The 57,671-nt window shown below is 60.6% G+C and carries 48 protein-coding genes, 3 tRNA genes and 1 riboswitch (2 of these 52 only partly in view); of the genes, 23 read left to right on the top strand and 28 right to left on the bottom strand.

Features of this window, described 5'->3' with window-relative positions:
• The 3 genes from M1D78_RS09810 to nfuA form a co-directional block, all read right to left on the bottom strand.
• Positions 1–836, bottom strand: the 5' portion of a protein-coding gene (locus tag M1D78_RS09810) for a sensor domain-containing diguanylate cyclase (RefSeq protein ID WP_437419442.1). The gene continues 121 nt to the left of window position 1, outside the view; 836 of the gene's 957 nt are visible here — the first part of the coding sequence; the start codon lies at positions 834–836; its stop codon lies off the left edge, out of view.
• Positions 837–838: 2 nt separating this feature from the next.
• On the bottom strand, positions 839–1,825 hold the full coding sequence (locus M1D78_RS09805) for a response regulator (RefSeq protein WP_437419443.1): 987 nt from the start codon (positions 1,823–1,825) through the stop codon (positions 839–841).
• A gap of 146 nt (positions 1,826–1,971) precedes the next feature.
• Positions 1,972–2,556 carry a Fe-S biogenesis protein NfuA gene (nfuA, locus tag M1D78_RS09800; protein WP_437419444.1) on the bottom strand — a complete coding sequence of 195 codons (585 nt, stop codon included), beginning with the start codon at positions 2,554–2,556 and terminating at the stop codon, positions 1,972–1,974.
• A 187-nt stretch (positions 2,557–2,743) separates the two neighbouring features.
• On the opposite strand from nfuA, the gene metH reads away from it, so the two are divergent.
• Together metH and M1D78_RS09790 are read left to right on the top strand one after the other, a co-directional pair.
• The gene (gene metH, locus M1D78_RS09795; protein WP_437419445.1) at positions 2,744–6,436 is read left to right on the top strand and encodes a methionine synthase; all 3,693 of its coding nucleotides are present in this window, start codon (positions 2,744–2,746) and stop codon (positions 6,434–6,436) included.
• 21 nt (positions 6,437–6,457) lie between these two features.
• On the top strand, positions 6,458–6,784 hold the full coding sequence (locus tag M1D78_RS09790) for a DUF5629 family protein (RefSeq protein ID WP_437419446.1): 327 nt from the start codon (positions 6,458–6,460) through the stop codon (positions 6,782–6,784).
• 62 nt (positions 6,785–6,846) lie between these two features.
• Here the strand turns inward: M1D78_RS09790 and M1D78_RS09785 are convergent, their stop codons facing one another.
• A complete protein-coding gene (locus M1D78_RS09785) occupies positions 6,847–7,761 on the bottom strand; it encodes a DMT family transporter (protein WP_437419447.1) in 915 nt (304 codons plus the stop codon).
• A 52-nt stretch (positions 7,762–7,813) separates the two neighbouring features.
• Complete coding sequence (locus M1D78_RS09780; protein WP_437419448.1) at positions 7,814–8,116, bottom strand: DUF1883 domain-containing protein; 303 nt, start codon at positions 8,114–8,116, stop codon at positions 7,814–7,816.
• Positions 8,117–8,273: 157 nt separating this feature from the next.
• On the opposite strand from M1D78_RS09780, the gene M1D78_RS09775 reads away from it, so the two are divergent.
• From M1D78_RS09775 to M1D78_RS09760, 4 genes are all read left to right on the top strand, one after another.
• Positions 8,274–9,422 carry an MFS transporter gene (locus M1D78_RS09775; protein ID WP_437419449.1) on the top strand — a complete coding sequence of 383 codons (1,149 nt, stop codon included), beginning with the start codon at positions 8,274–8,276 and terminating at the stop codon, positions 9,420–9,422.
• Positions 9,423–9,475: 53 nt separating this feature from the next.
• A complete protein-coding gene (locus M1D78_RS09770) occupies positions 9,476–10,534 on the top strand; it encodes an RNA methyltransferase (RefSeq protein WP_437419450.1) in 1,059 nt (352 codons plus the stop codon).
• Between the two features lie 99 nt (positions 10,535–10,633).
• Entirely contained in the window at positions 10,634–11,965 is a 1,332-nt protein-coding gene (locus tag M1D78_RS09765; RefSeq protein WP_437419451.1) for a leucine-rich repeat-containing protein kinase family protein, read from the top strand.
• 48 nt (positions 11,966–12,013) lie between these two features.
• Positions 12,014–12,460, top strand: coding sequence for a 3-phosphoshikimate 1-carboxyvinyltransferase (locus tag M1D78_RS09760; RefSeq protein WP_437419452.1), 447 nt, complete (start codon positions 12,014–12,016; stop codon positions 12,458–12,460).
• A 15-nt stretch (positions 12,461–12,475) separates the two neighbouring features.
• Here the strand turns inward: M1D78_RS09760 and M1D78_RS09755 are convergent, their stop codons facing one another.
• Genes M1D78_RS09755 through M1D78_RS09745 form a run of 3 tightly spaced genes read right to left on the bottom strand, consistent with a single transcriptional unit; the run spans position 12,476 to position 17,500 of the window.
• Positions 12,476–12,775 carry a DUF2149 domain-containing protein gene (locus tag M1D78_RS09755; protein ID WP_437419453.1) on the bottom strand — a complete coding sequence of 100 codons (300 nt, stop codon included), beginning with the start codon at positions 12,773–12,775 and terminating at the stop codon, positions 12,476–12,478.
• Positions 12,768–13,223 (bottom strand): MotA/TolQ/ExbB proton channel family protein, encoded by a 456-nt coding sequence (locus M1D78_RS09750; protein WP_437419454.1) that lies wholly within the window; start codon positions 13,221–13,223, stop codon positions 12,768–12,770. Before M1D78_RS09750 ends, M1D78_RS09755 begins: the two co-directional genes overlap by 8 nt.
• The gene (locus M1D78_RS09745; RefSeq protein WP_437419455.1) at positions 13,223–17,500 is read right to left on the bottom strand and encodes a cobaltochelatase subunit CobN; all 4,278 of its coding nucleotides are present in this window, start codon (positions 17,498–17,500) and stop codon (positions 13,223–13,225) included. The genes M1D78_RS09750 and M1D78_RS09745 overlap by 1 nt, the downstream gene beginning before the upstream one ends.
• A gap of 89 nt (positions 17,501–17,589) precedes the next feature.
• Positions 17,590–17,726: riboswitch (cobalamin riboswitch) on the bottom strand.
• A 125-nt stretch (positions 17,727–17,851) separates the two neighbouring features.
• Here M1D78_RS09745 and M1D78_RS09740 point away from each other — a divergent pair.
• From M1D78_RS09740 to M1D78_RS09730, 3 genes are all read left to right on the top strand, one after another.
• Positions 17,852–18,070 carry a DUF2970 domain-containing protein gene (locus M1D78_RS09740; RefSeq protein ID WP_437419456.1) on the top strand — a complete coding sequence of 73 codons (219 nt, stop codon included), beginning with the start codon at positions 17,852–17,854 and terminating at the stop codon, positions 18,068–18,070.
• 361 nt (positions 18,071–18,431) lie between these two features.
• Positions 18,432–20,090: a nitrite/sulfite reductase gene (locus M1D78_RS09735; RefSeq protein WP_437419457.1), complete on the top strand. Its 1,659-nt coding sequence runs from the start codon at positions 18,432–18,434 to the stop codon at positions 20,088–20,090.
• Positions 20,074–20,574: a DUF934 domain-containing protein gene (locus M1D78_RS09730; protein ID WP_437419458.1), complete on the top strand. Its 501-nt coding sequence runs from the start codon at positions 20,074–20,076 to the stop codon at positions 20,572–20,574. The genes M1D78_RS09735 and M1D78_RS09730 overlap by 17 nt, the downstream gene beginning before the upstream one ends.
• Before the next feature lie 367 nt (positions 20,575–20,941).
• Here the strand turns inward: M1D78_RS09730 and M1D78_RS09725 are convergent, their stop codons facing one another.
• Together M1D78_RS09725 and sohB are read right to left on the bottom strand one after the other, a co-directional pair.
• Complete coding sequence (locus tag M1D78_RS09725; RefSeq protein WP_437419459.1) at positions 20,942–21,934, bottom strand: YhdH/YhfP family quinone oxidoreductase; 993 nt, start codon at positions 21,932–21,934, stop codon at positions 20,942–20,944.
• A 10-nt stretch (positions 21,935–21,944) separates the two neighbouring features.
• The gene (gene sohB / locus M1D78_RS09720) at positions 21,945–22,970 is read right to left on the bottom strand and encodes a protease SohB (protein ID WP_437419460.1); all 1,026 of its coding nucleotides are present in this window, start codon (positions 22,968–22,970) and stop codon (positions 21,945–21,947) included.
• A gap of 180 nt (positions 22,971–23,150) precedes the next feature.
• Here sohB and M1D78_RS09715 point away from each other — a divergent pair, with 180 nt between their 5' ends.
• The 4 genes from M1D78_RS09715 to M1D78_RS09700 all read left to right on the top strand — a co-directional run bounded on the left by M1D78_RS09715 (position 23,151) and on the right by M1D78_RS09700 (position 26,330).
• The gene (locus M1D78_RS09715; RefSeq protein ID WP_437419461.1) at positions 23,151–23,864 is read left to right on the top strand and encodes a histidine phosphatase family protein; all 714 of its coding nucleotides are present in this window, start codon (positions 23,151–23,153) and stop codon (positions 23,862–23,864) included.
• A 61-nt stretch (positions 23,865–23,925) separates the two neighbouring features.
• Positions 23,926–24,240: an SCP2 sterol-binding domain-containing protein gene (locus tag M1D78_RS09710; RefSeq protein WP_437419462.1), complete on the top strand. Its 315-nt coding sequence runs from the start codon at positions 23,926–23,928 to the stop codon at positions 24,238–24,240.
• 224 nt (positions 24,241–24,464) lie between these two features.
• Positions 24,465–25,532, top strand: coding sequence for a phosphotransferase family protein (locus M1D78_RS09705; protein WP_437419463.1), 1,068 nt, complete (start codon positions 24,465–24,467; stop codon positions 25,530–25,532).
• 30 nt (positions 25,533–25,562) lie between these two features.
• The gene (locus M1D78_RS09700) at positions 25,563–26,330 is read left to right on the top strand and encodes an SDR family oxidoreductase (protein ID WP_437419464.1); all 768 of its coding nucleotides are present in this window, start codon (positions 25,563–25,565) and stop codon (positions 26,328–26,330) included.
• A gap of 71 nt (positions 26,331–26,401) precedes the next feature.
• On the opposite strand, the gene M1D78_RS09695 is transcribed toward M1D78_RS09700, so the two are convergent.
• Positions 26,402–27,049, bottom strand: a complete 648-nt coding sequence (locus tag M1D78_RS09695; protein WP_437419465.1) for a hypothetical protein — start codon at positions 27,047–27,049, stop codon at positions 26,402–26,404.
• 212 nt (positions 27,050–27,261) lie between these two features.
• On the opposite strand from M1D78_RS09695, the gene M1D78_RS09690 reads away from it, so the two are divergent.
• Positions 27,262–28,044 (top strand): TSUP family transporter, encoded by a 783-nt coding sequence (locus M1D78_RS09690; protein ID WP_437419466.1) that lies wholly within the window; start codon positions 27,262–27,264, stop codon positions 28,042–28,044.
• Here the strand turns inward: M1D78_RS09690 and nudC are convergent.
• The 7 genes from nudC to M1D78_RS09655 all read right to left on the bottom strand — a co-directional run bounded on the left by nudC (position 28,012) and on the right by M1D78_RS09655 (position 35,901).
• Complete coding sequence (gene nudC / locus M1D78_RS09685) at positions 28,012–28,845, bottom strand: NAD(+) diphosphatase (protein WP_437419467.1); 834 nt, start codon at positions 28,843–28,845, stop codon at positions 28,012–28,014. The genes M1D78_RS09690 and nudC overlap by 33 nt on opposite strands.
• Complete coding sequence (locus tag M1D78_RS09680) at positions 28,845–30,527, bottom strand: ferrous iron transporter B (protein WP_437419468.1); 1,683 nt, start codon at positions 30,525–30,527, stop codon at positions 28,845–28,847. The genes nudC and M1D78_RS09680 overlap by 1 nt, the downstream gene beginning before the upstream one ends.
• A gap of 37 nt (positions 30,528–30,564) precedes the next feature.
• The gene (locus tag M1D78_RS09675) at positions 30,565–31,377 is read right to left on the bottom strand and encodes a crotonase/enoyl-CoA hydratase family protein (protein WP_437419469.1); all 813 of its coding nucleotides are present in this window, start codon (positions 31,375–31,377) and stop codon (positions 30,565–30,567) included.
• A 177-nt stretch (positions 31,378–31,554) separates the two neighbouring features.
• On the bottom strand, positions 31,555–33,816 hold the full coding sequence (locus tag M1D78_RS09670) for an Orn/Lys/Arg family decarboxylase (RefSeq protein ID WP_437419470.1): 2,262 nt from the start codon (positions 33,814–33,816) through the stop codon (positions 31,555–31,557).
• Positions 33,817–33,903: 87 nt separating this feature from the next.
• Positions 33,904–34,662 carry a DNA polymerase III subunit epsilon gene (gene dnaQ / locus M1D78_RS09665; protein WP_437419471.1) on the bottom strand — a complete coding sequence of 253 codons (759 nt, stop codon included), beginning with the start codon at positions 34,660–34,662 and terminating at the stop codon, positions 33,904–33,906.
• An 11-nt stretch (positions 34,663–34,673) separates the two neighbouring features.
• Entirely contained in the window at positions 34,674–35,126 is a 453-nt protein-coding gene (rnhA, locus tag M1D78_RS09660) for a ribonuclease HI (RefSeq protein WP_437419472.1), read from the bottom strand.
• A gap of 16 nt (positions 35,127–35,142) precedes the next feature.
• Positions 35,143–35,901 (bottom strand): class I SAM-dependent methyltransferase, encoded by a 759-nt coding sequence (locus tag M1D78_RS09655; RefSeq protein WP_437419473.1) that lies wholly within the window; start codon positions 35,899–35,901, stop codon positions 35,143–35,145.
• A 102-nt stretch (positions 35,902–36,003) separates the two neighbouring features.
• Between M1D78_RS09655 and gloB the strand changes: the two genes are divergently transcribed.
• Positions 36,004–36,786 carry a hydroxyacylglutathione hydrolase gene (gloB, locus tag M1D78_RS09650; protein WP_437419474.1) on the top strand — a complete coding sequence of 261 codons (783 nt, stop codon included), beginning with the start codon at positions 36,004–36,006 and terminating at the stop codon, positions 36,784–36,786.
• A gap of 101 nt (positions 36,787–36,887) precedes the next feature.
• On the top strand, positions 36,888–38,435 hold the full coding sequence (locus tag M1D78_RS09645) for a LysM peptidoglycan-binding domain-containing protein (protein WP_437419475.1): 1,548 nt from the start codon (positions 36,888–36,890) through the stop codon (positions 38,433–38,435).
• A 9-nt stretch (positions 38,436–38,444) separates the two neighbouring features.
• Here M1D78_RS09645 and M1D78_RS09640 read toward each other — a convergent pair whose 3' ends face one another.
• Positions 38,445–39,890, bottom strand: a complete 1,446-nt coding sequence (locus M1D78_RS09640; protein WP_437419476.1) for an HDOD domain-containing protein — start codon at positions 39,888–39,890, stop codon at positions 38,445–38,447.
• 140 nt (positions 39,891–40,030) lie between these two features.
• Between M1D78_RS09640 and M1D78_RS09635 the strand changes: the two genes are divergently transcribed.
• From M1D78_RS09635 to fabI, 6 genes are read left to right on the top strand one after another with little or no spacing between them, the layout of a single operon-like run.
• Complete coding sequence (locus M1D78_RS09635) at positions 40,031–41,860, top strand: extracellular solute-binding protein (RefSeq protein WP_437420354.1); 1,830 nt, start codon at positions 40,031–40,033, stop codon at positions 41,858–41,860.
• Positions 41,857–43,719, top strand: a complete 1,863-nt coding sequence (locus tag M1D78_RS09630) for an extracellular solute-binding protein (protein WP_437419477.1) — start codon at positions 41,857–41,859, stop codon at positions 43,717–43,719. Before M1D78_RS09635 ends, M1D78_RS09630 begins: the two co-directional genes overlap by 4 nt.
• Positions 43,720–43,721: 2 nt before the next feature.
• The gene (locus M1D78_RS09625) at positions 43,722–44,795 is read left to right on the top strand and encodes a microcin C ABC transporter permease YejB (RefSeq protein ID WP_437419478.1); all 1,074 of its coding nucleotides are present in this window, start codon (positions 43,722–43,724) and stop codon (positions 44,793–44,795) included.
• 1 nt (position 44,796) lies between these two features.
• Positions 44,797–45,816: an ABC transporter permease gene (locus M1D78_RS09620; protein WP_437419479.1), complete on the top strand. Its 1,020-nt coding sequence runs from the start codon at positions 44,797–44,799 to the stop codon at positions 45,814–45,816.
• A gap of 1 nt (position 45,817) precedes the next feature.
• Positions 45,818–47,422, top strand: a complete 1,605-nt coding sequence (locus tag M1D78_RS09615; RefSeq protein WP_437419480.1) for an ABC transporter ATP-binding protein — start codon at positions 45,818–45,820, stop codon at positions 47,420–47,422.
• 19 nt (positions 47,423–47,441) lie between these two features.
• A complete protein-coding gene (gene fabI, locus M1D78_RS09610) occupies positions 47,442–48,236 on the top strand; it encodes an enoyl-ACP reductase FabI (RefSeq protein ID WP_437419481.1) in 795 nt (264 codons plus the stop codon).
• A 55-nt stretch (positions 48,237–48,291) separates the two neighbouring features.
• Here the strand turns inward: fabI and M1D78_RS09605 are convergent, their stop codons facing one another.
• From M1D78_RS09605 to M1D78_RS09565, 9 genes are all read right to left on the bottom strand, one after another.
• Complete coding sequence (locus M1D78_RS09605; RefSeq protein ID WP_437419482.1) at positions 48,292–50,145, bottom strand: SurA N-terminal domain-containing protein; 1,854 nt, start codon at positions 50,143–50,145, stop codon at positions 48,292–48,294.
• Between the two features lie 210 nt (positions 50,146–50,355).
• Complete coding sequence (hupB, locus tag M1D78_RS09600; protein ID WP_243605563.1) at positions 50,356–50,628, bottom strand: nucleoid-associated protein HU-beta; 273 nt, start codon at positions 50,626–50,628, stop codon at positions 50,356–50,358.
• A gap of 127 nt (positions 50,629–50,755) precedes the next feature.
• Positions 50,756–53,152, bottom strand: coding sequence for an endopeptidase La (gene lon / locus M1D78_RS09595; RefSeq protein WP_437419483.1), 2,397 nt, complete (start codon positions 53,150–53,152; stop codon positions 50,756–50,758).
• Positions 53,153–53,281: 129 nt separating this feature from the next.
• Positions 53,282–54,562, bottom strand: coding sequence for an ATP-dependent Clp protease ATP-binding subunit ClpX (clpX, locus tag M1D78_RS09590; protein WP_437419484.1), 1,281 nt, complete (start codon positions 54,560–54,562; stop codon positions 53,282–53,284).
• A 99-nt stretch (positions 54,563–54,661) separates the two neighbouring features.
• A complete protein-coding gene (gene clpP / locus M1D78_RS09585; protein ID WP_437419485.1) occupies positions 54,662–55,300 on the bottom strand; it encodes an ATP-dependent Clp endopeptidase proteolytic subunit ClpP in 639 nt (212 codons plus the stop codon).
• Positions 55,301–55,388: 88 nt separating this feature from the next.
• The gene (tig, locus tag M1D78_RS09580; RefSeq protein ID WP_437419486.1) at positions 55,389–56,699 is read right to left on the bottom strand and encodes a trigger factor; all 1,311 of its coding nucleotides are present in this window, start codon (positions 56,697–56,699) and stop codon (positions 55,389–55,391) included.
• A gap of 292 nt (positions 56,700–56,991) precedes the next feature.
• Positions 56,992–57,076 (bottom strand) — tRNA-Leu (locus tag M1D78_RS09575).
• A 46-nt stretch (positions 57,077–57,122) separates the two neighbouring features.
• A tRNA-His gene (locus M1D78_RS09570) sits at positions 57,123–57,198 on the bottom strand.
• Positions 57,199–57,228: 30 nt separating this feature from the next.
• A tRNA-Arg gene (locus M1D78_RS09565) sits at positions 57,229–57,305 on the bottom strand.
• Between the two features lie 272 nt (positions 57,306–57,577).
• Between M1D78_RS09565 and folD the strand changes: the two genes are divergently transcribed.
• A protein-coding gene (gene folD, locus M1D78_RS09560; RefSeq protein WP_437419487.1) for a bifunctional methylenetetrahydrofolate dehydrogenase/methenyltetrahydrofolate cyclohydrolase FolD crosses the window boundary here: on the top strand, positions 57,578–57,671 show its start. Its footprint extends 761 nt past the window's final position; 94 of the gene's 855 nt are visible here — the first part of the coding sequence; it begins with the start codon at positions 57,578–57,580; the stop codon falls past the right edge of the window.

The raw sequence follows: 57,671 nt of genomic DNA, 5'->3' as shown, positions 1-57,671 counted from the left end.
AGGCTAATCGTGAAGCGAATAGTCAGTGCCTCGTGCCGCACCTCATGCGCCTCGATGGCCTGGCGTAGTCGTTCGGCCAGCGTCATGGCGCCTTGCTGGTCGGTATCGGGCAGCAACACGACGAATTCCTCACCGCCGTAACGCCCAGCGATATCGGAGTCACGCATGGTCTGACGGATGATGTCAGCGGTCTGCTGGATAACGCTGTCGCCCGCCTGATGACCGTAGGTGTCGTTGATTTTCTTGAAATGATCGATATCGAACATGATCAGCGCGGTATTGGTGTCGTAACGCCGATGCCGCGCGTAGTCCTGACGCAGCATTTCTTCCCAGTGACCGCGGTTGAACAGACCGGTCAGGCGGTCGGTGCTCGACAGTCGTTGCAACTCTCGGTTGGCCGCCTGCAGCTGGCGCCGGTTGGTGGCCACATCAGTGACGTCATAGATGATCAGGCAGATCTGTTGGATGCGACCGTCCAGCCCCTTGAGGGGCAGCAGTGTCGTGTTTTGGTACATGAAGTCTTCCAGCCCAGTGATTGGCTGGTAGTTCTTGAACCGCAGCAGATAGGGGCGCTGCTCCCAGATGGTGAACGAGGGTGTGCCGAGCGTTGCGACGTTCTCCACCTTGCGCCGGAACCATTTTTCGTCCACTTCGGGAAACAGCTCGAAAAAGGACTTCTTGCGGGCCTCCTCCGGGAGCCGCCCAGAGCGGTTCTCCATGAACGTGTTCCAGACGTCGACCCGGTATTCCCGATCGAGCACGACGACCCCGACATCGATGCTCTGGACGATGGCCAGCAGCCAATGCATTTCGCTCAGTTCGATCGAGTCAGACATGCTCAGTCCATCAGGTAGGCAAGTTTACGCGACAGCAGCTCCACCGAATCTTCGGTAAACAGCAGCAGCAGGTCGAAGTGAATGTTATGGCCTTCCAGGCTGTAGCTGATTTCAATGGCGAGCGTGCTTTTCCAGCGCTCGCGATTCAGGCGAATCAGCTCGTCGATCGAGGCGTGCTGCCCAAGCACCTGCGGGTGACCCTGGGAAAATACGACATCGATCTGGTCGGCAATCCCGCTCAGACAGGCGCTGATCAACAGGCTGGACAGGTCTAGCAGCATTTCTAGCTCACGGTAGTCGTCAGCGCGCATCAGCCGCGCCATGTCCGCGACTTCCGAGTCATGAAAAATCAGCAGCGCCTCACCGGCGATGCCGCCACCGATGTAGCCCTGGCAAACCGCAGTGAGTTTGTCACCTTGAGCCGCGTCGGCCAGCGCCATGTGCAGCTCGCCGACCTCAAGCATGTTCACGTTCGGAATCGGCAACTGCACGAAGACGCCTAGCACGCGCGCCAGCAAGGCAGCGGCACGGCCCATGGCAACGTTCACGACCTCACGGATGGCATCGCGGAAACTGACGGTATCGCCAGCGTCACGCCCGCCGAGCATGGGTAGATCGGTACCGATCAACCCAAGGCTGGCCAATGTCTGTCTGAGATGTACTGGATCGGCCGGCTTGCGAATGAAGGCCAGCGCACCAAGCTCGAGCACACGGCGAACCGCTTCTTCCTGGATGTCCGCCGAGACCACGATGACTTTGCAGCCGAGGCCCTCCTCTCGCAGCTGCGCCAGCACCTGATAGCCATCCATATCAGGCATGGTGAGATCGAGTAGCAGCACGTCGACATCGCCCTGGCGGATGCGCTCGAGCGCTTCGAGGCCACCCGACGCCTGATGGATGTCCAGCTGCCAGGCAGCAGGCAACGAGCGCAGCAATTGCTTGCGCGCCAGGTTCGAATCGTCACAGATCAGCAGGGAAACGGCAGACATGCAGCGCTCGCTCTTTTTACCAGCTACCGGAACTCGGACAGCTTATCTCAGCAAACGAGCGCTGTGGGGATGCCACCGAAGAAATAGTGGCATTTTGACTTCACCCATCTGGCAACGAGTTATCCCGCAATGGCGGGACGCCCGAATCAGTAGTAGGCGTTTTCGCGATTGGTATGGTCAGTTACGTCGCGAACACCCTTGAGCTCAGGGATACGCTCGAGCAGCGTTTTCTCGATGCCTTCCTTGAGGGTGACGTCGGCCTGTCCACAGCCTTGGCAGCCGCCGCCGAATTGCAACACCGCGACGCCCTCATCAACGACGTCGATGAGCGTGACCTGGCCGCCGTGGCTGGCCAGGCCAGGGTTGATCTCGGTCTGGAGGTAATAATTGATGCGCTCGTTAAGCGGGCTATCCTCGTTGACCATCGGCACCTTCGCATTCGGCGCCTTGATCGTCAGCTGGCCGCCCATGCGATCCGTGGCGTAGTCCACCACTGCATCTTCCAGAAACGGCTCGCTGACGCCGTCGATCCATGCGGTGAACCGCTTGAGCGCGATGGCGATATCGTCGGGTTTTTCCTCGCCAGGCTTGCAGTAGGCGATGCAGGTCTCGGCATAGGGCGTGCCGGGCTGAGTGATGAATACGCGAATGCCGATGCCGGTAGTGTTCTGTTTCTCGAGCAGATCGGCCAAATAGTCGTGGGCGGCTTCGGTGATGGTAATGGCGCTCATGGGAACTCCTCTCAGATATGCGCCGGAGTGTACGCCATGCATGGCCTCGTTTAAAGTCCTAGTGTTTTAGTCGGGAATAGGTGGCACTCCCAACATGAGCACTGCTCATGCAAACCGTGGGGATGATCGAAAAGCGTGCAGCCTTGCTATCATGCGCGGTTATCGAAACCAGCTTCAGGTAGTTCCCATGCTCGACCGCAACGCCCGCCTCCAGGCTCTTCAGCAAGCCCTCAAGGAGCGCATCCTGATCCTAGACGGCGGCATGGGCACCATGATCCAGAGCTATCGCCTGGAGGAAGGCGATTACCGCGGGGAGCGGTTCGCTGATTGGCCGCAGGACGTCAAAGGCAATAACGACCTACTGATTCTTTCCCGCCCGGACGTGATCAGCGCGATCGAAAAGGCCTACCTCGACGCTGGTGCGGACATCCTCGAAACCAATACCTTCAATGCCACCCGCGTCTCCCAGGCCGACTACGGCATGGAGGAGCTGGTTTATGAGCTGAATGCCGAGGGCGCTCGCATCGCTCGCCAAGTGTGCGATGCCAAAACGTTGGAGACCCCCGACCGGCCGCGCTTCGTCGCTGGCGTGTTGGGCCCGACCAGCCGTACCTGCTCGATCTCGCCGGACGTGAACAACCCTGGTTACCGCAACGTCACGTTCGACGAACTGGTCGAGAACTACACGGAAGCGACCCGCGGACTGATCGAGGGCGGCGCCGACCTCATCTTGATCGAGACCATTTTCGACACGCTCAACGCCAAGGCAGCCATCTTCGCGGTCCAGGAAGTCTTCGAACAGCTTGGTGTCGAATTGCCGATCATGATTTCCGGCACCATCACCGACGCTTCAGGGCGCACGCTCTCGGGCCAGACGACCGAAGCCTTCTGGAATTCCGTACGCCACGCCAAGCCCATTTCGGTCGGCCTGAACTGCGCGCTCGGTGCCAAGGAACTGCGGCCCTACCTCGAAGAGCTTGCCAACAAGGCCGAGACCTTTGTCTCCGCGCACCCCAATGCCGGCCTGCCGAACGCCTTCGGTGAATATGACGAAACCCCGGCAGAAATGGCCGCGGTGGTCGAAGACTTCGCGGCCAGCGGCTTTCTCAACATCATCGGCGGTTGCTGCGGCACCACGCCGGCGCACATCGAAGCCATCGCCACGGCTGTCGGCAAGTACGCGCCGCGCGCGATCCCGGACATTCCCAAGGCGTGCCGCCTCTCCGGCCTGGAACCGTTCACCATCGATCGCAGCTCCTTGTTCGTGAATGTCGGTGAACGCACCAACATCACGGGTTCCGCCAAGTTCGCCCGTCTGATCCGCGAAGAAAACTACACCGAGGCCCTGGAAGTCGCGCTGCAGCAGGTCGAAGCCGGCGCGCAAGTCATCGACATCAACATGGACGAGGGCATGCTCGATTCGAAGGCGGCGATGGTCACCTTCCTCAACCTGATCGCCGGCGAGCCGGACATTTCCCGCGTGCCGATCATGATCGACTCCTCCAAGTGGGAAGTGATCGAAGCGGGCCTCAAGTGCATCCAGGGCAAAGGCATCGTCAACTCCATCTCCATGAAGGAAGGCGTCGAGCAGTTCAAGCACCACGCCCACCTGTGCAAGCGTTACGGCGCAGCGATCGTGGTGATGGCCTTCGATGAGGCCGGCCAGGCCGACACCGCCGCGCGCAAGAAGGAAATTTGCCAACGCAGCTACGACATTCTGGTCAATGAGGTCGGTTTCCCGGCGGAAGACATCATCTTCGATCCGAACATCTTTGCCATCGCCACCGGCATCGAGGAACACAACAACTACGCGGTCGACTTCATCGAAGCCTGTGCCTTCATCCGCGACAACCTGCCCTACGCGCTGACCTCTGGCGGCGTGTCCAATGTGTCGTTCTCGTTCCGTGGCAATAACCCGGTGCGCGAAGCGATCCATTCGGTGTTTCTCTATTACGCGATCCAGAACGGCCTGACGATGGGCATCGTCAATGCCGGGCAGCTGGAGATTTACGACGAGATTCCGAAAGAACTGCGCGATGCGGTCGAGGACGTGGTGCTCAATCGCACGGCAGGCGGCACCGAGGCGCTGCTGGAGCTCGCTGACAAATACAAGGGCGACGGCTCGGTCAAGGAAGCCGAGACCGAGGAGTGGCGCAACCTGCCGGTCGGCAAGCGCCTGGAACACGCGCTCGTCAAGGGCATCACCACCCACATCGTCCAGGACACCGAGGAGTGCCGCCAGCAGTGCGCGCGGCCCATCGAGGTGATCGAAGGCCCGCTGATGGCCGGCATGAACGTCGTTGGCGACCTGTTCGGCTCGGGCAAGATGTTCCTGCCGCAGGTGGTCAAGTCCGCACGTGTGATGAAGCAGGCCGTGGCGCACCTGATCCCCTTCATCGAGGCCGAGAAAGGCGACAAGCCCGAGGCCAAGGGCAAGATTCTCATGGCCACCGTCAAAGGCGACGTACACGACATCGGCAAGAACATTGTCGGCGTGGTCCTTGGCTGCAACGGCTACGATGTCGTTGACCTCGGCGTGATGGTGCCAGCTGAGAAGATCCTGCAAACGGCCATCGCCGAGCGATGCGACATCATCGGGCTGTCCGGCCTGATTACGCCTTCGCTCGACGAGATGGTTCATGTAGCGCGCGAGATGCAGCGCCAGGACTTTCACCTGCCATTGATGATTGGCGGCGCCACCACCTCCAAGGCACACACCGCGGTCAAGATCGACCCGCACTACCGCAACGACGCGGTCGTCTACGTGACCGACGCCTCGCGCGCCGTGGGTGTAGCCACGACGTTGCTGTCCAAGGAACTCAAACCTGCGTTCGTCGAGAAGACGCGCGAGGAATACGCCGTGATCCGCGAGCGCACCGCCAACCGCAGTGCCCGGACCGAACGGCTGACCTATGCCGAGGCGGTGGCCGTCAAACCAGCCTTCGACTGGGCCGCTTACGCGCCGGTCAAGCCAAGCTTCACCGGGCGAAAGGTGCTTGAGGACATCGACTTGCGCACCCTGGCCGAATACATCGACTGGACGCCCTTCTTCATTTCCTGGGACCTGGCAGGGAAATACCCGCGCATTCTGGAGGATGAGATCGTCGGCGAAGCGGCTACGTCTCTTTTCAACGATGCCCAGGACATGCTCGCCAAGCTCATCGACGGCAAGCTGATCAAAGCGCGCGCTGTGTTTGGCTTCTGGCCTGCGAACCAGGTTGATGACGACGACATCCGCGTCCTTGGCGATGACGGTGAGCCGATTGCCACCCTGCACCACCTGCGCCAGCAGACCGTAAAGACAGACGGCAAGCCCAACTTCTCCCTGGCCGACTTCGTCGCGCCAGTGGGCAGCGGCGTGACTGACTATGTCGGCGGCTTCATCTGCACGGCCGGCATCGGCGCCGAGGAACTGGCCAGGGCCTACCAGGACAAAGGCGACGACTACAACTCGATCATGGTCAAGGCGCTGGCTGACCGCCTGGCCGAAGCCTGCGCCGAATGGTTGCACCAGCAGGTACGCAAGCAGCATTGGGGCTACGCGCCCGACGAGCAGCTGAGCAACGATGAGTTGATCCGGGAAGCCTACAAGGGCATCCGTCCGGCGCCTGGCTATCCAGCCTGCCCGGACCATACCGAGAAGGCCACTCTGTTCAAACTGCTCGATGCCGATGGCGTCAGCCAGGTCACCCTGACCGAGCATTACGCCATGTTCCCGACCGCCGCAGTCAGCGGCTGGTACTTTGCACATCCGCAGGCGCAGTATTTCGCGGTCGGCAAGATCGATAAGGACCAGGCCGAACGTTACAGCGAACGCAAGGGTCAGGATCTGGCGGTTACCGAACGCTGGCTGATGCCTAATCTCGGCTACGACGCCTGACGCCACCGGAGCCGAACGAAGATGCCGACCGAAACGCCCTACCTGCTCGACCAGCTCGAAGCCGCCGACATGCTTGAGATCGACGGCTTGCATGCCTGGCAGTTCTCACTCAACGAGGCGCTGCTCGACGAGGCAGATGCTGCCGCCGAGGCTCGACAGCCATTCGCCAGCGACGTGGTCGTATTGACCATTGAATCCATCGACGGTCGCGAGCGCCGCCGCTGGGCGTTCAGCTACAACCAGGTCATGGAGGCGGACTACCTCGCCGTCGACGACGCCTGGCTTCTGGACGATGGCAAGCATCGATTGCAATGCCTTGGCGCGTTAGCGGTGGGCGAGCCAGAGTGAGCGCGCCTTAACGGTCGTAGACAACGGCCGTCAGTTCGGCCGCGCCCGATGGGCCCGCCGGATCAAGCGTCTCGCGCGCCCTGGCGCAGCAACAGCGCGATCGCCAGCAGCACCAGCACGCTGCCCGGCAGCCAATGCCAGCCGATTCGTTGGGGCTGCGAAGCGAACAGCAGCAGCATCGATACGAAGGGCACTAGGTAGCTGTAGGCGGTCACCGCACCCGGCGTGAGCACGGCCGTGGCCCGTTGCTGAAGAAAGAATGTCACGCCACTGGAGAAGACCCCGAGGTACGCCAATAGCGCCACGTCCAGGAGATTCATGCGCAGCAAAGCACGGCTCTCTTCTGCCAGCGCGCCGAACAGACCGATCAGCAGTGCCCCGATCAGCAGGCTCCAGAAAGTCCGTAGCCCCGCCTGTGGCGGCAGCCAGCCGCGCTGCAGCCCCCACTTGCTCAACACTGGATACAGCGCCGATGCAATACAGCCGCCAAAGAAGGCCAACTCGCCAAGACCCAGGCTCAATCCGCTGAAATCTCCGCCGTTCTCGGCCCAGGCCAGGCCGAGCGCCCCGATGGCGCCCAGCGCCAGGATCGCGAGCAGGCGCGAGGCAGGCTGCTCGACCCGCAGGCCCCGGCCGAGGCAATAGGCAAGCAAAGGTACGCTGACAAACAGCGTTGCCATCGACAGCGCGCTGACTCTGTGCGCGGCCCAGAACATGGTTCCGAAAAAGCACGCCAGGCTCAGCCCCATCAACGCATAGAGCGCCAGCGCCCGGCGAGCGGGCCAGGCCCTGCCATGCCGCCAGAGCAAGGGCGAAAGCGCAAGCGCTGCGATGCAGAAGCGAATCGAGGTCAACAATAGCGGCGGCAGCCCCTCGCTCATCAGGCCAACCGCCGGAAACGACAGGCCGACCAGCAATGCCCAGAACAGCATACCCAGGTGTGCCCTGGACGTGGCCTGGCCGCTAACGTTTCTCATCCGGCCCTCCGCCGAGGCTGGGGCTCATGAACCAGCGGCGTCGGGCACCGCACTAACGAAGTTCGGACGGCGAATTGCGCACGATCTTGATGCTGTGCGTCAGGGTCGGCTTGCGCGTGACGCTGATGGCGCGGCGCGTGACAGTGTCGATGGTGATGTTCCAGAAGCCAGTGCTGGGCACCTTGATCCGCGCCGGAAACTTTTCGAAAGCCCCGCCGTGGTAGGCGTGGCGGCCACCGTTGCGAAAGCTGCGGAAGTTCTTGTCGTTCATCAGGCGGATGTTGCAGGGCTGGGAGCATTCGATGATCACGAAATCGTCTTCGTTTAGGTGTTCGCGCTGATGGATGAATTTCATGTACCGCTCCGGGCCGCAGACTGACAAAGCGCGGAGGTTAACATAGCCGCCCTCTGAGCCCGGCGAACCTGCGCGTTCGGTGGTCGGCGCGCCCGCGGTATGTCTGACACAATGTAGCCCGCCAGGGTTTCGAATCACTTCGTTCAAAAGGTCTCTTATGCAGCCGGCGAATCAGGCGCTTGAAGCCGCCTCGCCAACGGTCCGCCACGCAACACGTGTCGGATTCTTCATGGCCGGGTTCGGCTTGTCCGTCTGGGCGCCGCTGGTTCCCTACGTGCGGGCTCGCATCGAGATGAGCGACGCCTTGTTCGGCATGCTGTTGCTTTGCGTCGGGATCGGGTCGCTGACCTGGATGCCGCTGTCCGGCATGCTCGTCGCCCGACAGGGCATCCGCCCGGTCATTCTTGGCAGCGTGGCCCTGCTCGCCCTGGCGTTGGCCGGAATGGCACTGACCGATTCGATATTGGTGCTTGCGCTGGCGTTGTTCTGCTTTGGCGGCAGCCTTGGGGTGATCGATGTCGCCTTCAATATTCAGGGCGTAATGGTCGAACGAGACACCGGCAAGCGCTATATGTCGAACTTCCATGGCATGTTCAGCCTCGGCTCGATCAGCGGGGCGCTTGCCTTGACCGGCGCGCTGACGCTGGGTATGGCACCGGCCGTTGGCACGCTGCTAATGGTCGGATTGATCGTGCTGGCCAACCTCGCCGTCTCCCCGGGACTGCTGCGCGAACGGGCACCAGCCGGAGGCGTCGCCTTCGTACGGCCCAGCGGCATGGTGCTGCTGGTCGGCAGCCTGTGTTTCATCGTCTACCTTGCCGAAGGCGCCGTGCTCGACTGGAGCGCGCTCTACCTCACCGAAAACAAAGCCCTGGATGCGGCGCGGGGCGGGCTCGGCTATGCGAGTTTCGCACTGATGGTGACCCTGGGCCGCTTTCTTGGCGCCCCAGTCGTCAGCAGCCTGGGCACGGCTCGTGTGATCGGCTTCGGGGGCGTATTGGCAGCCGTTGGCATCGCTCTGACGCTGGTCACCGAGCATTGGGGGCTGGCCCTGCTGGGTTATGGATTGTGCGGCCTGGGCTGCGCGAATGTCTCGCCGGTAATGATTTCCTCGCTCAGCCGGCAGCAGGTGATGCCAGTCAACCAGGCGATCACGGCTGCGACCACCATCGGGTTCGCCGGTGTGCTGGCGGGGCCGGCCGTGATCGGAGTGATCGCTCACTACGCTTCGCTGACGCTGGCCTTCGCCCTCCTCGCTCTACTGTTGCTCGGACTGACGCTGGGCTGTCGTCGCTTCATCGATTGAACTGACAGCGCGCTACAGACCGCGCCCGCTCCTTTGGCTAGAATGCGCGCCCTATGCGCATCCCAGACGTTCATCAGCAGCTCGCCGACCTCGGCGCCAAGCCCGTCCATGTCGGCCGGGTCACGCGTGCCTGGTTAAGTGGCCGTGCGCTCGACGCTGGAACGCGCCATCAGCGTAGCGAGGATTTTTTGCCGCTGTCGGTGCGCAGCGGCCTGCCTATCTTCAGCGAGCGGCTCGGCCAACTGGCCCGCTTGCGCTCGGAGCACCCGGCCGCTGATGGCTCGGCACGTCTGCTGGTAGAGCTGGGGGATGGGCAGCTCGTCGAAAGCGTGTTGCTGCCGCGCGGTGGCCTGTGCGTCTCGAGCCAAGTCGGTTGCGCGGTCGGCTGCGTGTTCTGCATGACGGGCAAGAGCGGCCTGATTCGCCAGCTCGGCAGCGCCGAAATCGTCGCCCAGGTCGCGCTCGCCCGACGCTTCCGCGCGGTGAAGAAGGTCGTGTTCATGGGCATGGGCGAGCCGGCACACAATCTGGACAACGTCCTCGAAGCGATCGACCTGCTCGGCACGGAGGGCGGCGTCGGCCACCGGAACCTGGTGTTCTCGACCGTCGGAGACCGGCGGGTCTTCGAGCGCCTGCCGCAGCAGAAGGTGAGGCCTGCCCTCGCGTTGTCCCTGCATACCACCGATCCGGCGCTGCGCCGCGCATTGCTGCCACGCGCACCGGCACTCGACCCAGCCGAACTGGTCGAGTTGGGCGAGGCCTATGCCCGCCAGATCGACTACCCGATCCAGTACCAGTGGACCTTGCTCAAGGGGCTCAACGACGGCGTGGACGAGATGGATGGCATCATCCGGCTCCTGCGCGGCAAGTACGCCATCATGAACGTCATCCCTTACAACAGCCTCGACGATGACGATTATCAGCGCCCCGACGCCGAGCGCATTCATCAGATCATGCGCTACCTCCATGCGAACGGCGTGCTGACAAAGATCCGCAATTCCGCCGGGCAAGACATCGAAGGCGGATGCGGCCAGTTACGTGCACGCGCCGAGCGCATCGTCCATGAGCGTCGTCAGCCTACTGAAAGGCCCGCGCCAGAGCCGCTGCGCTGAACGCTTCCGCCCCCTCGCTGTCCTAGCGCATCGGCTCCCATCCGCGAGCCAGGCCAACACGCCGCCCCATTAACAGGCCCATTCAGGGCAGAGCACAGCATGCATACACTGGAACGACTCAAGCGCGGCGAGCTTGCCGGCACTACTCGCCTGGACCTGTCCGAGGACCTCGACGCCTTTCCAACCGAAATCTTCCAGCTGGCGGACACCCTCGAGGTGCTCAACCTGTCCGGCAATCGCCTGAGCCGGCTACCCGACGACCTGCATCGGCTGCACCGGTTACGGATTCTGTTCTGCTCGAATAACGCCTTTACCGAAGTGCCATCGGCCCTGGGCCGCTGCGCCCGGCTGGAGATGGTCGGTTTCAAGGCGAACCAGATCCAACGCCTGCCAGCCGAAGCCCTTCCGCCGTCCCTGCGCTGGCTGATCCTGACCGACAATCGCCTCGAAACGCTGCCAGCCGAAATCGGCCAATGCCATCGCCTGCAGAAGCTCATGCTCGCCGGTAACCGGCTCCAGGCCTTGCCGCAATCGCTTGCCCGCTGCGAACGGCTTGAACTTCTGCGGGTTGCGGCGAACCGGCTCCCCGCCCTGCCCGGCTGGCTACTCGAGATGCCACGGCTGACGTGGCTGGCATTTGGCGGAAACCCATTCAGTGATGCGATGGAAGACGACATTCTCGCGGCCCATCCGCTGCCCCCGGTAGCTCGTGACGACGTCGCGCTCGGCCCGGTGCTCGGCCAGGGTGCCTCGGGCACCATCTATCAAGCCCAGTGGCGGCGCGCCGATGGGCTTCAACCCATGGCGGCAAAGCTGTTCAAGGGCAACGTCACCAGCGATGGCCTGCCGCACAGCGAAATGGCCGCCAGCCTCTCGGCCGGCGCGCATCCCAACCTCATCCCTGTCGCCGGGCCGCTGGCGACAGCGGGAGACGAACTACCGGGGCTGTTGATGGCGCTCATCGACCCGGCGTTCACCGCCCTCGCCGGGCCGCCGTCGTTCGAGACATGCACGCGTGACTGCTACGCACCGGAGCGCCGTTTCGCCGCAGACGAGGTCCTACGCATCGCCGCGAGCGTGGCGGACGTCGTTCATCACCTGCATGGGCGCGGCATCCTGCACGGCGATCTGTATGCCCATAACCTGCTGGTCGCACCGGGCGGGCAAACGTTACTCAGCGACTTCGGCGCTGCGTCCTTTTACGACCCGCATGGCGTACAGGCGGCGGCGCTGCAGCGTTTGGAAGCGCGCGCCTTCGGCTGCCTGCTGGAAGAATTGTTGGCACATTGCGATGTAGCCGGTCGTGATCTGCGCTTGCAGGCGCTGACCGACCTCAAGCGGCACTGCTTGGCAGACGCGCCCGCCGAGAGGCCGGATTTCGCCCTGCTGCAACGGACGATTCGCCAGCTTTTAGACAAAGCGGCCGAGTAGTTGCATGGGAAGGCGTCGATTCCACGACGGCGACGGCTTCCTGACACCATGACCCCATCTGACACCCGCGCACCTGCGCCCTATGCAGCGCCAGCCTCCGACGATGCGCTGGCGCGCGATCCATTCATCCTCGGCCTCAAGGAGCGCCTGCCCGAGCAGGTGCGCGAAAGCTTCACTGACCAGCAGCTCGAAGGGTTGCGCAGCGCCTTCGCGACCCGCTCGTGGGGTCGGCACAAGTTCGACCTGCGAGGCACCTTCAGCCTGTGGAGCAACCAGTACTACTTCGTGCTCGTGGGCGGGCGCAACAAGCGAAGCTTGTCGCGTAGCCAGCGCAACCTGTCACTGGCTGCCAAGGCCGGGGCGATTACGCTGTTTCTGTTTTTCTCGATGCTGATCGGCCTGGTCGCGCTGTACCTGATCAAGTCGGCGCTTGGCATCAACCTGCTGCCCAACTATTCGCTGGGGCTGTGGGATTGGTTCAAGGGTGGCAGGTAATCTGATCATGCGGCGTCATTCACCAATCAGGATCAGCTTGCCGGTCTCCGGGTCCCGGTAAACCTGCCCGACGCTCTCCAGGCCCTTACCGGTATCGCCTTCGAGGCTGTCGGGCAGGCGCGGCAGCTCGCGCCCGCGCTCGACCGTCATTGGCTGCCGGGCCTGACTTAGCTGTTCGAGCAGGTCCGTTTGAGCGACCAGCGCCGCAATCAACCCGCACGCGAATACCAGTACCACGTCAACCATGTTAGCCAGCGGACCGAGCGGGTCGTCATCGCCAGCGACGAACCGGCTGGAACGCCAGCGCCTACGCATTCCCACGCGCCTCGGCCACTTCCATATCGTCGAGCAGCTCGTCGTACCAGCGGCGCCGCAAGCGGCCCAGCGCAAAGCCGAACACCCCGATCAGCAAGCCCAGCACCGTGGTATCGAATGCCACGCGCATGGCCACGCTGAGAATTTGCACGTTGCCATCGCCAAGCGCGGCAAGCCCAGGACCGAGTGGGATCAAGGTCCCCATCAGGCCGAGCATGGGCCCGACCCGAGCGATCAAGTCCGCTCTATCGAGCCGACGACGCCCACGCCGCTCGATCTCAGCGACTGGCAAACCGCGCCAACGCCGCAAGCCACCCAGCCGCTCGCCAGCGGCGACACCCGCATCGATGATCGCCAGCGCCAGTAGCCCGAACAACGCCCAGGTCACTGGTTGCAGCAGCCAACCAACCAGCAGGTGCAGCCAGCTGAACAAATGGTTGTCGAACATCAGGCAGCCCTCCGAAGCGAGGCATTCCGGCCTCGCCACACGCCTATCGCGAGCAACGACAACATGATCAGCGCAGCAATCCAGAGGTACTGGGTCGCGCTGCCCTGCCCCGTCTCCTGCTGCTCAGCCTGTTGCTCGGCAGCGCGCTGCGTCGTTTCTGGTTGGATTTCGGTGATGCTGTTCGGCTTTGGTTCTCGCTCGGCAGGCTCGCGCAGGGCCGCCTCCAGGCGCGTTTGCAGCGACTCGCGCAAGGCTGGGTCCAGCTGTGGAAGTAGCCAATCGAACATTGGATGATCGGGCCGCGTATGGCCACTGCCGGGCAGGCCATGTTCACTCACCAATCTGGCGAACGCCTCACCGAGCGCCTTGCGCGTGGGCTCGTCGGCCTGCCAGAAGCCCTTTTGGATCGCGACGAGCATGATCGCGAGCATGTTGGACTTCACATGGACATTGGCGCCCTGCTCGAGAAACGCATCGATGCCCAAGTCGTAGCGATCATCGAGATAGACCGCCTTGACCTCTTCCCAAGCGCTGTCCTGAATGATGTCCGGATTGGTTACCTGCCAGCCCCACAGGTACTCGAGAAACTCGCTGCCCATGGTGCGTGCCCCGGCGTAGTCATGCTGCATCAGTGCCTTGATCCAGGCCGGGTTGAGGAAGCGCCCCCGCAACTCGGCCAGCAGCGCCTGCTGCAACGGCTCGAGGCGGACCCGGCTCGGGTCGTTGTGCCAACTGACGATGTTCTCCGGCGCCTGACCGGCCAGATGTTCGACCGCCGTGCTCAAGCCGCCGAGATAATCGAAGGCGTCGTTGTTGTCCATCAGCCCGTACAGATTGCTCGAGCGCCCTAGGTAGGTTCGGGTCACATGCTTCAGCCCTTCCTCGAACACCTCATGCGCGGGCTCGCCGTTGTGCTGTAAGCCGTAAGCATGTCCCATCCGGTTGACGTAGCTGTTGGCCAGCTCGCTACGCTGCTGCCAACTGCCCGAGCGCTCTACTAAGGTGTTGATGCCCGCCCCGTAGGCCCCAGGCGCGACGCCGAATAGACGCAACGCCGACAGCCGGCCCGCCTGGGTTTCGTCCACTCCACCATCGAGCCGGCGCGCCGCGTCGCGAACCCAGTGCGCAGCCACCAGGTTCTGCCCGAGCGGCTCATGCCCGCCACTGGCAAGCGAGCCAATCGGTTCGAGCGCCGCATCGAGAGCGGTGCGCAGCGCTGGGTAGTCCTTGCGAATGGTGTCGCTCGCCCCGTCGAGCGCAAGGAGGACGGCCCGCTCAAGCAATGCCAGCTGGTCAGCGTAGAGATCACGAAACAGCCCGGAGGTCGTGAACATCAGGTCACGGCGCTGCGCATCTGCTTCGAGCGGCAACCGGGTGATGCCTTCGACGATACCGCGGCTGTTCCAGACCGGCTCGACGCCAAGCAGCGAAAGACCGAACGCGACCATGGCTCCTTCGTCACGCACCGTATCCGACGCCCAGAGGATCACCGCTTCGCGCCCGCCCTCTGGCATCGGCCGTTCGCGGGCCCGGTCGGCCAGTTCCTGGCCGATCCCCCAGCCAATCCGGCTCGGTAACAGGCTGCTGTCGAGCGCGTGGAAGTTCCGTCCAGTGGGCAGAGCTTCCGGAGTCCGGATCGGATCATTGCCCTTGCCTGGCGCGACGAAGCCGCCTTCGAGCGCTCGGATCAAGGCCTGCATCTCGGCTTCAGGCGAGTCGACCAGAGCCTGGCGATGCCTTGCCTGGTCGGTGCCCATCGAGGCCATCAACGTGTCCACCGCTTCGTCAGACCAGGGCTTGCCGAACACATGCAGGCCGAGCGGCATGAAGCGCTCCTGAATGTTGGTCAGGTAATGGCCAACCTCATGCACCAGCAGCTCGTCATCGACCTGCTCGAAATCGATACCGCGCGCCGCCAGCGGATCGGCCATCGACTCGCGCAGTTCGGGCTCCAGCCCAGAGCGGCTCACCAGCGATTTGATTTCGGCAATGGTCGCGCGTCGCGCCGGGCCCTCGCTACTGCCGGTGCCCGCCTCGAAGCTCTCGATAAGTTGCCGCAGTTTGAGCAGATCGTCATACAAGGGCGTGGCAACGAGCGGTGGCGTCAGGTGATCGACCATCACGGCCAGCCCGCGGCGCTTGGCCTGGATCCCCTCGCCGACACCATCGACGATGTACGGATAGATACTCGGCAGGTCGCCAACAATCTGCAGCGGATAATCTTCGGCACTCAAACCCGCCCGGCGCCGCGGCAAAAACTCGTAGGTCGAGTGCCGGCCCAAGTGCACCAGCGCATCGGCACGAAACCCGTCACGCAACCAGTGATAGAAGCCCAGATACTGGTGAGGCGGCGGGAAGACGAGGTTCGCGTGCAGCAATTCTTCGTCGACTTCCCAACCACGCGGCGGTTGCGGGCCGATGAAGACGTTACCCAGCTGAACGCCAGGAAAGATCATCCGGCCGTCCTGCACCATGACCTGACCGGGCGCCTCGCCCCACCCACGTAACCCTTCGATGCCAGTTGCCGCGAGCCCCTCGATCAATGCGTCCGCCTCGGCCCAATTGGCCAGGCCCGGTTGGGCCAGCGCCTGCTCGTAGAAGTCCTCGAGCTGCGCCAGCAAGTCGAGCGCCCGCGCCCGGGCCGGGTGATCGACACCATCGAGAACGTGGTGCAGCTCGCTCGAACCACTGCGCAGCGTGTGCCGGGCAATTTCGAGGTGCGAGCCCTGCAGGGCGCGCCGCATCTGCGCGTTCCAATAGCCCAGCGGGCCGTGCTCCATTTCTGCTTGAAGCGCGGCGGGCAAACTGCGGAACCAGCGCAGGTACGCCTCGCGGTCCAGCCCAGCGACCTTGCCAACCATCTCCGCCAGGGCGTCGCCCTGCTCGGGCAGGTTGACGCCTCGATCCTGTAACAGGGCCAGCAACGCCTCGGGGGATTCAGGTAGCGCCCCGGTGTTGTAGCCCTCAGCCCTGAGCCGCTGAAGGATGGCGAACAGCGATTGCGGCACGTCCAGGTTGTCGGCACCAATGTTGTGCCGGCCCGGTGGGTGGTTGTAATAGATGATCGCGACGCGCTTGTTCTCGTTGGATTTTTTCTGCAGCCGTTGCCAGCGATGGATCCGAGCCGCAATCGCCTCGACCCGCGACGGTAGCGGCTGGCTGAAACCGAAACGAATGCCGGAATTCGGGTCGATCTGAGCCGATGCCCAGGCAGCCAGGACCATCGGTTGGCTGATGCCTTGGAGTTCAGGCATGGCGAGCTGGTAATGGACTTTGTCGCGCCCGAGACCATCGCTCGACAGCTGCCAGCCATCTTCGTCTCGATCCGCCAGGCGAAGCGCCTTGAGGACGGGGACATCGAGGCGCTTCAGCAGGTCGGTCGCCTCCTCGCGCCCCTCGCCTCCACCCAGCACGAAATCCTGCAGCACCACAACGGCTGCCAGCGGCGGATGCTGGGCACCCTCGAGCCAGCGCAGGGCCTGAAGCGTGCCCTCACCCCAAGTGGCGAACAGGCTGACGCAGGCTATGTCGCGTTGCTGGAGGGTCTGGCATAACGCATCGTTGAGATCGGCATCGCCGTGGCGGTCCGCGCGGCCGTGGTCGATTACCGCGACCAGCGTCTCGCCGCGCCAGGCCAGTTCGGTAGGGTCGGTAATCTGCCCGTCCTGATAGAAGCGCAACGCAGGACGAGGCTCGGGCGGCATGACCGTTCCCGGCTGGCCTCGATTGGCGAGCCAGCCGAGCAGCCTGGCGATGTTCTCGCTCCCACCACCTAGCCAGTAACTGCGTGCCTCGATCCATGGGGCCTGATCGGGATTGGCATCGCCGAGTTCGCGAACCCAGCCGACCAGATCATCCCCCGGCTTTTCCGCACCCAGTCGTGTCGCATGTTCACGGTCGCGGAACACCCGCTGGCCATCGAAGCGGCTCATGACAACAAGCGTCTGGTCGCTGTGCATGATGATCCGATCGCCTGCCGCGTGCGCCTGGATCAGCGGGCGTAAGCGATCCACTTCAGTGCCGAAGACACCCACTACCAGCAGGCTTTCACCCGTGCCGAGCCAGTCGGCGACGTCCGCGTCGCTCATCTCCGAGAGCTGTTCGGGCGTGCGGGCGCTGATGTCGGCACCGGGAACCCGGTGCTTGAACTGCACCACGGCCGAGGCAAACTCCGCGGCGCTGTACTGCGAAATGATGGCGTTGATCTGGCCGGCGAACAGCGGCTGTGCCACCAGGACCAACAAGGCGGTGCACAGGACCCGCATCGATAGAAACATGCCCACTCCCGTTTCGGGGACGCGCGGGCGACAGAAACCCCACGTCCGACACCGACGAGGGGTTTCCGAGGCTGCCGCCCACCGCGACAATTCCTTGGGGAGTACGGGCTGGTATCGGGCTCAGTCGAACGCGTCGACCCTACCGTTGCGGGGGCAGCATCAGCTTTCACTGATTTCCCATTCAACCCAGACCATGATCCGGGCACCGCGCACTCCATGAAGCCGGCCACCATCCGGCCGACCGCGCGAACCTTACGCGCCGCCCCAGGTGAGATCAAGCATGCCGCAGTCCTGGGCGCCATCCGTCAAGTCTGGCTAGACTCCCCTACAGCAGTCTTGCGGAGCCTACCTATGAAAGATGAGCAGCAACCCAAATCGCTGACCTGGCGACAATTGCTCCAGAGTGTGCTGGCCGGCGCGCTGGGCGTGCAGAGCGGCAAGAACCGCGTACGCGACTTCAATCACGGCAAGCCGAGCCAATTCATCCTGCTTGGGGTCGGCTTCACTGCGCTATTTGTACTGGTGCTGCTCGGCGTCGTGAAACTGGTGCTCTATCTGGTAGCGCTGTAACGCCCACGGTTACTGATGGCTGACCCAGAACACTGCGGTTGCGACGACGAGCAGGATGATGAAGAAGATCGCGGTGGCGTCCGCGCGACTGTCATTGCCATGATGTTCGGACACGGCTGCGCTCCTTGTTATCGATTGGAATGAGGCGCTGGAACAACGTTGCTGCTAAGAGTTAAGACCACCCCGGCGCAGCCCTCAAGGCAGCTTTACGAAATATCAAAATGGCGGCGTTTCGTTCTAAACATATTCCCAAACATCACTTTTGCGCATAACTGCTAGCTGGTATCTTGCCGCCCTCCCTGAATGGGTGCGCGGCCGTGCGCGCAGAAAGCTGTAAACAGCCCTGAGAACAGGACACCCCATGTACGTTTACGACCAGTACGACCAACACATCATCGAGGATCGCGTGCGTCAGTTCCGCGACCAAACCCGCCGCTTCCTGGCGGGCGAGCTCGGTGGTGAGGAATTCCGCCCGCTGCGCTTGCAGAATGGCCTCTATATCCAGCGGTATGCGCCCATGCTGCGCATCGCGGTGCCATACGGGCTGCTGTCCTCCACACAGGTGCGCAAGCTGGCGGAGATCGCCCGCAACTACGACAAAGGTTACGCCCATATCAGCACCCGCACCAACGTACAGTTCAATTGGCCAGAACTCGAAGACGTGCCTGATATCCTTGCAGAGCTGGCGACAGTCCAGATGCATGCCATCCAGACGAGCGGCAACTGCATTCGTAACACGACGACCGACCAGTTCGCCGGCGTCGCGCGCGACGAGCTTGTCGACCCGCGCCCCTGGTGCGAAATCATTCGGCAGTGGTCGACCTTTCACCCTGAGTTCGCCTTCCTGCCACGTAAATTCAAGATCGCTGTCAACGGTGCCGTCAGCGACCGTGCCGCCATCGAGGTGCACGATATTGGCCTGGAAGCGGTGCAGAACGACGCCGGCGAGCTGGGCTTCCGCGTTTCCGTCGGTGGAGGCCTTGGCCGAACGCCGATCGTCGGCAGCTTCATCAACGAATTCCTGCCGTGGCAGCACTTGCTGACGTACCTCGACGCCATCTTGCGCGTGTACAACCGTTATGGCCGTCGTGACAACAAGTTCAAGGCGCGGATCAAGATCTTGGTCAAGGCGCTGACGCCCGAGGTGTTTGCCGAGCGTGTCGAAGCCGAGTGGTCCTATCTCAAGGACGGCCCCAATACACTGACCGACGCCGAAGTGGCCCGCGTCAGCAAGTTCTTCGTCGACCCCGCCTACAAGGCGCTTGACGACCAGGACGCCGCTCTCGCCCAGCTCGACGCCGAGCACCCGGGCTTCGCTCGTTGGCGCCAGCGTAACGTGGTCGCGCACAAGAAGCCGGGCTACGCTGCCGTCACCTTGTCGCTCAAGAGCACCGGCGTCGCCCCAGGCGACGTCACGGACAAGCAGCTCGACACCATTGCCGACCTGGCCGATCGCTACAGCTTCGGCGAGGTCCGTAATTCTCACGAGCAGAACATGATTCTCGCTGACGTCGAGCAGGCCCGCCTGTTCGAGCTGTGGAATGAGTTGCGCGAACTGGGTGTGGCAACCCCGAACATTGGTCTGCTGACCGACATCATCTGTTGCCCGGGCGGTGACTTCTGTTCACTGGCCAATGCCAAGTCGATTCCAATCGCCGAAGCGATCCAGCGCCGTTTCGACGACATGGACTACCTGTTCGACATCGGCAATATCGACCTGAACATCTCCGGCTGCATGAACGCCTGCGGCCACCACCACGTTGGTCACATTGGCATCCTCGGGGTGGACAAGAAGGGTGCGGAGTTTTACCAGGTTTCGCTCGGCGGCAGCTCGGGCCGCAACGCCAGCCTGGGCCAGATTCTCGGCCCATCGTTCGCTCAAGACGCGATGCCTGACGTGATCGAAAAGATCATCAAGGTCTACGTCGAACAGCGCACCGAAGACGAGCAATTCCTCGACACCTTCCGCCGTATCGGCATCGACCCCTTCAAGGAGCGCGTCTATGCAGCGAATCATTAAGAACGACCAGGTCGTCGACGAAACCTGGCACCTGCTGCCCAAGGATGTGAAGCTCGAAGAGCTCTCCAACTGCGACGACCTCATCGTGCCGTTCCAGCTATGGCTGGACCATGGCCACGCACTCAAGGCCCGCGACGGTGGCCTGGGCGTCTGGCTGGAAGCGGATGAAGCGGTCGAGGAGATCGCAGACGATCTGCAGCATTTTCAAGTCGTGGCGCTGAATTTCCCGGCCTTCACTGACGGGCGCCATTACTCGAGCGCCCGACTGCTTCGCGAGCGATACGGCTATAAAGGTGAGATCCGGGCGATTGGCGACGTACTGCGCGACCAGCTGTTCTATATGCGCCGCTGCGGCTTTGATGCCTTTGCCGTGCGCGCCGACCGCGACCCTTACGAAGCACTTGAAGGTCTGAAGGATTTTTCGGTCACCTACCAGCCTGCCGCCGACGAGCCGCTGCCGCTGTTCCGCCGTCGCCAGCCCTGAACGCCGCCAGCTGTGCTTGCGCGGCACAGGCGCACCGCCACGGCATGACAGGACAATGCTAAAAAAAGCCCTGCTTCGGCAGGGCTTTTTTAAAAACGCTTTGAGCAAGTCGCTCATGCGGCGAATGTGCTTCTAGAGCGCAGAGATGGCGTCACCCCTGCGGATACATCCAGAAGTTAGGGTGCTCGGTTTGCACATCCCCGTCCGCCACCTTCTTGCCGAAGGCATCCTTGATCTTTCTTGCCAGCGCGCTCATTTCCGACTCCTTGCGTTTCGAGTGATTACCGGTGCGCTAGCTTGTGGGAATCGCTCGAATCACTGAAATCGGTTTTGGCTATTCGGACAATAGCAAGCGGAACGACCAAGATCAGTCCAGCTTGACCAATGTCCGCCCCACCTGACCACCTGTAAGAATACGTTCGACCGCAGCCGGTAATTGGTCCAAGGTAATTTCTTCAGCCAGGCCGGACAGGTTCGGCACCTTCCACTGGACCGAGAGCTTGTCCCACATGGAGGCTTTCACCACCAGCGGGATTTCGACCGAGTCCACGCCGAGCAGGTTTACACCCCGCAGGATGAACGGCAACACGTTGGCCTGAAAGTGCGTGCCAGCCGTCAAGCCGCAGCAGGCGACACTGGCCCCTCGCTGCAGTGACTTGACCACATTGAACAGGATATCTCCGCCAATGGTGTCCACGGCGCCAGCCCATTGCTCCTTGAGGATAGGTTTCTCCACGCCCGCCTGCAGTGCGCTACGCTCGATGACGTCCTGCGCACCGAGGCGCTTCAGCAGATCCGCCTGGCTGGCCTTGCCGGTCACCGCGGCCACCTTGTAGCCAAGGCTTGCCAGGAGCGCGACTGCAATACTGCCAACGCCGCCGGTCGCCCCGGTGACGAGCACTGGGGCGTCGCCTGGCTCCAGGCCGGCCTGCTCCAGCTTGTCGACACAGAGTGCCGCTGTGAGACCTGCAGTTCCGAGGATCATTGCATCACGCAATGGCAGGCCCGAAGGTCGCTTGATGACCCACGCTGCCGGGACCCGGATGTACTGCCCGAACCCACCCGCAGTGTTCATGCCCAGGTCATAGCCAGTCACGATTACCTCATCTCCGACGGTGAACTCCGGCACGCTCGATTCAGCCACGGTGCCAGCGGCATCGATGCCAGGCGTGTGCGGAAACTGCCGCGTCACTCCGCGGTTGCCGGTCGCGGAAAGCGCATCCTTGTAATTGAGCGAGGAATAGGCGACGCGAATGAGCACCTCGCCGTGCGGCAGATCGTCAATGCTGCGCTCGACGACATTCGACTCGAAGCGACCGTCGGCCCTTTCGCTGGTCAGCAGCGCCTTGAAATTAGTCATTCGCTTTTCCTCATTGCCAGAATCGTTGTTCGTTCAGCCGCGTCCACCCTTTCAGCAAACCATGCTCCATCACCGCGCTGGCAGCCATGCCGAAACGCTCGGGCAGGCTTTTCTTCTCGGCATAGTGAAGGTGGAACAGATCGGCGCCACGGGCCCGCTCGGCAAGGTATTCATCACTGGTCTTGAGTTCATCAACCAGGCGCATGCCCAGCGCCGAAATACCCAGCCAGACCTCGCCAGTCGCAACCTCGTCTATCGCAAGCTCCTGCCGATAGCGGGCTACAAAATTCTTGAACAGTTCGTGAGTGGTTTCGAGATCATCCTGGAACTTCTCTCGGCCCTTCTCGGTGTTCTCGCCGAACACGGTCAGGGTGCGCTTGTATTCGCCTGCGGTCAGCACTTCAAAGTCGACGTCGTGCCTCTTGAGCAGCCGATGCACATTGGGTAACTGCGCGACGACACCAATCGAGCCGAGGATTGCGAAGGGCGCGCTCAGGATCTTCTGGCCAATACAGGCCATCATGTATCCGCCACTCGCCGCGACTTTGTCGACGCAGACCGTAAGCGGCACGCCGGCGTCGCGAACTCGCACCAGTTGCGAAGCCGCCAGGCCATAGCCATGCACCATCCCACCGCCACTTTCCAAGCGCAGCACAACCTCGTCCTGCGGGGTCGCCAAGCTCAGCACCGCGGTAATTTCATGACGAAGGCTCTCGACGGCGGAGGCCTTGATATCGCCATCGAAATCCAGCACGAAGACTCGAGGTCGCGTTTCGCCGGACTTCTTTGCCTGCTTGATTGCCTTGGCCTCGCGCTTGCGCTGCGCCTTGAGCTGATCCTTGTCCACCAGTGCCTGCTCGAGCCGCTCGCGCATCGACTTGTAGAAGTCATTGAGCTTTTGGACTTCGAGATGACCGCCCCCCTGTTTCCCGCGCCCCCGGCGTAACGATGCCAGCGCGATCAACACCACCAGCATCGCGACGACGAGCGTAACGGTCTTGGCCAGAAAACTTGCGTAGTCAGCAAGAAATTCCACATTTCCTCCTAGGGTCACTCGACCAGGCGCGCACAGGGCGCACTTAAAAACCGCCCAAGCATACCCAGTCCTTCCGCTGCGGAGCCAGCGCCACGCCATTCAAACAAACGTATGAATTGTCGTTGACACTCCTGAGGCATCCACCTACCCTCGCGAAAAACCTGGGCTGCGGAGCCAAGCATGGGCAGCATCTACCTGATCCGACACGGTCAGGCGTCGTTCGGCGCTGAAAACTACGACGTCCTCTCCCCGCTTGGCTTGCGGCAATCGCATGCGCTTGGTGAGTACTTGGGCCAGCTCGGCGTGCGCTTCGACCGTTGTGTCAGTGGTGAACTGCACCGGCAGCGGGACACCGCGCAGGCCACGCTCGAGCGCCTCGGCCAAACGTTTGATGCTGTTACGCCAACGCTCGAAATCGATGCCGCGTTCAACGAGTTTCCCGCGGACGAGGTCATCCGGGCGCACATGCCGGACCTCCTTGAGGTAGAACCGCATGCGCTGACCATTTTGCGTAACGCAGCAAACCATCGCAGCGAATTCCAGCGCCTCTTCAGTTATGTCATCCGACGCTGGGTTTCTGGCGATCACGAAAAGGATGGCCTTGAGAGCTGGCAGGGTTTCGTCGATCGCGTCGAGGGAGGCTTGACTCGCCTGCTCCTCGAGGCTGCGCCCACCGACCGCATTGCCATATTCACCTCCGGCGGAACCATCACCGCCCTGCTACAACTGATCATTGGCGTACCGCCGATCAAGGCATTTGAGCTCAATTGGCAGATCGTGAATACCTCGCTCAGCCAGTTGAAATTTCGCGCGGGAGAAGTCGCACTGGCGTCGTTCAACAACCGTGCGCACCTCGATATGCAGAAGCATCCGGAGCTGGTCACCTACCGATGAGCTCCACATCCACTGTAGCCTCCGGCTGCATGTTCAACACGACGACAAGGGATCAAACCGAATGAGCAACGTCGACGAAACTATCCAGGGCATGAAAGCTAAGTTCAACCCCAGCGCTGCAGCGGGCCTCGACCTGGTGTTCCAGTTCAATATCACCGACGCCGAAAATTACTACCTGGTAGTGAAGGACGGCACCTGTGATTTCCATCAGGGCGAATCGGCTGACGCCAACGTCACCCTGATCATGGACAGCGAAACCCTGCAAGGTGTCATCAGCGGCGAAACCGATGGTATGCAGGCTTTTATGGCTGGCAAGCTTCGTGCAGAAGGCGACATGATGCTCGCGCTTAAGCTGAGCGAGCTGTTCCCGGCCTAAACGGCCCGGTAGAAAAAACCGAAGTCCTGCGACTTCGGTTTTTTTATGCGCTTTTGAACGCTTTTGGCAGCATCAGAATCAGTGATTGGGAGGCAACACCCCAGCCAATAACGGGCCTCGCCGCTTGGTCATCAGCCGGTCGCACAGTAGATTGAAGCCGCGCCGGCCCCGATGTCGGCGCCAGAGCTGCCTTTTAACGGCACCGCATACAAGAAGGGAAAAGCATGTCGCTAGCAGACCAGACGAGCCCCGTTCGCGAAGGCGAGCAACTCCCTACTGATGTCATCGACCAATACCTCAAACGACATATTCCAGGTCTGGAAGGTTCGCCGGCGATCTCGCAGTTTCCAGGCGGCGCCTCTAACCTGACCTACCTCATAGAGTACCCAGCGCAAGAGTTCGTGCTGCGTCGCCCACCCTTCGGTCACAAGGCGAAGTCAGCCCACGACATGGGCCGCGAATTTCGGATTCTCAACAAGCTGAACACAGGGTTTCCTTATTGCCCGAAGGCTTATGCCTACTGCACGGACGAGTCGTTGATCGGCGCCGAGTTCTACGTAATGGAGCGCGTGCGAGGCATTATCCTGCGCGAGAACATGCCAACCGAACTGGCCATTACGCCAGAGCACACCACAGCCCTGTGTAAAAGCTTCATCGACAAGCTCGTCGATCTGCACAACGTTGACTATGCGGCGTGCGGCTTGGGCGATCTCGGCAAGCCCAACGGCTATGTACACCGGCAAATCGAGGGCTGGATCGATCGCTACGAGCGTGCGATGACCCCGGATGCAGTCAAGTGGGAGCCCGTCAAACAATGGCTGCGTGACAAGATGCCAGCCGACCATCACAAGCCAGGCATCGTCCATAACGACTACCGCTTCGACAATGTCATCCTGAATTCCAGCAACCCGATGGAGATCATCGGTGTGCTGGATTGGGAAATGACCACCATCGGCGACCCATTGATGGACTTGGGTAACACCCTCGCCTACTGGATCGAGGCCGACGACCCGGCGCCGGTGCAACTGATGCGCCGGCAGCCAAGCAATGCGCCCGGCATGCTGACGCGTCGCCAATTTGTCGAGTATTACGCAGAGCGCGCCGGCATCTGCGTGGATAACTTCGACTTTTATTACACCTACGGCTTGTTCCGGTTAGCGGCGATCGTTCAGCAGATCTATTACCGGTATTACCACGGCCAGACCCAAGACAAGCGTTTCGCCAAATTCGTGCACATGAACGCGCTGCTTGAGCAGATGAGCCTGCAGGTCATCAGCAAGTCAGCGTTATAGACAAAACGGCCCATAGAGGGAGAAGCACCCATGAGCAAGACCACGCTGTTCGATCTCGACGGCAAGATCGCATTCGTATCTGGCGCGAGCCGCGGAATCGGCGAGGCCATTGCCAAGCTGCTCGCCCAGCAAGGCGCCCATGTCATCGTTTCCAGCCGCAAGATCGAAGGATGCCAGGCTGTCGCCGATGCAATCAACGCGGCCGGTGGCAAGGCAACACCCGTCGCCTGCCATATTGGCGAGCTCGAGCAGATCAAAGCTGTATTCGAGGGCATTCGCGACCAGTTCGGCCGGCTGGATATCCTGGTCAACAATGCGGCAACCAATCCGCAGTTTTGCCACATACTGGACACCGACGCCTCGGCCTTCCAGAAAACGGTCGACGTGAATATTCGGGGTTATTTCTTCATGTCGGTCGAGGCCGGCAAGCTGATGCGCGAGCACGGCGGCGGTAGCATCATCAACGTTGCCTCGATTAACGGCGTCACGCCGGGCAACTTTCAAGGGATTTACTCGATCACTAAAGCAGCAGTCATCAATATGACCAAGGCGTTTGCCAAGGAATGCGCCGGCTTAGGTATTCGCTGCAATGCGTTGCTACCAGGCCTGACGGATACCAAGTTCGCCTCCGCCCTGGTGAAGAACGATGCGATCCGCGAAGAGGCCTTGCGCCATATTCCACTGCATCGAGTGGCCGACCCGAGCGAAATGGCCGGCGCCGTGCTATACCTCGCGAGCGATGCCTCAAGCTACACCACCGGCGTCTCACTTAACGTCGACGGCGGCTACCTCGCCTGATGTGCTCTCGGGTGAGCCGCTTCGGTGCTCACCCGTTTGACCTTCGGCGTGCATGCCGCGAGCCATCCGTTCTACCACTCTTTCAGCGCCTTTTCCGCGACGTCATTAGCGGGCCGTGCCAGCAGCCCGGCAGGTGTCAACTCGATCGCATACTCGGCACCGCTGGCAATCGGCAAGTAGCTCACCCGCAACGGACGCGCCTCGAGCACGATCGAACTGCATTGGCACTTCTGCAACCAAGACCAGGCATCGATGCCAAACAGACTTTGCCCGAGCAGCACACGTGGGCTACGCGCCAAGTCCTGTTGCTCCACGGCCAAATAGCGACCGGAAAGCCGCTCCAGGCGGTACCCAGGTTCCAGGCCTATCAGGGTCGCCAATCCCCGCCACTCCAGCAGCCGCACGTCGAGTTGCCAAAGATCGCCCTCTAGCGTGACGTGCCTAACGTGTTCGCCCTGCTCGATACGAACCTGATAACGCTGCTCACCCTCGCCCTGGAAGGTCAACGTAGCCAGCGGCTTATCCGGTTCCAGAGGCTGGTAAGTTCTGGCGTCCCACGCAATCAACCCTATTAACGCCCCCAGGCCAAGCACCAGCAGCCCAAAGGTGCCACGCAGCCAGCCGAGCAGCCAGTTGCCGCCGAGCAGCAAGCGCAACGCCACCAGGACGGTAACCAACGCAAACAGCGCGATCACGACAGCCAGCCCCAGGTACTGCATGCGGTTTCATCCTTGGTCAGACGGGAAAGCGCCAATTATCGATAGCCCAAGCCAAACTGCCAGCACCAACAGAGCAGTCTGATTACGGGTCGACATTCTCCGCTGGAAGCGGCCACCGCATCTTCGGAAATAGGCTTCTCGTGAGCAACGCCATTGGCGCGCCTCGACCCAACGGGCATCATGGCAGCTCTTTCCTGCTTCAAGAGAACCCAATGCCCACGCTCGAACTGGCCCTGGATCTTCCAGTACTGGCCGCACTGCTCGCCGTCGCCTTCATGGCTGGCTTCATCGATGCCATCGCGGGCGGCGGCGGCCTCCTGACATTGCCCGCCCTGCTTATGGCAGGCCTGCCCCCGCACCTGGTACTTGGAACTAACAAACTTTGCGCAACCTTTGGTTCGGCCACTGCGAGCTTCACGTTCTTCCGACGCAAACTGTTCGACCCTGGCCAATGGCGCTACGCACTGATAGCAACCGCTATTGGCGCGGCGCTCGGCGCCGCGCTAGCGCACTTGATCCCTGCCAGATGGCTCAACCAGCTACTGCCTGTAGTCGTGTTCATCTGTGGGCTCTACCTGCTGGTAGGCCGCACCCCGACGACTCCTAGAGAACCTGCAACACCGTTAAAAACCCGGCGGCAATGGCTTCAGGGCGTCGGCCTAGGCTTTTACGATGGCATTGCCGGACCGGGCACCGGAGCCTTCTGGACGGTCAGCACGTTATTGCTCTATCCGCTTGACCTACTGAGGGCGAGCGGCGTTGCGCGCACCATGAACTTCATCAGCAACGGCACTGCGCTCGCAGTCTTTGCCTTCCACGGGCAGGTCGCCTGGGTGCTAGGCGCTGGGATGGGCGTCACGCTGATGCTAGGCGCCTACTTGGGCGCGCGGACAGCGATTCAGGGCGGATCGAAATTTATCCGCCCTGTTTTCATTCTGGTGGTTTTGGCGTTGAGTTTGCGCCTAGCCTGGCAGCATTGGTTCGGCGCCGCCTAAACGCTGCGCCACGTAAAGCTCGATCAAATAACGGGCGATCGACTTGGACGCTGGCAGGGCTGGCAGGTCATGAATCGAAAACCAACCAGCATCCTCGATTTCCTCCGGCTGCATGACGATGTCACCGGAGGCGTACTCGGCATGAAAGCCCAGCATCAGTGAATGCGGAAACGGCCAGCCCTGGCTACAGATATAGCGCGGGTCGTGAATCGAGACGCCTACTTCCTCATGCACTTCCCGTCGCACGCATTGCTCGACCGACTCGCCCGGCTCGACGAAACCGGCCAAGGTGCTGTAGACACCCGGGGCGAAACGCGGTGAGCGCGCCAGTAGCAGCTCGTCACCTGCCGTGACGAGCACGATCATGCTGGGTGAGATACGCGGATAATGATGAAGACCGCATACCTCGCACTGCATTGCCCGCTCACGCGGATGTTGCTTCATCCGGCTACCACAACTGCCGCAAAAGCGATGCTGACTGGCCCAAGTGCCGATCTGCGCAGCGAAGCCGAGCATACGGAACCGGTCATTGTCGTCGTCCTGCATCATCAAAGGGCGCAAGCCCTGCCAGGCAGCGCCAGGGACCGTGACCGGATCGGCCAATTCAAGGAGATAAACCGGCTCGCCTTCGAAGTAACCGAGCCCCTGCTCGCTGACTATCGGCAATTCAAGCCGCTTGAGCCAGCTACGAGGGAACAGGACGCCGTTGGCGTCTACCAAGAAACCGTGCTGGCAACGCACCAGCGCCGATCCACCTTCTTTGGCCGGATCAAGCAGTGCGGGCTGCCAGCGCAGGTTCATCAGGCTGCCACCGGCAACCCGAGCGCGCGGACGCTTTCTGCCGCCAGGTCCAGCACGCTGATTCGCGAATCGTCACGACGCAGCACGGCGCCACCCTCCAAGTAATACTCCAGACTCGTAAGCGCATCCGCCAAGGTTTCGAGCATTTGCTCCGGCGGCATCTGAACGCCTTCTAGCATCTGCTTTTGGATAAAGTCGGCGCAGGCGCCGATCAGGTCAGCGGCACGATCCTGCTCGAGAAAACGCAAGCCACCGCGAACCGCCATCAGGCTGAAGGGCACGTTCGCCAAGTGCAACTTCTCGCCGTTGGACTCCAGATAGGCGGTAATGGCGCGCTTGGCCAGAGCAAGCCCGGCGGTCGCCTCGCCGATCACCACGATACAGGCCTCGGTGAGCTGGTGGTTGGCGAAGGCTTCGGCCTCGTGGCCGGGTTGCGCGACCTGCGGGCGAGTGTCCCGCTTCTCGCCACGCTCTAGGCTGGCGACCATGCTTTCGACATAAAGCACGGCATCGGCCAGCTTCAACAGCGCCTGTGGATCGGGCGCGCCATCGTTACTCCAGTTCGCGACCACCGAGAGCTGCGCATGCAACGTGCTGGATGCAGAAGACAAGCCGACCATGCCAAGCGTCTTGCCTAACTTCCCCAGTTGCGTATGCAGGCTGGCGTAGGCATCGCCCGGCGCCGTCCCCCGCTCGATGAGATCAAGCAGGTCTTTGACGCTGGCAAGCTCCTCTCGAATCGCCGACGAGAGTGAGCGCATTACGGCCTGGCCGGGGCCAGCAAGGCGCTGCGATTCGTCTTCCAGTAAGTGGTCAGTGAACGGTAGCGAGCTCAGCGAGAAAATCTGACGAACCTCGCTGGCAATCGGCCCATTGCTTTCGGCAAGCGCAACGAGGTAAAGCAGCTCTTTCAACAGACCGCGAGGCGATTCATAGCTGCCATTGCTGATCAGTTGGCGAAGCTCGCGATCAAACCGGGAAAATAATTGCTTGCGCGACTGCCGTGCCAGCAATTGCCCGTCGAGCATTGCCTCAAGCGCCGCGCTGCCCAACCAGCACAACCGCCCAGCCGGTGTGTTGGCGAATAGAACGTCCAAACGGCCCAGCGCCCGGCCCATCAGGCGGAGGCTAGCCGGGACGTTGTCTTCCCGGATGAACCCGAGCAGACCGACCTGATACATCTGCCGCAGCCGCCGGGCCTCCAGTGCTCGGTCGGCTGAATCCCGGTTGGCCGCCGCGACGGGCGGCCGGGCGTGATCAAGCCGGGCACTGAAGAAAAAACTTTCTGGCAGCGGTGGCTGTGCACCGACGAGTCGCAACGCATTGATGGCAGGCAACAGCAGCTCGGGCATTTCCTGCCGGCTGGCATCCACGCTTTCGAGATAGCGCCCAAGCACGTAGAGCGCATTGCTCAGGGCGGCGAGCTGGGTGTCACGCTCCTCGCCAGCACCGACCGGAATGTCGGTGGCCAGCTGGAGGATTTCCTGCGCCAGCAGCTCCGCCCCGGTCAGCTCGATTAGGCTGAGTGTGCCGCGGACCTGCTTCAGATTTTCGACAGCCTGCTGCAGCAGACCACCGTTGTTGCGGTCGATGATGAAGTGCTCGAGGCTCTGCTCGGCCTCTTCCATGGTGGCGAACAGTTCATCGCGGACCAAACTCAGCGAAGTAGCTCCGGTAACCATGCCTAGCGCGCCTCCCGCGCAACGTTCGTAATACACATCAGTCGGCAAAGTCCGGTTTCTGTTTGCTCATATGCGCAGCCATGGCGACTTTAAGATCGGCCGATTGAAGCATGGCTGCATTCCAGGTGGCGATGTATTCGAGACCGTCATCAACCCGATGGTCGCGCATGTAACGAATCATCTGCTTGGTGCCACGAATGGCGATGGGCGACTTGGCAGCGATATCGGCCGCAAGCGCCTGTACCGCACTCATCATGTCGCCTTGCTCGCGGTAGGTTCTATTGACCAAGCCGATCACCTGCGCCTCCCGTCCATCCACCGTCCGGCCGGTGTAGGCCAGCTCACGCATCATCCCGTCGCCGATGATGCGCGGTAGCCGCTGGAGCGTCCCCACATCGGCAGCCATGCCCATGTCGATCTCCTTGATGGAGAACTGAGCGTTCTCGGTGCAATAGCGCATGTCACAAGCGGCGACGAGGTCGATGGCGCCCCCGATGCAATAGCCCTGAATGGCGGCGATAACCGGTTTACAACAGTTATCGACGGCATTGAACGAGGCCTGCAGCTTCAGGATCTGGCGGCGCAAGCGCTCAGCGTTACGCCCAATATCGTCCCCCAGTTGGGTTGCCGCCTCGGCCAACAACTGCAGGTCAATGCCGGCCGAAAAATGCTGGCCATTTCCGGACAGGATCACGACACGCACTTCGTCCGTTTCATCGATCCAATGAAAGATCTCGCTGATCTCGCTCCAGAACGCAGCGTTCATGGCGTTGATCTTTTCAGGCCGGTTGATCGCCACATGGGCGATCCTGTCCTTCAACTCGACGTGGAAGGCTTGGTATTGAGTCACGCTATCATCCCCGACAGCCGAGGCACTCGGTGCCTCGTGAGTTCAGCAATCACTGCTGCTTTTTCAACCGCACAACTATAACAACAGGCACTCGAAAGTCGATGCGAGGCGTTGTGATGCAGCCCACGCCCTTGCGCATCATCCCACTTTGACAGTGGTAATAGGCAGCGCATCGATCTACTGCCGGCCGTTTTCGAGAATGCAGTCGACTGTATAGCGCGACCCTTCGGGCCCTTCCTCATGCTGTAGGCCATGCACGTCCGCATCGAAACCAGGAAACAAACTGGCGAACCTTTGAGCGAAATCGAGATAGTCGAGTATTGAGCGAGTCTCGGCTGTAAAGCGCTCTCCTGGCATGATCAATGGAATGCCTGGCGGATACGGCACCAGCATAACCGCCGCCACACGTCCTTCCAGGGCATGGATTGGCACGGCTTCGACCTCACCCCGAACGAGCTTGTCGTAGGCATCAGCTGGCTTCAGGGCAATCTGCGGCAGGGACGTATACATCCGCCGCATTGCTCTGGCCGTCGCATTGGCCCGGTAGCAATCGTGCAACGCATCGCACAGATCGCGCAGCCCCATGCCGGCGTAGGCGTTGCCGCCGGCCTGAGCCACTGAAGGCACCGCATCACAAAGCGGAACGTTGCCGTCGTAGTGCCGTTTGAACTCCAGCAATTCTGTCAGCAGGGTGCTCCACTTGCCCTTGGTGATCCCCATCGAGAACAATACCAGGATGGAGTACAGGCCGGTCTTTTCGACCACCAGTCCCCGCTCCCAGAGGAACTTGCTGACAACCGCAGCGGGAATGCCTCGCTCACCCAGCTTGCCGCCCGCGGTGAGCCCTGGCGTCACCAGCGTGACCTTGATCGGGTCTAGCAGAACGTAGTCCTCGGCGACATCACCGAACCCATGCCATTCAGCCTCCGGCTCGAGCAACCAATCATTGGTAGCCAAGTCTTCTGCCCCATCTGCCGCTGCGGGTTGCCAGATGCTGAACCACCAGTCGTCCGGCGCCATGTGCTGACGCACATTGGCTAACGCGCGACGGAAGCTCAGGGCCTCATCGAAGGTTTCCTGAATCAACGAGCGCCCTGCCGGCCCCTCCATCATGGCCGACGCAACGTCCAGGGAAGCCAGGATGCCGTACTGCGGCGAAGTGGAAATGTGCATCATGAAGGCTTCGTTGAAGCGATCCCGGTCAAGCTGCCGCTGCTCGCTGTCGAGCACATGGATCATTGAAGCCTGGCTGAAGGCTGCCAGCACCTTGTGCGTTGAATGGGTGGTAAAGACCAGCGGCCCCTGCTCACGCGTATCCATGCCGTAGCGTCCGTCATAGAACTCGTGGAATGCGGCATAGGCGTACCAGGCTTCGTCGAAATGCAACACGTCGACTGCATTGCCAAGGGTGCGTTTGATCAGGTTTGCGTTGTAGCAGAGCCCGTCGTAGGTGGAATTCGTAACCACGGCAAGCTTGACCCGAGGTGGGCGGCCACGCGCCAGCGGGTTGGCTTCGATCTTCGCCTGGATCGACTGCGTGGAAAATTCTTCCAAGGGGATCGGCCCGATGATGCCTAACTCGTTGCGCGAAGGCGTCAGATACAGCGGGATCGCGCCGGTCATGATGATCGAATGAAGAATGGATTTATGGCAGTTGCGATCGACCAGCACCAAGTCATCGCGCGCCACCATCGAGTGCCAAACGATCTTGTTCGCCGTCGAGGTGCCGTTGATCACAAAAAACGAGTGATCGGCGCCGAAGTTACGTGCGGCCCGCGCCTCAGCCGCGGCCAGCGGCCCGGTGTGGTCGAGCAAGGAGCCCAGCTCGGGGACCGAGACGGACAAATCAGAGCGCAACGTGTTTTCACCAAAGAACTGGTGAAACGCCTGGCCGACAGGGCTTTTGCGAAAGGCGACACCGCCACCGTGGCCCGGCGTGTGCCAGGAATAATTCGAGTCGCCGGTATGCTGCACCAACGCCCTGAAAAAGGGTGGCAGCAACCCTTCCAGGTAACCGCGGGCGGCACGCGCTACCTGCCTCGCCAAGAAGGGAACCGTGTCTTCGAACAAGTAGAGCAGGCCGCGCAGCTCGTTGAGGTCGGCCATCGCCTCCGCGGGCGCGTTTTCGATGGTTATCTGCTCGCCCAGCGCGAAGATCGGCAACTGTGGGGCTCGCCGGCGCGCGACGCGGATCAGGCCAACCACGTCTTCCAGCAGCCGCTGGTTCTCGCCGGCGCCTTCTGCCGCGACCAGAATGCAGGCCAGACCGTGGTGCGTCGAGGCGACAATGCGCCCTTCCGCCGCGCTGCCCGTAGGCAGGATATGGAATCCATCCTGTTCCAGCTCGGCGGCAATTTCGCGTACCCGCTCGCCGGCGACGGTATCGACCTTGATGTCTCGATGAACGATAAGGATCGGAAATTTCAGATCTTTGTACATGGAAGCGTCCTGAAGGCATTCCCCTTCAGGGTAGAAGCTTCGCTCCCAAGCACCAAGCTGGAATGCGCCCGCCGCGGGCGCAACCAGTCAGGCCGGTTCGGGTTCGGCCTCCAGCGCAGCCGGTTGCTCGAGCTGAACCCACAGTGGTGTACCGCCGCATGCCTTTTCTATGGCCTGCATTCTGGCGGCGTGCGCAGTCAATTCGTCTACGCTGGCACGGATAACCGGCGTCTGCGGACGGTCCGCTGCCAGGCGACGGATGGGCGTCGCCTGCTGTCGGCCGCCTTCGGAATCGGCGCCCTCCCCGGCGAGCGACAGATTCGTCTGCCCGCCGGTCATGGTCAGGTAGACATCCGCCAGGATCTCGGCATCGAGCAGTGCGCCGTGCAGATCGCGGCCCGAGTTGTCGACGCCATAGCGCTTGCACAGTGCATCCAAGCTGTTGCGCTGGCCCGGATGGCGCTCGCGAGCCATGAGGAGCGTATCTAGGATGCTGCAATGATCGCTTAGCTCGGCGCGGTCATGCTGGCCAAGCAAATTGAATTCGTTGTTGATGAAGCCCACATCGAACGCGGCGTTGTGGATGATCAGCTGCGCGCCCTTGATGAACTCGAAGAACTCATCAGCGACATCGCGGAAGCGCGGCTTGTCGATCAGAAACTCATTGGTGATGCCGTGGACCGCGATCGCGCCCTCATCGACTTCTCGATCCGGCTGCAGGTACACGTGGTAGTGCCGCCCTGTCAGCCGGCGGCCAATGACCTCGACACACCCGATCTCAATGATCCGGTGGCCATCGGTCACCGGCATGCCAGTGGTTTCGGTATCCAACACTACGCTACGCATCGTTCACTCTCTCAAGCGGTTTGTCGTTTAGCCTGTACCACGCCGCGATTGGCGAGCAGGTCGGCGCGCTCGTTGCCCGGGTGCCCGGTGTGGCCGCGCACCCAATGCCAGGTCACCTGATGGCGATTGACCTGCTCGTCGAGCAGACGCCACAGGTCAGCATTCTTGACCGGCTGCCGGGTTGAGGTTTTCCAGCCGCGTTTCTTCCAGTTAGGCATCCAGTCATTGATGCCCTGCATGACATATTGCGAATCGGTAATCAGATGGACCTGGCATTGACGCTTGAGCGCCTCGAGCGCTCGGATTGCCGCGAGCAACTCCATGCGGTTGTTGGTCGTCTCAGCTTCACCGCCCCAGAGTTCACGCTCGACGCCCTTGTAGATGAGCAGCGCCCCCCAGCCACCTGGCCCAGGGTTGCCCTTGCAGGCGCCATCGGTATAGATCTCGACCGTGTCATCGCTCATGTGGAATCAATGCGTCCTAGTGTTCGGCGTCCCGCCGGCTAAGCTTGGCGACCGGCATTGGCAGGAGCTGGCCCATGCGCTCTCGCCGCTGCTGGCGCAACGGGCGCAAACCAACCATTAATTTGCGCGCCACCAGCACGTAGAAACCGCCCAACGGCGCCTGCAGGCGCTGCCCGAGCGGTTCCAGCCCTGCCAGCCTGTCTCGCCACTGGCTCGAAGAAAGCGGCGGACAATAGCACCCGTACCGACGTTTCTCCAGCGCGAATCCAAGCAAATTGAGCCAGTCGCCGACGCGCGTCGGGCGGATGCAGCGAGCCTCGCGCAGTGCACTTCGCGAGACCAGGCGACGCGCGCCCCAAGGGCTCCAGGGGTTTACCCCGACGACCAGCAAATGCCCACCCGGCCGCACGCTCCGTGCCGCCTCACGCAGCAGTGCATGGGGCGACAGGCTGAAATCCAGGCCATGCTGAATCACCACCACATCCGCAGCGTGCTCGCCAACCGGCCAAGATTGTTCTTCGCAAACAATCTCAACACCAGGAAGCGCAGGGCCTACGCGCACACTGCGCTTAATTTTTTGCGGTTCTATTGAGGTATTGGCAAAGGGCCCGTAGTGCACCAGGTAGCTGCCGAAGCAACGCTCGAGCTCATGCTCGATCACCCGCCGCTCCTGCTCCAACAACTGGCCGCCCAGCGGGCCGTCGAACCAGGCACTCGCCTCGTTCATCAGATTCGCCCACTGCTGTAGCGGCGGATTGGCGCGAAAATCGCTCATGAGTGCCTCCGCTGGATAGCCCGGGCGGTGGCCCGGTCGATTCAACAGTATCAAGCTCGGCTGTTAGGATGCGCCTTTGCGACTGACTTGGCGACCCGCACCATGTTGAAGATCGACGCTCTGCCCGCCTTTACCGACAACTACATCTGGCTCCTGCAGGATATCGACACCCGCCGCTGTGCCGTCGTCGATCCTGGAGACGCCGCGCCAGCCCTCGCTTGGCTGCAGGCTCACCCGGACTGGAAACTGGACGCCATCCTCATTACCCATCATCACCCCGACCATGTCGGTGGTGTCGAGCGCCTCAAGCAAGCCCATGGAGCCGTTGTATACGGGCCAGCTAGCGAACCGATTCCGGCACGCGACCAAGCACTTTCAGATGGGGACCGTTTCGAGGTGCTTGGACGCGAGCTGCAAGTAATGGAAGTACCAGGCCACACGCTCGGGCACATTGCCTATTTCCACCACGGCGATGCTGAAGCGCCCTGGCTGCTGGCCGGCGATACCCTGTTCGCGGGCGGCTGCGGTCGGTTGTTCGAAGGCACGCCGGAACAGATGTTCGCGTCGCTCGAGCGGCTTGCTGCTCTACCGCCCGAGACGCAGCTGTACTGTGCACATGAATACACGTTATCCAACCTGCGCTTCGCGCGCGCCGTCGACCCGGCTAACGAACGGGTGCAGGCACGCTTGGAAGAAGTGGAGCGGATGCGTTCGGCGCAGCAAATCACCCTGCCGTCCAATATCCGAGAAGAGCGTGCCACCAACCCGTTTCTGCGCGCCCGCGAGGCGACGGTCGCCGAGGCGGCAATGCGCCAGGCAGGCCGCCAACTGGAGCGTCCAGAGCAGGTATTTGCGGCCTTGCGAGCCTGGAAAGATGGCTTCTAGGCAGCGTCGACCAGTCCCCAAAACATCCGCCCTTCGCTTGACCCACCGGAACGGCATTCCTACACTCGCCCGACTTTCGAGCCCGGGGAAGCCTCCAGCCAATGTCGTCTGACCCATCCAACCCCGCTCGACCGGACGCCTTGGCAGCCTCCGGCCGGGCCTTGGCGCTGGCCATATGTCTGGCCGTTACCGGCTGCCAGAGCACGGCCCCGCGCGCGCCCGTCAACATGGATGTCGCCGAGGCACCGGAGGTTGACGAAACCATATGGCTCACCGAAGCGCCAGCCGAGCCCAGCCACAGCGATATCTGGGACCGAATCCGACACGGGTTCAAGCTCCAGGAATACCTAGGCAGTAATCCTCGCATCGAGCAGCAACGCCTGCTCTTCGCCAGCCGGCCTAACTCGATCGAAATCGCCAGCGAGCGCGGCAGCCTCTACATTCACTACATCGTCGAGCAGTTGGAAGAGCGCGACATGCCGCTCGAACTCGCCTTGCTGCCCGTCATCGAGAGTGCCTACAACCCCTTCGCCTATTCCCCGGCACATGCCGTTGGCCTCTGGCAGTTCATCCCCTCGACCGGCCGACATTTCAATCTCCAGCAGACCAGCTGGTATGACGGCCGACGCGACATCACCGCTTCAACGACAGCGGCGCTGCGCTACCTCGAGTATCTCCACGGTCTATTCAACGACGATTGGCTGCTAGCACTGGCCGCGTATAACGCTGGTGAAGGTACCGTAAGCCGGGCTATCGAGCGCAATCAGAAGCTCGGATTGCCCACCGATTACTGGAACCTTTCCCTGCCGGCAGAAACGCGGGACTACGTACCGAAACTGCTTGCGCTGTCGCAACTGGTCCAGACGCCGGAAGCCTACGGGATAGACCTCAATCCGATTGCCAACGAACCCTATTTTGAAGTCGTCACGCTCAAGCAGCGAATGGACCTGGCGCGGGTCGCCAAACTCGCCGAGCTTGACGAGGACGAGATCTATCAGCTCAACCCCGCCTATACACGCCGCATCACGCTAGACGGCCCTCAGCATTTGCTAGTCCCTACCGCCAAGGCAGAGATGTTCGCAGCCAACTTGGCGCTGATGAAGCCGCAGGACATGGTTGACTGGAAGCAATACACCGTTCGGCCCGGCGATACGCTGGGCGCCATCGCCAACCGCCATAACCTGTCGGTCAACATCATCCGTGACATCAATCGCCTCAAGGGCGATACCCTGCGGATTGGTCAATCCCTGAGCCTCCCTCAGTCGGCAAGCGGTGGGCAGTCGCGCGAGTTGCTTCACGCTGTCGCCCGGAGTCAACCGGCTCCGCGCAGCTATCGCGTCCGCCCCGGCGACAATCTGTGGGACATCGCCAAGGCGCAGAAGGTATCGGTCAACGACCTGCAACGCTGGAACAATCTGTCGGGTAGTCAGCTCAAGGTCGGCCAGGCGCTTTTCCTGCAAGGCACCGGGTCGCATAAGGCTGCGGGCAACAAGCCTGCCCCGACCTACTACAAGGTCCGCAAAGGCGACTCGCTCTACCAGATCGCCAAGCGATTCAATGTCCAGGTCAACCACCTGAAAACCTGGAACCCTCGTGATTCTGCACTGCTCAAGCCAGGCCAGACGCTGACGCTCTACCTGCCTCGGTGACAACTGCGCTCAAGAGCGGCGCGTGAACGCTTCCAAGCACCGCCCAGCCAGCTGGCTGAAACGCTGGAAGGCCACGAACTGCTCGTGCTTGAGCGCACGCCCCGTCGGTCTTCCATCGGCATAGAGCACACCGATCTCACGCGTGCCGGCGAGTAACGGTGAAATGAAGAACATGCCGCGCCCCAATTGCTGGCGTAGCGACGGCGTGATCAGCTCGTCCAGGTTGTAACTCGCAGGCACGCCCATCCAAACCGCTTCCCGCTGACGTAGCACATAACTGAATATGTCCGCTTTTCGTGCCGGATCGACCGGCAAGACGAACCGTTCCTTCCAGGCCTCGCTCCCATCCCCGGCCGTGCACTTCACCCGGAAGGTGGCCTGCTGATCCGACAACACGCAGAGCATCACTCGCTCCAGGCCCGCGCCCTGATGAAGGCCCTTGAGCAGAGTCTCCAGCATCAAACCGACATCGCCCCGCGCCGACGCCATCATCGCCAGGTCCTGCATCGCTTGTTGGAGCAAGGCCAGGTCTGGCTGCAACTGGCTGGCTCGACGTTGCTCATGCTGCAGGCGAAGCTGCTCAGGATCCGTCGAAGGGATCAATCTGCATAGACGACTGGCCCCGAACGTGATCGCAACGTCGACAGCCTCATTGGCGCTGGCCAATATCTGCTGCATCGCGTCCGCCTCCGAAATGCCGGTGAATTCAGCCAATTCGCGGACCAGCACCTGCATGTCATCGCACTCCCAGCCATTCAAGGCAGCGGCGCTGATGCGAACGCCTAGGCTTACCGAACGAACAGCCGGGTCGCGTAGGTTGACGGTACCGTGAGCCAGACTGGCCAATTCGCCGATATTCCAGCTTTTGATCAGGCCCAGGTTCAACTGACGAAAGCTGGTGCCCAGTACATGCTCGACCTGCTTGTCGTAATCAGGGTCTGCGCTGATCAGGATCTCACCGAGACGGTCGGCCTGCTCGCCACCGCAGCCCCAGAACGCCAGCTCGCCGACCTGATGCAACAATGCCGCGATGAACACTTCCTCTTCATGTTTGCTGAGCACATAGCTGCTAACGTTGCGCGCCTGAACGGCGGCATGGAACGATCGCGCCAGCAACTCCTGCAGCTGCTGGCGCGGAGCCTTGTCGAGCAATCCGTCGATGAGGCTGACCGATAAACTGATCAACCTCACATTGTCGAAGCCGATCATGACGATCGCCCGGGAAATGGTCTTGATGGTTTCCTGCGACGGGTTGTAATAACTACTGTTGCCGACACGCAGGACCTTGGAGGTCAGCGCCGCATCACGAAGCAGGACGTCAGCGAGCTGCTGGACCGACGCAGTTTCCTGCTCGGTCAGACGCTGTAGATCCTGGACGACCGCGGCGAGCGCGGGCAGATCGGATTGGTTCAGGCGGTCGATCCACGACTGCAAACCGTATGTGGATTCGTTCAAGATGGAGACCTCGGAGAGCGCCACGGCAGCGCATGGAGGATGGCAGTGTGCCCAGATGGCCGCCCTTTTTCCAGCGGATACAAGCTGTTACTGTACCCGGCCGAAAAACCGAAAGCGCCATGGATCGGAATCACCGTTTGATGCGACCCATCCTCCTGTTGTTGACATGCCTCGGCTTGAGCTTTCCGTCTTTCGCGACCATTAGCGAAAGCCACGGCTACGCGCAATTCGGCACGCTCAAGTACCCCGATACTTTCTCGCATTTCGACTGGGTTAACCCGGATGCGCCCAAGGGTGGGCGCGTCCAGCTAATGGCATCCGGCACTTTCGACACGCTCAATCCGTACACTTTCAAGGGCACCAGTCCGATCGCGACTCCCGGCTTCTATCAATACGGCATCAGCGAGCTGAACGAACCGCTGATGGTTGGCTCGGGCATCTACGACCCTTCCGGCGACGAGCCGGCATCCGCCTATGGGCTGATTGCCGAAACAGTCGAGTACAGCGACAACCACAGCTGGGTGGTCTTCAACCTGCGCGACTCGGCGCGCTTTCATGACGGCAAGCCGATCACTGCTTATGACGTGGCGTTTTCCTACCGCACCCTGATCAAGGATGGTCATCCGCGCTACCGCACCGACTTGAAGGGTGTAAAGCGCGTCGACATCCTCAACCGCCACCGTATTCGCTTCGTATTCGACACACCGGGCAATCCTCTTTTGATCATGCGGCTAGGCGAGCTGCCGGTCCTGCCACAGCATTACTGGAAGGACCGCGACTTCAAGGCCACCACTTTCGAAGCACCACTGGGTAGCGGCCCCTATCGCATTACCGACGTCCAGCCTGGGCGCCGCCTGGTATTCGAACGCGTCGCGAATTGGTGGGGTGCAGACCTGCCGGTCAATCAGGGCAAGTACAATTTCGACCGCGTCGAAGTCGAGTTCTACCGCGACAGCATGGTCGCGTTCGAAGCATTCAAGGTCGGTGAATTCGACTTCTACATCGAACATCAGGCCAAGAACTGGGCTAACGGTTATCAGTTTCCCGCCGTACTGCGCGGAGATGTGATTCGCGCCGAGATTCCACACCAGATCCCTACCCAGACCCAGGCGCTATTCCTCAACGGCCGTCGTGCGCCCTTCGCCGACATCCGCGTGCGCAAGGCCCTCGGCATGATGTTCGATTTCGAGTGGACCAACCGCGCGCTCTTTTACGGCGCCTACAAGCGCAGCGAAAGCTATTACCCGAACAGCGATTTTGCCGCGACCGGCAAGCCAGAAGGCGGCGAATGGTTGATGCTGTCGCCCTATCGTGACCAGCTACCTGCCGAACTGTTTACCGAACCCTACCAATTGCCTCGGACCGATGGCCGCGGCATCCCGCGAGAGACCTTGCGGACGGCATTGGCCCTTCTTGAAGAAGCTGGGTGGGAGCTGACCGCCGACGGCTTGCGTAACCAGTCAGGCGATGCATTCGCCTTCGAGATTCTGCTAGTCAACCCGGGGCTCGAACGAATTCTCCAGCCGTACGTCGAGAACCTGGCTCGCATTGGTATCCAGGCGAGGCTACGAACGGTCGACAGCGCCCAGTACAAGCAGCGGCTTGACCAATACGACTACGACGTGATCCTGACGACGCTTGCGCAAAGCCTCAGTCCTGGACTGGAACAGTTGCTGTACTTCCATTCCAGCCAAGTCGACGTCAAGGGCGGTCGGAACTATGCCGCTATCGCGAATCCCATCGTTGACGACTTGATCGAAAAGCTGCTCAAGGCAAGCACCCGCGACGAGCAGGTCGCGGCGGGACGGGCGATCGATCGGGTGCTGCTCTGGAACTACTACACCATTCCCAACTGGTACATCAGCCATCATCGCCTGGCCTACCAGAATCGGTTCGCCCACGCCACCACCCCGCCCTATACGCTAGGGCTGCGAGCTTGGTGGCTGAAGGCGCAGGAGAAAAAAAGATGACGCGAGAAGCGAGAAACCCGTTGCTGCGTACTGGGCAGCTGGCCCTCCTCTGCATGGCGGGGCTGGCCCAGGCAGCACCGCAGCATGCGTTGACGCTGTATGACGAGCAACCCAAATACCCCGCCGACTTCTCGCATTTCGAATACACCAACCCTGAGGCCCCAAAAGGCGGCACGCTTAGACAGGCCGGATCGGGCAGCTTCGATTCGCTCAATCCATTTATCAATAAAGGCGTGGCCGCCGAAGGCATCGAACTGATCTACGACACCCTTACCGTTAACAGCCTCGACGAGCCGTTTACGGTCTATGGCTTGCTTGCAGAGAAAATAGAGAAAGGGCCGAACAACGAATGGGTGCGGTTTTACCTGCGCCCCGAGGCACGTTTCCACGATGGCGAGCCGGTTACCGCGCAGGATGTGGTTTTCACCTTCGAAACGCTGATAAGCAAGGGCGCACCGCATTACCGCGGCTATTACGCGGACGTGGAAAAGGTCGTTGCGGAAGACAATCGCCGCGTGCGCTTCGATTTCAAACATGCCGGCAACCGTGAGCTGCCCTTGATTCTCGGTCAAATGCACATTCTTCCCGAGCATTGGTGGGCCGATCGTGACTTCGGCGCCGGCAGCCTCGAGCCTCCACTTGGCAGCGGCCCCTACCGAGTCGAGCGGGTGCAGGCCGGGCGCTCGATTCGCTTCAGCCGCGTCGATGACTACTGGGGCAAGGATCTGGCCGTCAACCGGGGCTTCTACAACTTCGCTCACCTGCAATACGACTATTACCTCGACAACACCGTCGCGCTACAAGCGTTCAAAGCCGGGCATTTCGACTACTGGCTCGAAACCAGCGCAAAGAACTGGGCCACCGCGTATGACATCGAGGCCGTGCGTGACGGGCGGATCATAAAGGAAGAAATTGCCAACCATAATCCGCAGGGTATGCAGGGGTTCGTATTCAATACTCGCAAAGGACAGCTGAAGGACCGCCGCGTCCGCGAGGCGCTGTCTTTGCTCTTCGACTTCGAATGGACCAACCGGCAACTCTTCAACGGCGCCTACACCCGCACCCGGAGCTACTTCGATAACTCTGAGCTCGCCTCATCGGGGCTGCCGGATGACGAGGAGCTCAAGCTGCTCGAACCGCTGCGCGGCACCATTCCGGATGAGGTGTTCGACAAGCCATTCGAGCTGCCAAAGACCAACGCCGACGGCATCATCCGTGATCAGCAGCGGCGCGCGTATGAGCTGTTGACCGGAGCCGGCTGGAAGGTTGAGAACGACCGAATGGTCGACGCTAACGGAAAGCCAGTGACGCTCGAGCTTTTACTCGTGCAGGCCGAGTTCGAAAGGGTTCTGCTGCCCTATAAGCGCAACCTTGCGGACCTGGGGATCAACCTCGAGATCCGCCGGGTCGACGTTTCGCAGTACATCAACCGGCTGCGTTCTCGGGACTACGACATGATCGTCAGCAGCTTTGGACAGTCCAACTCGCCCGGAAACGAACAGCGCGAGTATTGGCATTCCTCAAGCGCGGATAATCCAGGCAGCCGCAACTTCATTGGGTTGAAGAATCCAGCCATCGACACCCTCGTCGAGAAGCTCATCGCTGCGGACTCTCGCGCCGAACTGGTTACACGCACTCGCGCACTTGATCGCGTATTGCTTTGGGGGCATTACGTTGTCCCCAACTGGCACATCAAGACGTGGCGCGTTGCCTACTGGAATCACCTCGAACACCCGGAGACCACGCCGGACCAGGACATCGGCCTGATGACCTGGTGGCACAAGCCCGACAGGGAACCGCCCAAGACAAAAACAGAAACGCCGGGTAAAGATGACACCGGAACGGAAACGGGGCGCTAGGCATGCTCGCGTACATCGTTCGCCGCCTGCTGCTGATCATCCCTACCCTGTTCGGCATTCTGTTGATTAATTTCGTGATCATCCAGGCCGCGCCCGGCGGCCCCGTGGAGCAGGCCATTGCCAAGCTGGAGGGCTTTGAAGGCGCAACCAGCCGCATCGCGGGCGGCGGCTCGGAAGTCGCTAGCGGCGGGGGCAACTACCGCGGCGCGCAGGGCCTGGACCCCGAGCTGATCGCCGAAATCGAGCGCCTCTACGGCTTTGACAAGCCAGCCCACGAGCGTTTCTGGATCATGCTCAGCAACTACCTGAGGCTGGATTTCGGCGAGAGCTTCTTTCGCGATGCCAAGGTTACCGACCTCATCGTGGAAAAGATGCCGGTATCGATCTCCCTTGGCTTGTGGAGCACGCTGATCATGTATCTGGCGTCGATTCCGCTGGGTATCGCCAAGGCCACGCGGCACGGCACAGCATTTGACGTCTGGACCAGTTCGGCAATCATCATCGGCTACGCCATCCCGGCGTTCCTGTTCGCGATCCTGCTCATCGTCCTTTTTGCGGGTGGCAGTTACTGGAACTGGTTTCCACTGCGCGGGTTGACCTCGAGTAACTTCGACGAGCTAACCCTTGCGGGCAAGATAATCGATTACTTCTGGCATCTGGCGCTGCCCATCACCGCGCTTGTCATCGGCAATTTTGCGACCCTGACATTGCTTACCAAGAACAGCTTTCTCGACGAGATCAACAAGCAGTACGTCATTACGGCGCGAGCCAAAGGTCTGAGCAAGAACCGCGTCCTGTACGGCCATGTGTTTCGAAACGCCATGCTGATCATCATCGCCGGTTTTCCTTCTGCCTTTATCGGCATGTTCTTTACCGGCTCACTATTGATCGAAGTGATCTTCTCGCTCGACGGCTTGGGACTGCTGAGTTTCGAAGCGGCGATCAATCGCGACTATCCGGTCGTGTTCGGTACCCTCTTCCTGTTCACGCTGCTAGGCCTGGTGGTCAAGCTGATCGGCGATCTCACCTACACCTTGGTCGACCCGCGCATCGATTTTGAAAGCAGGGAGGCCTGAAATGAAGCTGACCCCGCTTAATCAGCGCCGCTTCGCCCTGTTTAAAGCACACAAACGAGGGTGGTGGTCGTTATGGATTTTCCTCGTGCTGTTCGTGCTCAGTCTGGGCGCCGAGCTGATCGCCAATGACAAGCCCATCGTGGTGCGCTACGACGGAGAATGGTTTTTCCCGGTCTTCAAGCGCTATCCAGAGACGGCGTTTGGCGGCGAGTTCCCACTGCAAGCGAACTATAAAGGCCCCTACATCCAAGGCCTGATCGACGAAAAAGACGGCTGGATGATCTGGCCGCCTATTCCATTCAGTTACTCCAGCATCAATTACGACCTGCAGGTACCCGCCCCAGCGCCGCCCTCGCTTGTCAATTGGCTCGGCACTGACGATCAAGGGCGCGATGTGCTTGCTCGGATCATCTACGGCTTTCGTATTTCCGTTCTATTCGCGCTGACGCTGACTTTGATCAGCTCCGTCATCGGCGTGATCGCCGGCGCGCTCCAGGGCTTTTATGGCGGGTGGGTGGATCTGGTTGGCCAACGCGTTTTGGAAATATGGTCAGGCCTGCCGGTACTCTACCTGTTGATCATCCTCGCCAGCTTCGTGCAGCCAAACTTCTGGTGGCTGCTCGGCATCATGTTGCTGTTTTCGTGGATGAGTCTGGTCGACGTTGTGCGCGCCGAGTTTCTGCGCGGGCGAAACCTGGAGTACGTACGAGCGGCCCGCGCATTGGGTATGCAAAACGGTGCCATCATGTTTCGCCATATCCTGCCCAACGCCATGGTCTCGACCATGACCTTCATGCCATTCATCCTGACCGGCGCAATCGGCACCCTGACCGCCCTGGACTTCCTCGGCTTCGGCTTGCCGCCAGGAGCGCCTTCGCTAGGCGAACTGGTCGCCCAAGGCAAAGCCAACCTTCAGGCGCCCTGGCTCGGAATCAGCGCTTTCATGGTTTTGGCAATCATGCTGACGCTGCTTGTGTTTATCGGCGAAGCAGCACGCGATGCTTTCGACCCGAGGAAATAACATGAGCGACCATCTCATCGAGGTTCGCGACCTCGCCGTTGAATTCGTCAGCGGAAATCGGACGCAACGGGTCGTGGAAGGCATCAGTTTCGATATTCGCAAGGGCGAAACGCTCGCGCTCGTTGGCGAGAGCGGCTCGGGCAAATCCGTGACGGCGCATTCGATTCTCAAGCTCCTGCCCTATCCGCTTGCCCGGCATCCCTCGGGCACGATTCACTACGGCGGCGAAGACTTGCTCAAGGCAGACGAAAAGCGTATGCGCGGCATTCGCGGGAACCGTATCGCGATGGTCTTCCAGGAGCCGATGACCTCTCTCAATCCGCTGCACACCATCGGCAAGCAAATCAATGAGGTGCTACTGATCCACAAAGGGCTCAGAGGCAAGGCCGCTACCGCGCGCACATTGGAGCTTCTGGAGCTGGTCGGCATTCCCGAACCGCGCAAGCGAATCCGAGCGTGTCCGCACGAGCTGTCCGGCGGCCAACGTCAACGCGTGATGATCGCCATGGCCCTGGCCAATGAGCCGGAACTGTTGATCGCCGACGAGCCCACCACCGCACTCGATGTCACCGTGCAGTTGAAGATCCTCGAATTGCTCAAGGATCTGCAGGCGCGGATGGGCATGGCGCTGCTCCTCATCAGCCACGATTTGAACCTCGTGCGAAGAATTGCGCATCGTGTGTGTGTCATGCAGCGCGGTCGCGTCGTCGAACAAGCGTCTTGCGAGCAACTGTTCCGCTCCCCGCAGCACCCGTATACCCAGGAGCTGCTGGCAGCGGAGCCCAGTGGTGGGCCGGTAGATATTGAAACCTCCGCCCCCCTGGTGCGGGTCGAGGACCTGCGCGTGTGGTTCCCAATAAGGAAGGGCCTACTCAGGCGCACCGTCGACCACGTCAAGGCCGTCGACGGTGTGTCTTTCAGCCTTCCGAAAGGCCAGACGCTGGGTATTGTGGGTGAGAGTGGCTCCGGCAAGTCGACTTTGGGGCTGGCGATTCTTCGCCTGCTCTCGAGCCGCGGCGAAATCCATTTTCGTGATCAGCCGCTCCAGCGCCTGTCGCAACGTGCGGTTCGCCCGCTGAGAAAGGAGATGCAGGTTGTTTTCCAAGATCCTTTCGGCAGCCTCAGCCCTCGCATGTCGGTCGGCCAGATTATTGGTGAGGGGCTCCGAATTCATGGGATCGGTACTCCTGCCGAGCAAGCGCAGGCGATCATCGATGCGCTCGTCGAGGTGGGGCTCGATCCGGAAAGCCGGCATCGCTATCCGCACGAGTTTTCCGGAGGCCAGCGCCAGCGGATCGCTATTGCGCGGGCTTTGGTTTTGAAGCCCGAGCTGATCTTGCTGGACGAGCCGACCTCGGCGCTTGATCGAACGGTTCAGCGACAGGTCGTGGAGCTACTACGCTCGCTACAGGCCAAGTACAACCTGACCTACCTGTTCATTAGCCATGACCTGGCGGTGGTTAGGGCGCTGAGCCACCAGATGATGGTGGTCAAGCAAGGCAAGGTCGTGGAACAAGGTGACGCGGCGGACATTTTCGCCGCACCACAACATCCGTATACACAGCAATTGCTGGAGTCAGCGTTCCTGGCGCCAGCCATTGCATAACCAGAAGAGGGACAAGCACATGGGTTTTCTAACCGGTAAGCGCGTACTGATCGTTGGTGTCGCCAGCAAACTGTCGATCGCCTCGGGCATCGCTGCGGCCATGCACCGCGAAGGCGCCGAACTGGCCTTCACCTATCAGAACGAAAAGCTCAAGGGGCGTGTCGAGGAGTTCGCCGCGAGCTGGGGCTCGGGCCCGGAGCTATGCTTCCCGTGCGACGTTGCCAACGACGAAGAAATTGCCCAGGTTTTCGAAGCGCTCGGCAAGAAGTGGGATGGCCTGGATGGCATCGTCCACTCGGTCGGTTTCGCCCCCGGTGACCAGCTCGACGGCGACTTCACCGAAGTGACCACCCGTGATGGCTTCCGCATCGCACATGACATCAGCGCCTATAGTCTGGTTGCACTGGCCAAAGCTGGCCGCCCGATGATGAAAGGCCGCAACGGCAGCATCTTGACGCTGTCCTACCTCGGTGCCGAGCGCACCATGCCTAACTACAACGTCATGGGCATGGCCAAGGCAAGCCTCGAAGCTGGTGTTCGCTACCTGGCCGGGAGCCTCGGCCCAGAGGGCACACGCGTGAACGCTGTGTCCGCTGGCCCAATCCGCACACTGGCTGCGTCGGGCATCAAGAGTTTCCGTAAGATGCTCGCCGCCAACGAAAGGCAGACGCCGCTGCGCCGCAACGTAACGATCGAAGAAGTAGGCAATGCTGGCGCATTCCTCTGCTCGGACCTGGCCTCCGGCATCAGCGGTGAAATTCTTTATGTCGATGGCGGCTTCAATACCACCGCCATGGGCAACATCGAAGACTGAGATAAGTCGCGCATAAAAAACCCGCACATGGTGCGGGTTTTTTATGGAAGCGAACTCAGTAGGTTTCGATGTCCGCTTCGTCGTGAAGCATCTCGCGATAAGCCGCAAAATCCTGCTGACCACTACGAGATGCGAGGAAACGACGATAGTTCTGCTTCTCCTCGTCACTCAACTCGACTTGGGGTTTGCTGACTCCGCTCAGCTGGATGACCACAAAGTCGCCATTACCAAGCGTGACGCCATCGTACGTACGCGCATCGCTGCCTTCCGGGCGCGGCATCCGGAACACCTGCTGCAACACGGCCGGCTCTACACCCTCCTGGTTGCGCGATGCTGCCTCGATAGTGCTCCAATCACCCTCGGCCTTCTCACCTTCGCGGAGTTTGGCCAACAGCGCCTTGCCTTGCTCCTGCGCCTGATCTGCGGCTTTGCTGCGCTGCAACTGGCTCACAATGCCCTCCTTGACCTCGTCGAACGGCATCACTTCGGGCTGCAAGTGCTGCTTGGCGCGAACCACGACCGCCGTGTCCGGATCCAGCTCGATGACCTCGCTATTGGCGCCATCCAGCAGCACTTCGTCGCTGAATGCAGCCTGGATTACCTGCCGGTTCGCCGCAATACCAGAACCACCTTCCCGTCCGAACGCTTCGCTCGTTTGGACTTGCAGACCAAGCTCTTGAGCGGGTTGTGCAAGATCCGACGACTCGAATGCCGCGTCCTCGAGTTGCTTGCTGGCTTCTACGAAACGCTGCTCCACCTGCTGTGCCTTAAGCTCACGAACCAGCTCCGGTTTCAGCGACTCCAGCGACGGAACCTCTGGCGACTGGACGCCAAGCAGCTTGATCAAATGCCAACCGAACTCGGACCGCACAGGTGCAGATACCTGACCCTGCTCGAGGTCATAAAGGGCTTTTTCGAACTCGGCGTCATAGACACCAGGCCCGGCAAACCCGAGATCGCCACCCTCGCCCGCCGAGCCCGGGTCATCCGAAAGCTCCTTGGCCAACGCTGCGAAATCTTCACCAGCGGCTACGCGTTTGGCGATCTCCTCGATTTTCTGCTTGGCCTGGCCGTCGCTGCTGCCGTCCGCCTCGATTAAGATATGCGCCGCCCGGCGCTGTTCGCCAAGGTTGGCGATACGCTGCTTGTACAGCTCGTCGACCTGATCGTCGGAAACCTCGACCTGATCGAAGAATGACTCCTTGTCCAGTTCGACGTATTCGAGGACCACCTGCTCGGGCGAACGAAAACGGTCCGTATTCTTTTCGTAATATTCGCGGGCCTCGCTTTCACTGACCTCAACCGCTGAAGTGTCCGCTGCGATACGAAGGGTGGCGAAATCCCGCGTTTGCTGCTCGAGATGGGCGAAGCGTTCGATCTGCTCGTCAGTGACGAACCCGGAACCAGAGATACCCGCGCGCAGTTGGCCGATAAGCATTTCCTGCTTGAGCAGTTCGCGGAACTGCATCCGGGAATAGCCCATTTGCTGGATGACCTGGTCGAAACGCGTTGCATCGAACTTGCCGTCTACGGTGAATTCCGGGGTCTGCAAGATCAATTGATCCAGTGCGGCCTCCGAGAAAGCAAAGTCGGCATCGCGCGCACCTTGCAGCAGCAGGGCTCGGTCGATCAAGGCGCGTAGCGACGATTCCCGAACAAGCTTGTCGTCTAGCAGCGACGGATCGAAGTCGCCGCCCAGCTGCTGAGCGAGCTGGCGGCGCTGCATGTTCATGGCCTGGTTGAGTTCCTCAAGCGAGATCTCCTCGCCGTTCACCTCGGCAGCGTTCTGGCTATTGCCGACGGAGCTGAAGATTGCGTCGAACCCCGTTAGCGCCAGCAACAGGATGATGACACCGATGATGGTCTTGGCAATCCAGCCTTGGGAGTTATCCCTGATGTTCTGAAGCATGCGTCCCCCAGGAGACAGCTGCGCGGCATGAACTGCGGCGCGGTTGGAAACCGGATAAAAGAAAGGCGCATCCAGGGATGCGCCTTCGCGGAGCTTTTGGAGCAGTTGGGCCGAATTCCCCAAGCCCGAGCGCAACAGGCACGCCCTCTTCGAACCACCACTCCAGGCCAGGGCCAGAGTGAACTGACTTCTGGCTGGATCGAAAAACGCTTAGTTGACGGCGTCCTTCAGAGCCTTGCCAGCTTTGAATCCCGGAATCTTGGCCGCCGCAATGTTGATCGGCTTGCCAGTCTGAGGGTTACGACCAGTGCGAGCAGCGCGCTCCTTGACAGCGAATGTACCGAAACCAACCAGTACCACGGAATCACCAGCCTTCAGTGCGCCAGTAACGGAGTCGATTACTGCATCCAGCGCGCGGCCAGCAACAGCTTTCGGGATATCAGCAGATGCAGCAATAGCATCGATCAGTTCCGACTTGTTCACTCTAAGTCCCCTTATTTCTGTTGAGTCTTTAATTTTTGGTGTAAGCAAAGCGGTGCTGAAATAGCAGCGACACAAAGGGCCGGTTTATATCAAGGGCGCCGAAAATATGTCAACAGAGCCTTCCAGACTAATGCGTGCTGATTCGCTCCTTGGAATCAGACTCGCGCTTGTCTTCCTTTGCAACAATGTCGGGAGCCGCATCAGGTAAGGGCTCCGGCGCGTATTGCAGCGCAATTTGAAGGACTTCGTCAATCCACTTGACCGGTTTAATCAGCAGGTCCTGCTTAATATTTTCAGGAATCTCTTTCAGATCACGCTGATTCTCTTCGGGAATGATCACCGTCTTGATTCCGCCTCGATGTGCGGCCAGCAATTTCTCCTTCAAGCCACCAATAGCGAGCACCTGACCCCGCAAGGTAATCTCCCCGGTCATTGCCACTTCAGCACGCACTGGTATCTGCGTCAGCGCGGAAACGAGCGCGGTGCACATGCCGATACCGGCACTCGGACCGTCCTTGGGTGTAGCACCTTCAGGCACGTGAATATGAATATCCTGCTTCTCATGGAAATCGGCAGCGATGCCCAAGCTCTGCGCACGACTGCGCACAACAGTCAACGCTGCAGTAATGGATTCGCCCATTACGTCGCCCAGTGAGCCGGTCTTCGTCAGGCGTCCCTTACCCGGCACGACAGCCGCTTCGATGGTCAACAACTCGCCTCCAACCTGCGTCCAGGCAAGACCGGTCACCTGGCCGACCTGGTCCTGCTGCTCGGCTAGCCCATAGCGAAACTTGCGTACGCCCAGGTAGTGCTCGAGCGAAGCAGCATCCACTTCGACTTTGAATTTTTTCTCGGCCGCGTGCTCCTTGACGACCTTCCGGCACACCTTCGCCAACTGGCGTTCCAGGCTACGGACGCCTGCTTCGCGAGTGTAATACCGCACGATATCGCGCAGCGCCTCTTCCTCGAACACCAGCTCAGTCTTCTTCAAGCCGTTGGCAGCGACCTGCTTCGGCACCAGGTAGCGGTTGGCAATATTGATCTTTTCGTCCTCGGTATAGCCCGGCAGACGGATGACCTCCATTCGGTCAAGCAAGGGTGCCGGGATGTTCATCGAGTTCGCGGTACAGAGAAACATCACATCCGACAGGTCGTAATCGACCTCAAGGTAGTGGTCGTTGAAATTATGATTCTGCTCGGGATCAAGAACCTCAAGGAGCGCTGACGCCGGATCTCCGCGCATGTCGTTGCCCATCTTGTCAATTTCGTCGAGCAGGAACAGCGGGTTGCGGACGCCTACCTTGCTCAGTTTTTGAATCAGCCGGCCCGGCATCGAGCCAATGTAAGTACGACGATGGCCTCGGATTTCAGCCTCGTCACGCACACCACCAAGCGCCATCCTGACGAATTTGCGGTTGGTGGAACGGGCGATGGACTCCGCCAGAGACGTCTTCCCGACTCCCGGTGGTCCAACCAGGCAGAGAACCGGCCCCTTGAGTTTCTTGACCCGCTTTTGCACGGCGAGATACTCAAGAATGCGGTCTTTCACCTCCTCAAGGCCGTAATGATCGGCATCCAGCACTTCTTCGGCTTTCTGCAGATCCAGCCGAACTTTACTAGCGGCTTTCCAGGGTACGTTAACCAGCCAGTCGATATAGGTCCGCACCACCGTGGCTTCAGCCGACATCGGCGACATCTGCTTGAGCTTGTTCAGCTCTGCGGTCGCCTTGGCATGCGCATCCTTGGGTAAGCCCGCGCTCTCGATTCGCTTCTTGAGATCGTCGATCTCGTTATGGCCCTCATCGATATCGCCAAGCTCTTTCTGAATGGCTTTCATCTGCTCGTTCAGGTAGTACTCGCGCTGGCTTCGCTCCATCTGCTTCTTCACGCGCCCGCGAATGCGCTTTTCCACCTGCAACAGGTCAATCTCTGCATCGAGTAGCGCCAGGACATGCTCGACACGCTCCGAAAGATCGGTGATTTCGAGAATCGCCTGCTTCTGTTCGATCTTCAGCGCCATGTGCGCCGCCATGGTATCGACGAGGCGGGCCGGCTCGTCGATGCTTGCGAGTGACGACAGCACCTCCGACGGCACCTTCTTGCCCAATTGAACATATTGCTCGAACTGGCTAAGCAAGCTGCGAGTCAGCACCTCACCTTCGCGCTCGTCGATTTCCGATTCGTCGATCAGCTCAACCTCAGCGCGGCAATGATCCTCGACATCGAAGAAGCGGTCGATTACGCCGCGCTGCTCGCCTTCTACCAGCACCTTCACGGTGCCATCGGGCAACTTGAGTAGCTGTAGGACTGTCGCGACGGTTCCGACGCGATAGAGGCCGTCTTCGGCAGGATCATCATCCGCCGGATTTTTCTGGGCCAAGAGCAGGATCTGCTTGTCGCCCGCCATGGCCGCTTCGAGGGCCTCGATGGACTTCTCTCGGCCAACGAACAGCGGAATCACCATGTGCGGATAGACGACGACATCACGCAGTGGCAAGAGGGGCAATTCGATGGTTGTCTTCATAACATTCAGCTCTACGACGGCCATACGGCGTGAACGGGGGAACACCCTTGAAGCAAAGATGAGGGCGCCCATGGCAAAAAACAAGGACGACGCAGAAATGCAAAGGGGCCCGGAGGCCCCTTTGTTTTATCACGCGTCAGGCGCAGCCTTTGCTGGCGGCTCGCTGCTTTCGTAGATCAGCAGCGGCTGAGACGTGCCTTCGATCACGCTCTCGTCGATCACCACCTTGCTGACGTCCTTCTGGGAAGGAATCTCATACATGGTATCCAGCAGCACACCTTCGAGGATCGAGCGCAACCCTCGAGCACCGGTCTTGCGCTCCAGCGCACGACCAGCAACCGCCTTGAGCGCGTCAGTGCGGAACTCCAGGTCAACACCCTCCAGCTCGAACAGCTTGGCGTATTGCTTTGTCAGTGCATTCTTGGGCTCGGTGAGAATTTGGATCAACGCCGCTTCGTCCAGCTCGTCAAGAGTAGCGATGACCGGCAAGCGCCCTACAAACTCCGGAATCAACCCGAACTTCACAAGATCATCAGGCTCCACTGCACGCAGCGACTCTCCGATTTTCTTGCCTGGATCCTTGCTACGAACCTCGGCATTGAACCCAATCCCACCCTGCGTCGAGCGACCCTGAATCACCTTTTCGAGACCCGCGAACGCACCGCCACAAATGAACAGTATGTTGCGTGTATCGACCTGCAGGAACTCCTGCTGAGGATGCTTGCGGCCGCCTTGTGGCGGAACTGAGGCTACCGTGCCCTCGATCAGCTTGAGCAGCGCCTGTTGCACGCCCTCGCCCGATACATCGCGGGTGATCGAGGGGTTATCCGACTTTCTGGAAATCTTGTCGATTTCATCGATGTAGACAATACCCATCTGGGCCTTTTCCACATCGTAGTCGCACTTCTGCAGTAGCTTTTGGATGATGTTCTCAACATCCTCACCCACGTAACCAGCCTCGGTAAGCGTGGTGGCATCGGCAATGGTGAAGGGGACATTGAGCAGACGCGCCAGTGTTTCGGCCAGCAACGTCTTACCCGAGCCAGTCGGCCCGATGAGCAGGATATTGCTCTTGCCCAGCTCGACCTCTTCCTTCTTGTCGCGCTGATTGAGACGCTTGTAGTGGTTGTAAACAGCCACGGCCAGAATCTTCTTAGCACGCTCTTGACCAATGACGTACTGGTCGAGAATGCCGCTGATCTCCTTTGGCGCAGGCAGTTTTTGCGCGCTGCTTTCGGCCTGGGCTTCTTGCACCTCCTCACGGATGATGTCATTGCACAGGTCGACGCACTCGTCACAGATAAAAACCGAGGGGCCGGCAATCAACTTGCGCACTTCATGCTGGCTCTTGCCGCAGAAGGAGCAATAAAGCAGTTTGCCGGAGTCCTCGCCGTTGCGGGTGTCAGTCATTCGATCGATCCAATCGGGGAAGGCTTGAAACACAAGATGAAGGCATTCGAGGGCTTTTTCAAGCCCCGGGTACAGCCGGGCATCGCCATGAAGGCGAGGTCAACTCGCCATCTGGCGCTGAGCCAATACCTGGTCGATCAGCCCATATTTGACAGCTTCCTCACCGCTCATGAAGTTATCGCGGTCCGTATCGCGAGCGATGATTTCCATTGGCTGACCGGTATGCTGGGCCATAATCTTGTTCAGACGCTCACGGATGGTGAGGATTTCGCGGGCATGAATTTCGATATCCGAAGCCTGGCCCTGGAAGCCGCCTAGGGGCTGATGAATCATCATCCGCGAATGGGGCAGGCAGTAGCGCTTGCCGGCAGCACCGCCCGTCAACAGCAGCGCACCCATGCTACAGGCCTGGCCGATGCAGATGGTCGACACATCTGGCTTGATGAATTGCATGGTGTCGTAGATGGACATCCCGGCGGTTACCGAACCACCCGGCGAATTAATGTAGAGATGTATGTCCTTCTCAGGATTCTCAGCCTCGAGAAACAGCATCTGCGCGACGATCAGGTTCGCCATGTAGTCTTCGACCTGGCCGACCATAAAGATCACCCGCTCCTTCAGGAGCCGGGAATAGATGTCATACGCGCGCTCGCCACGGGCGGACTGCTCGATGACCATCGGAACCAGCCCACCGGCGGCCTGGATATCGGGTGCTTGCATAAACGGATTGCCGGACATGTCCAACGATACTCCCTATGTCACGCCTCAAAGACATAAGCCAGCACTAGGCTGGCTTATGAACGTGCATCAAACGATTTGAAGAGACTCAAGCTGCTTGCGGGGCTTCCGCAGGCTTCACTGCTTCTTCGTAGGAAACCGATTTGTCGGTCACTTTAGCCTGCTGCAGAACAGTATCTACAACTTGCTCTTCGAGCACAACCGAGCGGACTTCGTTCAGCTGCTCAGCATTCTTGTAGTACCAAGACACGACCTGCTCAGGCTCCTGATAGGCAGAGGCCATCTCCTCAATCAGCTCGCGAACGCGCGCATCGTCAGGCTTGAGTTCGTGCTGCTTGACGACTTCAGCGACGATGAGACCCAGTACCACCCGGCGCTTGGCCTGTTCCTCGAACAGCTCGGCCGGCAGTTGGTCAGGCTTGATATTGCCACCAAACTGTTGCACAGCCTGGGTACGCAGGCGGTTGACTTCGTTGTCGACCAGCGCTTTCGGCACCTCGATCGGATTGCCCGTGACAAGCCCTTCCATGACCTGGTTCTTCACCTTGGTCTTGATGGCCTGGCGCAGCTCGCGCTCCATGTTCTTCTTGACCTCGGCACGGAAGCCCTCGAGGCCGCCTTCTTGAACGCCGAACTGAGCGAAGAATTCGTCATTGAGCTCGGGCAGCTGAGCAGCAGCGACGCTGTTTACGGTCACGGTGAACTCAGCGGTTTTACCGGCAAGGTCGAGGTTCTGGTAATCCTCAGGGAAGGTCGGGTTGATCACGCGCTCCTCGCCCGCTTTCGCGCCAATCAGAGCTTCCTCGAAACCCGGGATCATGCGGCCAGAGCCCAACACCAGCTGAGTACCTTTGGCCGAGCCGCCTGCGAAAGCTTCGCCGTCGATCTTGCCGACGAAATCGATGTTCAACTGATCACCGTCTTCGGCAGCACGCTCGACCATCTCGTAGCGCGTGTTCTGCTTGCGCAGGATTTCTAGCATGTTATCGACGTCAGCGTCGTTCACTTCGGCCTGCAAACGCTCGATTTCGATGCCCTCGAAACCAGCCACCTTGAATTCGGGGAACACTTCGAAGGTAGCAACGTACTCGAGATCCTTGCCCTTCTCGAAGACCTTTGGCTCAACGGCCGGTGCGCCAGCAGGATTCAGCTTCTCGGCAACGACGGCTTCATAAAAGGTCGCTTGTATCAGATCGCCCAACGCCTCCTGGCGAGCGGCGGCCTCATAACGCTGACGGATGACACTCATCGGCACCTTGCCAGGACGAAAACCCGGAATTTTGGCACGGCTTGCAGTCTGCTGCAGACGCTTGTTGACTTCGCTCTCGATACGATCGACCGGCACGCCAATGGTCATACGGCGCTCAAGAGCGGAGGTGCTTTCAACAGAAACTTGCATGGATTTTCCTCGTTGCACAGACATAAGCCGGCGTTCCGGCCCCAGAATGGGCAAACATTCTAGTGGCTCGCCTGACAGAAGTCACCCCGTCCGACAGCCCCATAACAGCGCACAACCGCCGCGCTTACTGACATTGCCGCGCGAGCCCGCCGCCCAGACCGCCTTCGTATTGGAATGGGCAGAAGCGCGCTGGCGCATGCCATGCACGGCACGGGTCTAACGGGCACAAAAAAGCCCCTGAATAGGGGCTTAAGGGAACTCCTAATTCCACTTAAGGGCTGGAGTCAAATGATGGTGCGGACGGAGAGACTCGAACTCTCACACCTTGCGGCGCCAGAACCTAAATCTGGTGTGTCTACCAATTTCACCACGTCCGCAAAACTTCAAACGAAAACGCCAGGCACAGCCTGGCGTTCCGGAATATGGGGTGGACGATGGGGCTCGAACCCACGACCGCAGGAGCCACAATCCTGTGCTCTACCAACTGAGCTACGTCCACCATATTGCTTCGCTTGTGCCAGAGTCCAAATGGCGCACCCGGCAGGACTCGAACCTGCGACCATCCGCTTAGAAGGCGGATGCTCTATCCAACTGAGCTACGGGCGCTTTCATCTGCATTCTGTTTGGAGCGCAGACTTCAAGCTCGGACTCTTGAAAGCGGTTGCCCTCAAAAGCCGTCTTACCCAGCAGCGAGCTGTGCTCGACAAGCGGGGCGAATCTTAAAGGCCGGCCATGAAGCCGTCAACAACAAATTTCAAAAAAATTCAGCGTGGTAAAGGAGTTACGGGACGCGGCTGCCTTGTCGCCTTTGCCGGGCCGCAACGCCGTGCGAGAATGCCGCTCCTTTTTCTCCTCTACTCTATGGTTAGCCAAGCGACATGACTGCACAATTGATCGACGGTAAAACGATCGCCGCCAACATTCGCCAGCAGATCGCTGGTCGCGTGGCCGAGCGCGCCAGTGAGGGGCTAC

Source organism: Pseudomonas sp. SA195, assembly GCF_054131565.1.
Note: the sequence above shows the minus strand (reverse complement) of the source record. Positions and strands in the feature narration are given on the sequence as shown.

What these genes read in the sequence shown, in the direction of transcription:
- M1D78_RS09805 (WP_437419443.1), bottom strand. Translation starts at nt 1,825, where the DNA reads ATGTCTGCCGTTTCCCTGCTGATCTGTGACGATTCGAACCTGGCGCGC.
- M1D78_RS09775 (WP_437419449.1), top strand. Translation starts at nt 8,274, where the DNA reads ATGCAGCCGGCGAATCAGGCGCTTGAAGCCGCCTCGCCAACGGTCCGC.
- M1D78_RS09690 (WP_437419466.1), top strand. Translation starts at nt 27,262, where the DNA reads ATGCCCACGCTCGAACTGGCCCTGGATCTTCCAGTACTGGCCGCACTG.
- M1D78_RS09625 (WP_437419478.1), top strand. Translation starts at nt 43,722, where the DNA reads ATGCTCGCGTACATCGTTCGCCGCCTGCTGCTGATCATCCCTACCCTG.
- M1D78_RS09630 (WP_437419477.1), top strand. Translation starts at nt 41,857, where the DNA reads ATGACGCGAGAAGCGAGAAACCCGTTGCTGCGTACTGGGCAGCTGGCC.
- M1D78_RS09785 (WP_437419447.1), bottom strand. Translation starts at nt 7,761, where the DNA reads ATGAGAAACGTTAGCGGCCAGGCCACGTCCAGGGCACACCTGGGTATG.
- M1D78_RS09635 (WP_437420354.1), top strand. Translation starts at nt 40,031, where the DNA reads ATGCGACCCATCCTCCTGTTGTTGACATGCCTCGGCTTGAGCTTTCCG.
- M1D78_RS09705 (WP_437419463.1), top strand. Translation starts at nt 24,465, where the DNA reads ATGTCGCTAGCAGACCAGACGAGCCCCGTTCGCGAAGGCGAGCAACTC.
- rnhA (WP_437419472.1), bottom strand. Translation starts at nt 35,126, where the DNA reads ATGAGCGATGACACGGTCGAGATCTATACCGATGGCGCCTGCAAGGGC.
- nfuA (WP_437419444.1), bottom strand. Translation starts at nt 2,556, where the DNA reads ATGAGCGCCATTACCATCACCGAAGCCGCCCACGACTATTTGGCCGAT.
- M1D78_RS09765 (WP_437419451.1), top strand. Translation starts at nt 10,634, where the DNA reads ATGCATACACTGGAACGACTCAAGCGCGGCGAGCTTGCCGGCACTACT.
- dnaQ (WP_437419471.1), bottom strand. Translation starts at nt 34,662, where the DNA reads ATGCGTAGCGTAGTGTTGGATACCGAAACCACTGGCATGCCGGTGACC.
- M1D78_RS09680 (WP_437419468.1), bottom strand. Translation starts at nt 30,527, where the DNA reads ATGGTTACCGGAGCTACTTCGCTGAGTTTGGTCCGCGATGAACTGTTC.
- M1D78_RS09695 (WP_437419465.1), bottom strand. Translation starts at nt 27,049, where the DNA reads ATGCAGTACCTGGGGCTGGCTGTCGTGATCGCGCTGTTTGCGTTGGTT.
- M1D78_RS09615 (WP_437419480.1), top strand. Translation starts at nt 45,818, where the DNA reads ATGAGCGACCATCTCATCGAGGTTCGCGACCTCGCCGTTGAATTCGTC.
- lon (WP_437419483.1), bottom strand. Translation starts at nt 53,152, where the DNA reads ATGAAGACAACCATCGAATTGCCCCTCTTGCCACTGCGTGATGTCGTC.
- M1D78_RS09710 (WP_437419462.1), top strand. Translation starts at nt 23,926, where the DNA reads ATGAGCAACGTCGACGAAACTATCCAGGGCATGAAAGCTAAGTTCAAC.
- M1D78_RS09745 (WP_437419455.1), bottom strand. Translation starts at nt 17,500, where the DNA reads ATGTTTCTATCGATGCGGGTCCTGTGCACCGCCTTGTTGGTCCTGGTG.
- tig (WP_437419486.1), bottom strand. Translation starts at nt 56,699, where the DNA reads ATGCAAGTTTCTGTTGAAAGCACCTCCGCTCTTGAGCGCCGTATGACC.
- M1D78_RS09750 (WP_437419454.1), bottom strand. Translation starts at nt 13,223, where the DNA reads ATGTTCGACAACCATTTGTTCAGCTGGCTGCACCTGCTGGTTGGTTGG.
- M1D78_RS09760 (WP_437419452.1), top strand. Translation starts at nt 12,014, where the DNA reads ATGACCCCATCTGACACCCGCGCACCTGCGCCCTATGCAGCGCCAGCC.
- M1D78_RS09730 (WP_437419458.1), top strand. Translation starts at nt 20,074, where the DNA reads ATGCAGCGAATCATTAAGAACGACCAGGTCGTCGACGAAACCTGGCAC.
- nudC (WP_437419467.1), bottom strand. Translation starts at nt 28,845, where the DNA reads ATGAACCTGCGCTGGCAGCCCGCACTGCTTGATCCGGCCAAAGAAGGT.
- M1D78_RS09620 (WP_437419479.1), top strand. Translation starts at nt 44,797, where the DNA reads ATGAAGCTGACCCCGCTTAATCAGCGCCGCTTCGCCCTGTTTAAAGCA.
- clpX (WP_437419484.1), bottom strand. Translation starts at nt 54,562, where the DNA reads ATGACTGACACCCGCAACGGCGAGGACTCCGGCAAACTGCTTTATTGC.
- M1D78_RS09790 (WP_437419446.1), top strand. Translation starts at nt 6,458, where the DNA reads ATGCCGACCGAAACGCCCTACCTGCTCGACCAGCTCGAAGCCGCCGAC.
- gloB (WP_437419474.1), top strand. Translation starts at nt 36,004, where the DNA reads ATGTTGAAGATCGACGCTCTGCCCGCCTTTACCGACAACTACATCTGG.
- M1D78_RS09780 (WP_437419448.1), bottom strand. Translation starts at nt 8,116, where the DNA reads ATGAAATTCATCCATCAGCGCGAACACCTAAACGAAGACGATTTCGTG.
- fabI (WP_437419481.1), top strand. Translation starts at nt 47,442, where the DNA reads ATGGGTTTTCTAACCGGTAAGCGCGTACTGATCGTTGGTGTCGCCAGC.
- M1D78_RS09715 (WP_437419461.1), top strand. Translation starts at nt 23,151, where the DNA reads ATGGGCAGCATCTACCTGATCCGACACGGTCAGGCGTCGTTCGGCGCT.
- M1D78_RS09670 (WP_437419470.1), bottom strand. Translation starts at nt 33,816, where the DNA reads ATGTACAAAGATCTGAAATTTCCGATCCTTATCGTTCATCGAGACATC.
- M1D78_RS09740 (WP_437419456.1), top strand. Translation starts at nt 17,852, where the DNA reads ATGAAAGATGAGCAGCAACCCAAATCGCTGACCTGGCGACAATTGCTC.
- M1D78_RS09605 (WP_437419482.1), bottom strand. Translation starts at nt 50,145, where the DNA reads ATGCTTCAGAACATCAGGGATAACTCCCAAGGCTGGATTGCCAAGACC.
- M1D78_RS09645 (WP_437419475.1), top strand. Translation starts at nt 36,888, where the DNA reads ATGTCGTCTGACCCATCCAACCCCGCTCGACCGGACGCCTTGGCAGCC.
- metH (WP_437419445.1), top strand. Translation starts at nt 2,744, where the DNA reads ATGCTCGACCGCAACGCCCGCCTCCAGGCTCTTCAGCAAGCCCTCAAG.
- M1D78_RS09755 (WP_437419453.1), bottom strand. Translation starts at nt 12,775, where the DNA reads ATGCGTAGGCGCTGGCGTTCCAGCCGGTTCGTCGCTGGCGATGACGAC.
- M1D78_RS09725 (WP_437419459.1), bottom strand. Translation starts at nt 21,934, where the DNA reads ATGACTAATTTCAAGGCGCTGCTGACCAGCGAAAGGGCCGACGGTCGC.
- M1D78_RS09735 (WP_437419457.1), top strand. Translation starts at nt 18,432, where the DNA reads ATGTACGTTTACGACCAGTACGACCAACACATCATCGAGGATCGCGTG.
- M1D78_RS09655 (WP_437419473.1), bottom strand. Translation starts at nt 35,901, where the DNA reads ATGAGCGATTTTCGCGCCAATCCGCCGCTACAGCAGTGGGCGAATCTG.
- M1D78_RS09700 (WP_437419464.1), top strand. Translation starts at nt 25,563, where the DNA reads ATGAGCAAGACCACGCTGTTCGATCTCGACGGCAAGATCGCATTCGTA.
- clpP (WP_437419485.1), bottom strand. Translation starts at nt 55,300, where the DNA reads ATGTCCGGCAATCCGTTTATGCAAGCACCCGATATCCAGGCCGCCGGT.
- M1D78_RS09770 (WP_437419450.1), top strand. Translation starts at nt 9,476, where the DNA reads ATGCGCATCCCAGACGTTCATCAGCAGCTCGCCGACCTCGGCGCCAAG.